Annotated in this window: 54 protein-coding genes and 2 pseudogenes; 30 read left to right on the top strand and 26 right to left on the bottom strand. The window is 60.0% G+C overall.

Annotated features, from left to right (window positions below; genetic code table 11):
- Positions 1–251: 251 nt before the first annotated feature.
- The 8 genes from ILT44_RS16165 to ILT44_RS16130 form a co-directional block, all read right to left on the bottom strand.
- Positions 252–2108 carry a potassium/proton antiporter gene (locus ILT44_RS16165; RefSeq protein WP_204240633.1) on the bottom strand — a complete coding sequence of 619 codons (1857 nt, stop codon included), beginning with the start codon at positions 2106–2108 and terminating at the stop codon, positions 252–254.
- Positions 2109–2181: 73 nt separating this feature from the next.
- The gene (locus tag ILT44_RS16160; protein WP_204240632.1) at positions 2182–2907 is read right to left on the bottom strand and encodes a uroporphyrinogen-III synthase; all 726 of its coding nucleotides are present in this window, start codon (positions 2905–2907) and stop codon (positions 2182–2184) included.
- On the bottom strand, positions 2907–3368 hold the full coding sequence (locus ILT44_RS16155; RefSeq protein WP_204240631.1) for a GreA/GreB family elongation factor: 462 nt from the start codon (positions 3366–3368) through the stop codon (positions 2907–2909). The genes ILT44_RS16160 and ILT44_RS16155 overlap by 1 nt, the downstream gene beginning before the upstream one ends.
- Positions 3361–3879, bottom strand: coding sequence for a RidA family protein (locus tag ILT44_RS16150; RefSeq protein ID WP_204240630.1), 519 nt, complete (start codon positions 3877–3879; stop codon positions 3361–3363). The genes ILT44_RS16155 and ILT44_RS16150 overlap by 8 nt, the downstream gene beginning before the upstream one ends.
- Before the next feature lie 106 nt (positions 3880–3985).
- A complete protein-coding gene (gene speE, locus ILT44_RS16145; protein WP_204240629.1) occupies positions 3986–4870 on the bottom strand; it encodes a polyamine aminopropyltransferase in 885 nt (294 codons plus the stop codon).
- Positions 4867–5385 (bottom strand): adenosylmethionine decarboxylase, encoded by a 519-nt coding sequence (gene speD, locus ILT44_RS16140; RefSeq protein ID WP_204240628.1) that lies wholly within the window; start codon positions 5383–5385, stop codon positions 4867–4869. The genes speE and speD overlap by 4 nt, the downstream gene beginning before the upstream one ends.
- Before the next feature lie 107 nt (positions 5386–5492).
- Positions 5493–5921 carry a nucleoside diphosphate kinase regulator gene (gene rnk / locus ILT44_RS16135; protein ID WP_204240627.1) on the bottom strand — a complete coding sequence of 143 codons (429 nt, stop codon included), beginning with the start codon at positions 5919–5921 and terminating at the stop codon, positions 5493–5495.
- A 561-nt stretch (positions 5922–6482) separates the two neighbouring features.
- Positions 6483–7034: a PTS sugar transporter subunit IIA gene (locus ILT44_RS16130; protein WP_204240626.1), complete on the bottom strand. Its 552-nt coding sequence runs from the start codon at positions 7032–7034 to the stop codon at positions 6483–6485.
- Positions 7035–7570: 536 nt separating this feature from the next.
- Between ILT44_RS16130 and rnk (ILT44_RS16125) the strand changes: the two genes are divergently transcribed.
- Complete coding sequence (rnk, locus tag ILT44_RS16125; RefSeq protein WP_204240625.1) at positions 7571–8002, top strand: nucleoside diphosphate kinase regulator; 432 nt, start codon at positions 7571–7573, stop codon at positions 8000–8002.
- Positions 8003–8094: 92 nt separating this feature from the next.
- Here rnk (ILT44_RS16125) and hpf read toward each other — a convergent pair whose 3' ends face one another.
- Both hpf and ILT44_RS16115 read right to left on the bottom strand, forming a co-directional pair.
- Entirely contained in the window at positions 8095–8439 is a 345-nt protein-coding gene (gene hpf / locus ILT44_RS16120) for a ribosome hibernation-promoting factor, HPF/YfiA family (RefSeq protein ID WP_204240624.1), read from the bottom strand.
- Positions 8440–8690: 251 nt separating this feature from the next.
- Positions 8691–8879 (bottom strand): hypothetical protein, encoded by a 189-nt coding sequence (locus ILT44_RS16115; protein WP_204240623.1) that lies wholly within the window; start codon positions 8877–8879, stop codon positions 8691–8693.
- Between the two features lie 580 nt (positions 8880–9459).
- On the opposite strand from ILT44_RS16115, the gene ILT44_RS16110 reads away from it, so the two are divergent.
- The 6 genes from ILT44_RS16110 to fdxA all read left to right on the top strand — a co-directional run bounded on the left by ILT44_RS16110 (position 9460) and on the right by fdxA (position 14732).
- Positions 9460–9675, top strand: a complete 216-nt coding sequence (locus ILT44_RS16110; RefSeq protein ID WP_204240622.1) for a hypothetical protein — start codon at positions 9460–9462, stop codon at positions 9673–9675.
- A 956-nt stretch (positions 9676–10631) separates the two neighbouring features.
- Positions 10632–11315, top strand: coding sequence for a CBS domain-containing protein (locus ILT44_RS16105; RefSeq protein ID WP_204240621.1), 684 nt, complete (start codon positions 10632–10634; stop codon positions 11313–11315).
- 17 nt (positions 11316–11332) lie between these two features.
- Complete coding sequence (locus ILT44_RS16100) at positions 11333–11533, top strand: hypothetical protein (RefSeq protein ID WP_204240620.1); 201 nt, start codon at positions 11333–11335, stop codon at positions 11531–11533.
- 469 nt (positions 11534–12002) lie between these two features.
- Positions 12003–13568: an FAD-dependent oxidoreductase gene (locus tag ILT44_RS16095; RefSeq protein WP_204240619.1), complete on the top strand. Its 1566-nt coding sequence runs from the start codon at positions 12003–12005 to the stop codon at positions 13566–13568.
- 57 nt (positions 13569–13625) lie between these two features.
- Complete coding sequence (locus ILT44_RS16090) at positions 13626–14018, top strand: nuclear transport factor 2 family protein (RefSeq protein WP_204240618.1); 393 nt, start codon at positions 13626–13628, stop codon at positions 14016–14018.
- 375 nt (positions 14019–14393) lie between these two features.
- Positions 14394–14732 carry a ferredoxin FdxA gene (gene fdxA / locus ILT44_RS16085; protein WP_204240617.1) on the top strand — a complete coding sequence of 113 codons (339 nt, stop codon included), beginning with the start codon at positions 14394–14396 and terminating at the stop codon, positions 14730–14732.
- Between the two features lie 396 nt (positions 14733–15128).
- Here the strand turns inward: fdxA and dgoD are convergent, their stop codons facing one another.
- Both dgoD and ILT44_RS16075 read right to left on the bottom strand, forming a co-directional pair.
- Positions 15129–16277, bottom strand: a complete 1149-nt coding sequence (gene dgoD / locus ILT44_RS16080; protein ID WP_204240616.1) for a galactonate dehydratase — start codon at positions 16275–16277, stop codon at positions 15129–15131.
- 478 nt (positions 16278–16755) lie between these two features.
- The gene (locus tag ILT44_RS16075; protein ID WP_204240615.1) at positions 16756–17589 is read right to left on the bottom strand and encodes a universal stress protein; all 834 of its coding nucleotides are present in this window, start codon (positions 17587–17589) and stop codon (positions 16756–16758) included.
- A 963-nt stretch (positions 17590–18552) separates the two neighbouring features.
- Here ILT44_RS16075 and ILT44_RS16070 point away from each other — a divergent pair.
- The 5 genes from ILT44_RS16070 to ILT44_RS16050 all read left to right on the top strand — a co-directional run bounded on the left by ILT44_RS16070 (position 18553) and on the right by ILT44_RS16050 (position 23824).
- On the top strand, positions 18553–19068 hold the full coding sequence (locus ILT44_RS16070; protein WP_204240614.1) for a universal stress protein: 516 nt from the start codon (positions 18553–18555) through the stop codon (positions 19066–19068).
- A gap of 84 nt (positions 19069–19152) precedes the next feature.
- Positions 19153–19443 carry a hypothetical protein gene (locus ILT44_RS16065; protein WP_204240613.1) on the top strand — a complete coding sequence of 97 codons (291 nt, stop codon included), beginning with the start codon at positions 19153–19155 and terminating at the stop codon, positions 19441–19443.
- Entirely contained in the window at positions 19433–19912 is a 480-nt protein-coding gene (locus tag ILT44_RS16060; RefSeq protein WP_204240612.1) for a hypothetical protein, read from the top strand. Before ILT44_RS16065 ends, ILT44_RS16060 begins: the two co-directional genes overlap by 11 nt.
- Positions 19896–22763 (top strand): PAS domain-containing protein, encoded by a 2868-nt coding sequence (locus tag ILT44_RS16055; protein ID WP_204240611.1) that lies wholly within the window; start codon positions 19896–19898, stop codon positions 22761–22763. Before ILT44_RS16060 ends, ILT44_RS16055 begins: the two co-directional genes overlap by 17 nt.
- A gap of 194 nt (positions 22764–22957) precedes the next feature.
- A complete protein-coding gene (locus ILT44_RS16050) occupies positions 22958–23824 on the top strand; it encodes a LysR family transcriptional regulator (RefSeq protein ID WP_204240610.1) in 867 nt (288 codons plus the stop codon).
- Between the two features lie 436 nt (positions 23825–24260).
- On the opposite strand, the gene ILT44_RS16045 is transcribed toward ILT44_RS16050, so the two are convergent.
- From ILT44_RS16045 to ILT44_RS16020, 6 genes are all read right to left on the bottom strand, one after another.
- Positions 24261–25102, bottom strand: a protein-coding gene (locus ILT44_RS16045) for an IS5 family transposase (protein ID WP_372441172.1) whose coding sequence is annotated in 2 segments (ribosomal slippage) — positions 24261–24733 and positions 24733–25102 — 843 coding nt in all. Because the reading frame shifts where the segments join, the coding sequence is not laid out codon by codon here.
- A 60-nt stretch (positions 25103–25162) separates the two neighbouring features.
- On the bottom strand, positions 25163–25693 hold the full coding sequence (locus ILT44_RS16040) for a hypothetical protein (RefSeq protein ID WP_204240608.1): 531 nt from the start codon (positions 25691–25693) through the stop codon (positions 25163–25165).
- Positions 25694–26788: 1095 nt separating this feature from the next.
- Complete coding sequence (locus ILT44_RS16035) at positions 26789–27229, bottom strand: CBS domain-containing protein (RefSeq protein WP_204240607.1); 441 nt, start codon at positions 27227–27229, stop codon at positions 26789–26791.
- A gap of 59 nt (positions 27230–27288) precedes the next feature.
- Positions 27289–27675, bottom strand: coding sequence for a succinate dehydrogenase, hydrophobic membrane anchor protein (sdhD, locus tag ILT44_RS16030; protein ID WP_204240606.1), 387 nt, complete (start codon positions 27673–27675; stop codon positions 27289–27291).
- 4 nt (positions 27676–27679) lie between these two features.
- Positions 27680–28084 carry a succinate dehydrogenase, cytochrome b556 subunit gene (gene sdhC / locus ILT44_RS16025; RefSeq protein ID WP_204240605.1) on the bottom strand — a complete coding sequence of 135 codons (405 nt, stop codon included), beginning with the start codon at positions 28082–28084 and terminating at the stop codon, positions 27680–27682.
- Positions 28085–28108: 24 nt separating this feature from the next.
- Complete coding sequence (locus ILT44_RS16020; protein ID WP_239468297.1) at positions 28109–28951, bottom strand: succinate dehydrogenase iron-sulfur subunit; 843 nt, start codon at positions 28949–28951, stop codon at positions 28109–28111.
- Positions 28952–29538: 587 nt separating this feature from the next.
- Between ILT44_RS16020 and ILT44_RS16015 the strand changes: the two genes are divergently transcribed.
- The 3 genes from ILT44_RS16015 to ILT44_RS16005 all read left to right on the top strand — a co-directional run bounded on the left by ILT44_RS16015 (position 29539) and on the right by ILT44_RS16005 (position 34149).
- Complete coding sequence (locus tag ILT44_RS16015; RefSeq protein WP_204240604.1) at positions 29539–29901, top strand: hypothetical protein; 363 nt, start codon at positions 29539–29541, stop codon at positions 29899–29901.
- A gap of 1533 nt (positions 29902–31434) precedes the next feature.
- Positions 31435–33363, top strand: coding sequence for an ATP-dependent zinc metalloprotease FtsH (gene ftsH, locus ILT44_RS16010; protein ID WP_204240603.1), 1929 nt, complete (start codon positions 31435–31437; stop codon positions 33361–33363).
- A gap of 309 nt (positions 33364–33672) precedes the next feature.
- A complete protein-coding gene (locus ILT44_RS16005) occupies positions 33673–34149 on the top strand; it encodes an MgtC/SapB family protein (RefSeq protein WP_204240602.1) in 477 nt (158 codons plus the stop codon).
- A gap of 920 nt (positions 34150–35069) precedes the next feature.
- On the opposite strand, the gene ILT44_RS16000 is transcribed toward ILT44_RS16005, so the two are convergent.
- Complete coding sequence (locus tag ILT44_RS16000) at positions 35070–36701, bottom strand: hypothetical protein (protein WP_204240601.1); 1632 nt, start codon at positions 36699–36701, stop codon at positions 35070–35072.
- Positions 36702–37074: 373 nt separating this feature from the next.
- On the opposite strand from ILT44_RS16000, the gene ILT44_RS15995 reads away from it, so the two are divergent.
- The 3 genes from ILT44_RS15995 to ILT44_RS15985 all read left to right on the top strand — a co-directional run bounded on the left by ILT44_RS15995 (position 37075) and on the right by ILT44_RS15985 (position 38852).
- Positions 37075–37521 (top strand): FAD-dependent oxidoreductase, encoded by a 447-nt coding sequence (locus ILT44_RS15995; RefSeq protein WP_204240600.1) that lies wholly within the window; start codon positions 37075–37077, stop codon positions 37519–37521.
- 442 nt (positions 37522–37963) lie between these two features.
- Positions 37964–38482 (top strand): universal stress protein, encoded by a 519-nt coding sequence (locus tag ILT44_RS15990; RefSeq protein WP_204240599.1) that lies wholly within the window; start codon positions 37964–37966, stop codon positions 38480–38482.
- Between the two features lie 151 nt (positions 38483–38633).
- Positions 38634–38852 (top strand): hypothetical protein, encoded by a 219-nt coding sequence (locus tag ILT44_RS15985; protein ID WP_204240598.1) that lies wholly within the window; start codon positions 38634–38636, stop codon positions 38850–38852.
- A gap of 1363 nt (positions 38853–40215) precedes the next feature.
- Here the strand turns inward: ILT44_RS15985 and ILT44_RS15980 are convergent.
- The 3 genes from ILT44_RS15980 to ILT44_RS31465 are packed head-to-tail and all read right to left on the bottom strand — an operon-like array spanning position 40216 to position 41146.
- Positions 40216–40554 (bottom strand): carboxymuconolactone decarboxylase family protein, encoded by a 339-nt coding sequence (locus tag ILT44_RS15980; protein WP_204240597.1) that lies wholly within the window; start codon positions 40552–40554, stop codon positions 40216–40218.
- A 2-nt stretch (positions 40555–40556) separates the two neighbouring features.
- Positions 40557–40994: a hypothetical protein gene (locus tag ILT44_RS15975; RefSeq protein ID WP_204240596.1), complete on the bottom strand. Its 438-nt coding sequence runs from the start codon at positions 40992–40994 to the stop codon at positions 40557–40559.
- A gap of 26 nt (positions 40995–41020) precedes the next feature.
- The gene (locus ILT44_RS31465; protein ID WP_255549736.1) at positions 41021–41146 is read right to left on the bottom strand and encodes a hypothetical protein; all 126 of its coding nucleotides are present in this window, start codon (positions 41144–41146) and stop codon (positions 41021–41023) included.
- 721 nt (positions 41147–41867) lie between these two features.
- Between ILT44_RS31465 and ILT44_RS15970 the strand changes: the two are divergent.
- The 3 genes and pseudogenes from ILT44_RS15970 to ILT44_RS15960 form a co-directional block, all read left to right on the top strand.
- A pseudogene (locus ILT44_RS15970) lies at positions 41868–42256 on the top strand (tautomerase family protein); the annotation flags it as partial.
- 12 nt (positions 42257–42268) lie between these two features.
- Entirely contained in the window at positions 42269–42679 is a 411-nt protein-coding gene (locus tag ILT44_RS15965; RefSeq protein ID WP_204240594.1) for a cupin domain-containing protein, read from the top strand.
- Positions 42676–43242: a DUF4865 family protein gene (locus tag ILT44_RS15960; protein ID WP_204240593.1), complete on the top strand. Its 567-nt coding sequence runs from the start codon at positions 42676–42678 to the stop codon at positions 43240–43242. The genes ILT44_RS15965 and ILT44_RS15960 overlap by 4 nt, the downstream gene beginning before the upstream one ends.
- A 79-nt stretch (positions 43243–43321) precedes the next feature.
- Here the strand turns inward: ILT44_RS15960 and ILT44_RS15955 are convergent, their stop codons facing one another.
- A complete protein-coding gene (locus tag ILT44_RS15955; RefSeq protein WP_204240592.1) occupies positions 43322–43564 on the bottom strand; it encodes a hypothetical protein in 243 nt (80 codons plus the stop codon).
- 161 nt (positions 43565–43725) lie between these two features.
- Between ILT44_RS15955 and ILT44_RS15950 the strand changes: the two genes are divergently transcribed.
- Positions 43726–44649: an amidoligase family protein gene (locus ILT44_RS15950; protein WP_204240591.1), complete on the top strand. Its 924-nt coding sequence runs from the start codon at positions 43726–43728 to the stop codon at positions 44647–44649.
- Positions 44650–45425: 776 nt separating this feature from the next.
- Positions 45426–46682: a 5-aminolevulinate synthase gene (gene hemA / locus ILT44_RS15945; protein WP_204240590.1), complete on the top strand. Its 1257-nt coding sequence runs from the start codon at positions 45426–45428 to the stop codon at positions 46680–46682.
- 133 nt (positions 46683–46815) lie between these two features.
- On the opposite strand, the gene ILT44_RS15940 is transcribed toward hemA, so the two are convergent.
- Entirely contained in the window at positions 46816–47103 is a 288-nt protein-coding gene (locus ILT44_RS15940) for a hypothetical protein (protein WP_201861287.1), read from the bottom strand.
- 1309 nt (positions 47104–48412) lie between these two features.
- Here ILT44_RS15940 and ILT44_RS15930 point away from each other — a divergent pair.
- The 3 genes from ILT44_RS15930 to ILT44_RS15920 all read left to right on the top strand — a co-directional run bounded on the left by ILT44_RS15930 (position 48413) and on the right by ILT44_RS15920 (position 51143).
- Positions 48413–48748, top strand: a complete 336-nt coding sequence (locus ILT44_RS15930; RefSeq protein WP_201861289.1) for a hypothetical protein — start codon at positions 48413–48415, stop codon at positions 48746–48748.
- Positions 48745–49704: a CAP domain-containing protein gene (locus ILT44_RS15925; RefSeq protein WP_201861290.1), complete on the top strand. Its 960-nt coding sequence runs from the start codon at positions 48745–48747 to the stop codon at positions 49702–49704. Before ILT44_RS15930 ends, ILT44_RS15925 begins: the two co-directional genes overlap by 4 nt.
- A gap of 656 nt (positions 49705–50360) precedes the next feature.
- Positions 50361–51143, top strand: coding sequence for a PRC-barrel domain-containing protein (locus ILT44_RS15920; protein WP_201861291.1), 783 nt, complete (start codon positions 50361–50363; stop codon positions 51141–51143).
- A 362-nt stretch (positions 51144–51505) separates the two neighbouring features.
- On the opposite strand, the gene ILT44_RS15915 is transcribed toward ILT44_RS15920, so the two are convergent.
- Entirely contained in the window at positions 51506–52105 is a 600-nt protein-coding gene (locus ILT44_RS15915; protein WP_201861292.1) for a PRC-barrel domain-containing protein, read from the bottom strand.
- A 415-nt stretch (positions 52106–52520) separates the two neighbouring features.
- Between ILT44_RS15915 and ILT44_RS15910 the strand changes: the two genes are divergently transcribed.
- Both ILT44_RS15910 and ILT44_RS15905 read left to right on the top strand, forming a co-directional pair.
- Positions 52521–52760 (top strand): hypothetical protein, encoded by a 240-nt coding sequence (locus tag ILT44_RS15910; RefSeq protein WP_201861293.1) that lies wholly within the window; start codon positions 52521–52523, stop codon positions 52758–52760.
- A 143-nt stretch (positions 52761–52903) separates the two neighbouring features.
- Positions 52904–53176, top strand: a complete 273-nt coding sequence (locus ILT44_RS15905; RefSeq protein WP_204240588.1) for a hypothetical protein — start codon at positions 52904–52906, stop codon at positions 53174–53176.
- A 19-nt stretch (positions 53177–53195) separates the two neighbouring features.
- Here the strand turns inward: ILT44_RS15905 and ILT44_RS15900 are convergent, their stop codons facing one another.
- The gene (locus ILT44_RS15900) at positions 53196–53996 is read right to left on the bottom strand and encodes a DUF421 domain-containing protein (protein ID WP_204240587.1); all 801 of its coding nucleotides are present in this window, start codon (positions 53994–53996) and stop codon (positions 53196–53198) included.
- A 942-nt stretch (positions 53997–54938) separates the two neighbouring features.
- Here ILT44_RS15900 and ILT44_RS15895 point away from each other — a divergent pair.
- Positions 54939–55484, top strand: coding sequence for a PRC-barrel domain-containing protein (locus tag ILT44_RS15895; protein WP_204240586.1), 546 nt, complete (start codon positions 54939–54941; stop codon positions 55482–55484).
- A gap of 998 nt (positions 55485–56482) precedes the next feature.
- Positions 56483–56623: pseudogene (locus ILT44_RS32140) on the top strand (IS630 family transposase); the annotation flags it as partial.
- Positions 56624–56768 lie beyond the last annotated feature (145 nt).

Raw genomic sequence — 56768 nt, 5'->3', positions numbered from 1 at the left:
GAGTGACCGCGGCTTGCACCATCGCACGCTGAGGCAGAAGGATGAGGTGAACAGAGCGTGTTCGGGCAGTCTGCCCAACAGGAGCATGATCAGAGCCCAGCGGGAGCCAGTGCCCCGCCGCCTTCGTGTCCCGGAGCTGGCGATGGAACGGCTGATGCGCTCGGTGGTCTGGGGCCCGTGCTGCTCGGAACAGCTGCGGGCCTTTGGGAACACTGGCCGCACTGAGCGGACGCAGAGCCTGATGCACGGAATCAAACGCTGCGGCTGTCTTCGGATGTCGGGGACGCGGGCTCCATAGGTTTTACGCGGGTACGCTGCGTTCGCCACCAGGCACGGGCGGCTGCCTTGAGATCATGCCAGTTGAGAAAGAGCGGCCAGTTCAGCCGGGGCTCGTTGTCGCTGCCGAGGTGCAGACCTACCACCCTCGGCAGTCCTGATCCGTCGATCTCACGCACGATCAGATCGATGCCGCCGAGGCCAACCCTGTCGCCGATCTCGACATGGCCGGCCAGTCTGCGCCGGATGAATTCGCCAACAGGCAAATCCGGGTCTCGCGGCGGCGGCATGTCGTAGCTCCGCGCGACAAGCCCGATGGGCTGCTGCAGATCGAGTGTGAACTGCCCGAAGAACAACGGGTCCTCGGCCGGGATGGGAGCCGGGCTCGCAAACAGCCGGTCGAGCAGCGGCATAAGGCGTGGGGCCGCGAAGATGCAAACGTAATCGCCGGACTGAATCCGCCCCGCCTCGTGAAGGCGCATGGAGTTCCCCTCCCTGATGATCAGGGAGGGGCGCGCCCACCGGGGTAAGCGCTGGCCCTGGGCGACCGGGCTGTCCGGAACAATGTGGTAGATCGCCAACTCGTGCCGCGCCGTGCCCGGCAGCTCCAACTGGATCTTCTCCAATGGCCCGAGGGCGGGCGGGACCACGACCCCAAGGCGCCGGGCAACCGGCCTGAGGGTCCACCCCTGTAGGGTCAGGGACGTCAGCACTACGAGAAACGTGACGTTGAAGAAGGTCTGCCCGTTCGGAAGCCCTCCGATGATCGGCAGAAGGGCCAGCAGGATCGACACCGCTCCGCGCAGGCCGACCCAGCCTATAAAGGCGATCTCCTGCTGGCGGAGGCGGAAGGGCAGAAGGCACAGCCACACCGCCACCGGACGGGCAAAGAACATCAGGACGACGGCAATGCCGATCCCCGGCACCACGGCTTGCGGGAACTGCGACGGGGTTGCAAACAGGCCGAGCAGCAGGAACATGACGATCTGGCAGAGCCAGGTGAGCCCGTCCATGAATCGCCGCAGCGAGGCCATGCCCCGTGCGGGCGCGTTGCCGGCGATCAGACCGGCGACGTAAACGGCGAGAAAGCCGCTGCCGCCAACCAGCCCGGTGGCAGCGAAAGTCAGAAGGGCAGCCCCAATGGTGACCACTGCATAGAGGCCCGCCTCCAGGTTGAGCCTATTGATCCCTGCAGCCATGAGGACGCCGCCTCCGGCGCCAAGTGTTAATCCAAGGCCCATCTGCTCGCCCACCTGCCAAGCAAAGCCCCATGACAGTCCCGCCGCGCCCTTGCTCGCCACCAGCAGGTCGACCAGGGCCGTCGTGAGCAGGATGGCGATAGGATCGTTCGAGCTCGATTCCACCTCAAGGATCGAGCGGACGCGGTCCCGGATGGTGACGCCGCCGACACGCAGAAGGAAGAACACCGCGGCAGCGTCGGTCGAGCCAATAATCGAGCCGAGCAGGAAACCCTCAAGGTATGAGAGACCAAACAGGAAGTGGGCGGCAATGCCAACCAGGGCGGCCGTGGCGACGACGCCGACCGTCGCAAGCAGGAGTGCGGGAGCCGCGGCGCTGCGCAGGGACTTGAGTCGTGTGTTGAAGCCGCTGTCGAACAGGATCACCGCAAGCGCCAAGCTCCCGATGAAGTATGCCGCAGAGGCGTCACTGAACTGGAGACCACCCGGGCCGTCCTCGCCGGCTAGGAGGCCGATGACAAGGAAGACGAGGAGCAAGGGCGCGCCAATCCGGAAGGCGACAAGACTGGTGATCGCCGAGATCACGATCAGCCCGGCCCCGACCAGGATCGCCAGAAACATCGCATCGAACATGGGGGCCGGACCTCTCGTTTCTATCGGGAGAACCCGACATCAGGCCGGGCAGTGACGACAAAACGATGGCGCGTCAGACGTCCTCCGTTGTTAAACGCAAAATGGCATCGAGGACGCCATCCAGGCTCGGGGACGCGGCCACCACCATGTGTCGAAAACCGGCTGGCTGGAGCGCCTCCGCCACCTTGCGGCTGATCGCGACGGCCGTCATGCGGGCGCAGGCATCCACGATGCCGGCTGCGATGACCAGGCTGCAGAACACCGCTGCCGTCCGGGCGGACAGAAACATGGCGGCATCGAACCCGTCCTGGGCGATCTTGCGCATGATCCCTGCGTTCAGGCGCTCCACTGGGACGGCGCGATAAACAACCACCCGGTCGACAGCGAATCCGGCAGGGGCAAGGCCGGCGGCAAGATCGCATGCGATGTCGCGACCGCTGACGTGGAGCAGCCGCCCCGCCTGCGGATTCGCGTGACGCCGGATGTGGGCGATGAGACTCACTGCGGTTCCGCCCGCGGCATCGACGTTCGAGAAGCCAGCAGCTTGGAGGGGCGCCGCCGTGGCTGACCCAACCGCAAAGACAGGATGGTCTCGACGAACACCGGGCATCCGGAGCAATTCCCGCGAGGCGTTGGCGGACGTAACCAGGAGCGCTGCCCTGCCCGCAAGAACACCGGGATCCCAAGGGACAGGGACGATCCTCAGCAGCGGTTCGCCAAGCCACTCGACGCCATGGGCCGTGAGAACAGCCCCAAGCTCCTCGGCTTGGCTCGCTGGGCGCGTGAGCAGAATCCGCATCAGGTCCACCTGGTGCCGGTGCCATCCGGCGGCGCGGTTCCGAAGGGCACGAAGGCTCCGAACACCCGCGGCCCGACGGCTACGACCTCGACACAGGCATCCGAGGCCTCGGCTGAACCGATCACAGGTGTCCGCTGGCCGGCACGCAGCCCAAGAAGGGACAACCCGACCGGGGTCAGGACCGACAGCTCGGCCGGCGGCCACATGCGATCGTCCGGGTGGATCAGCATGCGCTTGTCCGGCGTGTCCTCACCGCCCATCCGGTAGGTCACGAACGTATCCAGCGTCACGACGTTGTCCGGGAGCTCATCCGCAGTGCACACTTTCGCCCGGTGGAGTTCCTGCAGGAGCGGTGCAGCAAGCGGATGGCATTGCTCCGCCAGTTCCCGGGCCGTCTGCATCAGGCGGCTATGGTCATGGGTCGATACCATGACCAGGGGAAGACTCAGGACGTCACTCATTGTGGGCCTCCTTCGTCAGACAACTCGGAGTCTGGGTGTCGAGGTTCAGTTCACTCGCCGGGCCTCCGTCCACTAGAAGCGGGCGGCCTGGCGGAAGGATGGCTGTGGCCGCGATCTCGACGATGGCAGCCGGGTCGACCAGTCCCGTGACCTCCACCAGCACCATTGCCGGATAATGGCGGCCCATGATCTCGCGGTAGACCAGGCCGAGTTCCCGGAGCATGGCGCGGTAGTGATCGATGTCCAGCACGTACCAGGTCATCTGGGCGATGTGTTCAGGCGCCCCGCCCGCCTCGGCAAGGACTGTCCGGAGATTCCGCAAGGCCTGCCGGGCCTGAGGAACAAGCCCAACGGTTGTCACCCTTCCCGCATTGTCAGTGGCGATCTGCCCGCCGATGAACACGAAGGTACCCGTGCCGGCCATCGCATGCGAATAGCCCCGTGGACTCGGCCACTTGGTTGGATTGATCTCGCGCAGCGGGGTCGTCATAGGCGGTGGAACGATCGTCATGGTGTCCTCCTCTCGGGCTCCGCAGCGAGGGCGGAGCCATGATGATCCGAAATAAAGCCCAGTGATGTCCCCGGGGCGGCGCCAGATCGACAGCCGCCTGCGGGGCTCAAGTTCCTGTTTGCAGGAACTCCACCGGCATCGGATCATCGCTCCGGACGAACGGCTCGAACGAGGGAGCCAGGGTGAAAGCCGCCCGGTGCACCTCCGGTGTGTAGTAGCGCGTCTGGCCTTGCAGCGGGCCAAACCGCTCTCGCAGGACCTTGCAGGGTGGACGCAATGCATCGCGGGACCCACCGGCCGCGACGAGCGCCAGCATGCCGCCGGCATAGGTCGGGACAGGTGCCAGGTAGGGCCGTACTCCGGCAAAGGATCCAGCTAACCGTCCGCACACGTTCTCCAATTCCTCCGGCTGGAAGAACGGAGCACCACTCTGGACCGCAATCATCCCACCGGGACGAAGGCGGGTTCGGCAGGCCCTGTAGAAGGCTGCCGTAAACAACGCCTCCCCCGGTCCTATCGGATCTGTCGAGTCGATGATGATGACGTCGAACTTCTCCCGTGCTTCCTCGATGTAGCGTGTTCCGTCCATCACCAGCACGTTGGCTCGCGGGTCGGCAAAGGCCCCATTCGATACCTTGGGCAGGTATCGCCGTGACAGGTCGATCATCTCGCCGTCAAGTTCAACCAACGTGGCTCGCTCGACGGGATGCTTCAGCACCTCTTTCAGGGTGCCCCCGTCGCCACCGCCGATGATGAGCACGTTCCGCGCGGAACCATGTGCCAGCAGCGGAACGTGGGCGATCATCTCGTGGTAGATGTGGTTATCACGCTCCGTCAGCTGCACGACGCCGTCAAGCACCAGCACCTTGCCGAAGATCGCGTTCTCGAAGATCAGCACGTCCTGGAACTCGGTCCGCCAATGGTAAAGCACCTTCTCGATGGAGAGCGTCTGGGCATAGTGTTCATAAAGATTTTCCTGAAACCACGTCATAGGATCACTCCCCGCTTATGCTCGGCGAGCGTCACCATCCCAGGCAGGAAAACGCCCTTCAGAACCTCGATAGCCTTGTGAGGCTGCGCGTTCCCGCACATGAACACGTCGACGGCCGCGTACGAGATCTCGGGCCAGGTGTGGATCGAGATGTGGCTCTCCGCCAGAACCGCCACGCCGGAGATGCCGCCATTCGGCGAGAAGTGATGGAGGTCGACGTTCAACAACGTCGCGCCGGCTCGATCAGCGGCATCCCGCAACGCCTGCTCGACGACAGGCAGGTCATCCAGGTTTGAGGCGTGCCAAAGATCGACGATCAGGTGCGTTCCGGCGAAAAGAAGCCCATCACGCTGAACAAAATGGTCGAGGCGGCTGTCATCAGCTGCCTGGTGCGTTGAGGGCAGGATCGCGAGAGGTGTTATCCGCTCAGCATGACGCGAGCGGCCCTCAAAACCGTGCGCCGGCGGGCGCAGGTCAGGGGTGGCAATCACGCTGAGGCGGTTCGTGTTTTCCATTCAATTCTCCGCTGGCAGGAATTCTGCCGGTTAAAAGGCAACGGTGGACCACGCGGCCGGGGGCCGCATGGGGCATCATTCGTGTGTCGTGCACGGGGCATGTGCGTTTAAGCGGGCTGGAGCTCCGCAGCGGCTGGTTCGCGGACTTGCATCACTGTCAGACGTTTCGTGACCCCGGTGCGGGTGGTCCAATCGATCGACTTGCCGACAGGGAGCCCAATCAGGGCGGTCCCGATGGGTGTGAGCACCGAGATGCGCCCCTTCGAAATGTCGGCCTCGTTCGGGTAAACGAGTGTCACCGTCTGCACCCGCCCGGTCACGTCGTCGCGAAAATCCACCTCGCAGCCCATGCAAACGGTGTCGACGGGATGGCGGCCTGCGGCAAGGACATGTGCACGGTCGAGCTCATCCGCGAGTTCGGCTGCAACTTCGGGCATGGTGTGCGCGGCCGCGTTAGCGAGCACCGAGAGCTTCCCGTGGTCATGTGCGGTCAGGGTGATGCGGGGTTTGGCCCCACCGCTGGTTTTCTTCGTCATGTTCAGTCTCCTGTTCTGTTGTGGATGCCAGTGCAGGTTACGCTGCACTTGGTCCGTGATCGTCATCGTCGTCCGGCATTGGCGGCTCGGGGCTCCTCTCCGGCTCGCTGCGTCGCCGCGGAGTGAACCGGACAACCTTGCCATCCGGCTGATCCGTGTCGTGGCCTCCAGGATCGGATATTGGATCAGTTGGCGACTGCTGCATGGCACGGCCTCCTCTGCTTTCAGCGTGGTTCTGGGCAAGTGCTGACCTGAGCGTCCTCGCCAGAAATTCTGCCGAGGGACGCTCGGACTCGGGACGCGCTCCTTTCACCCGCAGGCTGCTTTGTCGGCGTGCTGGATGACTGGCGTTGTTCTCCGCCATGCGGAGAATGCGTTTGAAGATGAATAAAAGCATACCGCGGCACCGGGTGCGTCAGCAGCCGGCCTCACAAGATGTCTGGAGAATTAGATATCCTGGACCGCCCCGAGCTCGGGGCGCGCACGCGCGTTGAGCTCGGGGCTAATGGCCCGCGATAAGGTTGCCTGCCCGGTGCAGACCGCGATGATATTGTGCGATGCTCAACATAATACGTTAAAGGTGGTGCACATTGCCCCGTTTGTCAAATCGCCTGCAGGTGGTGTGGCGGAATGTCCGGTCCCGGGTTTGTCATCGGGCTCACGCCAGACGTCGCTTGTCAGCACCGCGTAAAGAGCCTCGGCGTCAGCGGCTGATCTGAGGCATTCAGCCACCAGCGGGTCCCGCAAGCGCCGCACCACGCAGGCCAGTGCCCGCAAATGCGTTGAGTCATCACCCTCAGGACTCAAGAGAAGGAATGCCAGATCCGACGGCATGCCATCCGGCGCGTCAAACTCCTGGGCTGGCCACAGCCGGGCAAAAACGCCCAGAGGCTGCTTGAGACCGGAGAGGAGGGCGTGCGGGATCGCGGTTCCCCGCCCGAACCCGAACGTTGAGTGCTCGCCACGAGCAGCAATCGCCTGCAGAACCGCGTAAGAATTGAGAGAAGCCTCCTCGGCCGCAACACGGCTCATCTGGGCGATCACGTGCTTTGCGCTGTGGGATCGTAGGCTTGGAATGATGCGTCCCGGCATGATCAGAGACGCCATCGTCATAGGTGCCATCGCCAATGCCGGCCTAAATCCTCAGGCCGCCTCATGCTTTCGGGAAAACAGGATTGAGATGCGATGACCCGGACGGCGCGTTGGTGCCGTCACGGGCTTACGTGCCCGTTTGAAGGAGGCCTGCTCGGTAGAGCAATCGCTGCAAGATCGTCTGTGCGGTCATGGCATGACACCAACGCGGACCTGAAAGGTAAGTTCAAGCTGGCGCCAATGGCTATCCTTAAGGGCTTCCTGAAGTGGCGGATCAAGGCTCGGAACAGGCTGCTTTCGTGAATTGCTGTCGTTCCAGCTTATGTTAAGGGTGCCATGTCGAGGCTCACGAGACCTTTCCATCCGACCGCTAGAACGGCCCACCTTCCCTCAGGCTCTTGAGCACGAGTGCAAGGCGCGCGTCCTGCGCCCGGGGTTCTCGTCCATCATCAACCCTAAGTCAGGCGTTAGACGCCGCGCTCAGATCCGTATGGCCACCAGTGTATATTCCGGGCGGAAGATCCGCTCGGCGCTGAAATGGATTTCAGGAGAAGAAAGTGTCTTTGTCAGACGTGTCCGTCATCATTTCCACGGCTGATCATGCCCGACTTCGAAGGATCGCCTCAGCTGGCATGCGGATACGACGAGTGCCGCCATCAGCGCAGTGGCTGGAGGCTGAGCTCGACCGGGCAAAGGTCGTCAGTCCCTCAAACCTGACGGAGAATGTCATCTCCATGCATTCGGTCTTTGATTTCCAGGACGGGATCACAGACCAGGTCCGACGGGCTACCCTCGTCTACCCCGGCGAAGAAGACCAGGGGATCGGCAGAATTTCCGTATTGTCGCCTCTCGGCTCCGCGTTGATCGGCCTGGCGGAAGGGCAGTCGATGCATTGGCGTGGGGCAACCGGCGAATGGTGGACGCTGCGGGTTATCCGGGTGATCGGTCACCCTGAAGCACGCCAGAAGGACGTCTCGGCCCAGCCCTGACCAAGTATTCACATCCATCTTAAATTGCTCGCCTGAACAGCAGGGCCGGAGTAAACTCCGGCCCTTCCTTGTGGTTACGCGATGGTTCTTGGTTACGCGGTGGCTCCTGCCCGGACTTCCTCGCGTACGGCACCGTCGAGACGACGCTTCCTTCTCCTAAGTTGCACCGCAACCTTTTCAAGCGCCAGGTCGAAAGCTCGATAGCAGTCGGGTGCTGACGCCTCACCGATCATGATCCGGAAGTTGCTGACCTGGATATTGATCGTACAACAATACGATTGACCCTCGCGACGGAATCCGACGCTTGCGTGCTTCAGCTCCTGGAAGTACGTCTCAGTCGTCGTTAGCAGCCTCTCTTGAACATGTTGAGGCAGCGCGTCTCCAAGATCGATCTGGAACCCGTTGATCCGGATTGGGGAGCTGAGATTGTTGCTCATCATTGGTATAGTCCTTTCGGTTGATTACGATTCGAGAATTCGGGTGACCGGCCGCTCACGGCTCTGGCCGTTGCCGGTCAATGGCATCCAGTTCTCTGTGGTGTGCTCACCGCGCCTGGGGTCGATCCCGTAGGCGCACCAGGGACATCGCACGGCAGCCCGCGGCAGATTGCGTTTGCAGGTTTTGCACACAGCTCGGCGATCATGACGATGCATGATAGATTTCCTCGATGTTGGGCTGCGACAAGGGATTACCGGTGTTGTTCCCGCCCAAATGCGTGTGTCGCGGCGACATAGGCCGCCAGGATCAGCGAAAGCGATGCGGAAAGCCCCAACACGCTCACCGATGCTGCGAAACCGAGCGTCCCGCCGAGTGTCTCCCAGAACACGAGTTGTACGATCGTCAGCGTGACGAACGTTGCGAAGATGGCAATTGACATGACTTCACCATTCAGCCGCTCCAACGAGCGTGCCGTTCCTGACGATTGGCTTGTGGCTGCGAGAGAATTCGTCCGCAGGCGGATCAATCCGCGCTGCAGCTGAAAGAGTTAATCGATGGACGAATTCTGATTTTGAGCACTCATCCCCGGACTCGACATGACGTCCGGGGCTCAGGCTCCCGTCTTCAGGCGGCCTGCACGCAAAGTAGAAATGGTGCGGAATGTGTTCATCGCACAACTAAGGTCGGCTGTAGGGTCGCCAATGTCAAGTTGAACGACTGCGTCGGAAAGCATCATTTGACAAAACAGCCGATCGGCCTAAGTTGATCCTATCATGATGTGGCTCTCAGCATATATCCGTGGCCTCTGCCACGCCGGAACTCTGATCGCAGGACACTAACCCCGTGTCCCGCCGTTTGGGCGCGTGGATCCGGGGCTCCTGAGGCTTTCCAAACAATCCGAGTGAAGAGATCCGACTGCTGATCGGCTCCGGCTTTGTCGGCCTGCCGCACCGCATTGGCGAGGGCGGGAAGCCAAATCCTTCTATGACCGTAACCTCACGATGGGTCAGCTGAGTGAGATGAGCAAAGAATCGAAAAAGAAATCGTTGAGCTATCGGGTCTCGACGCCCGAGGAGCGAGCCAGGCGTCAGGCTGAGGTCAACAAGCGCTGCGAGTATATCATGCAGCTGAAGGCACAAGGCCTTAACTACGCGACCATTGCTTGCCGGTTGGGCCTGAGCTCCAGCCAAGTCAGCAAGATCGCACGGGACTACGGCCAACGGATGCACACCTGAGGGATTGTCCTGCCCGGGAAAAGCCCTTCGGCAGCCGCCGACTGCGATATTGGAAAGGAGAGCACTGTGTCGGTTTTTTACTTCGTCCGTCGTTTGCACACAACTACCCGAGCATGCCGCCAGATGCCGAGGAATTGGCCCGGGTCCTATTCGAGCGTGCCCGTCCCGGCGATTCATTCGACGACCTCAAGCGACGAGCAGCGTTCAACCGGCAGGATGCAGGCCGGCTCAGGCATTGGATCAGCGTCGGCCAAGCGATCGCGGCGGAGGGCACCTGAGCCGACCCTAACAGCGCCCGGGCTGCCCTTCTCCGCGTGACAAACCCTGCCCGGCTTGGACTTGGGCGCTCCTCATTAGTGGAGAGTTCCTGAACAACTTATATCTAGCGGGGATAAAGATTTTTTACTTAGAATAACTTCATGCGAGCTTCGAAATAATCTCGATGCGGCCGTGGTTTCTTGAAAATTCCGAGTATCTACTTATATCTATGTCATGATGATTACACTGCGCCATTTTTCTCAATTTCGCACGGGGTGCCTCCAAGCAGGCCACTGAACCCCGAAGGCCGGCCTGCCCGCATCCGGAGGCCCGCCATTCGGGGAATGACGTTTCCTGAACAACCTCAAACACCCTGCACCCTTTCCCAAGGGTCATCGCGGCTTGCGCCCGGTCAGGTCTGTCCTGAACCCTGCATGCCGCGCCACGCGAAGGAAGAAGACATGGACGTAAACTCTCGTCGGACGCATGAGCCGCTATCCCCACATCTTCTGCTGCCTCTCGACAGCTCCCCTGCCCCGAATGGCACCAGCCGCATCACGCTCTGGCCATGGCGCTTGAGACGGGAAACTATCAGCAGCCGGCATCAGGGAGCCGATCCCAGCGGCAAGAAACACGCGGCTCAACATCCAGCCGCCGCACCCGACGCGTCACAAAGGAACGGCCGGTCGGCGCACCCCATGACCGTTGCCGATGTCATGACGCGTGACGTGATTTCCGTCTCCACAGCAACCCCGGTCAGCGAGATCGCCAGCATCCTAGCCGGCAAGAGGATCAGTTCGGTGCCGGTGGTTGGCATCGATGGGCGCCTTGTTGGCATCGTGAGCGAAACGGACCTGATTCGCCGAGCCGAGATCGGAACCGAGCGCCGTCGGTCCTGGTGGCACAAGGTATTTCCTGATGCGCAGGCGACTGCATCCGATTACGTCCGGACGCATGGCCGCAAGGCCCAGCACGTCCTGACATCGCGGATCGTCACCGCCGCCGAGCACATGACTCTCGCGGACGTCGCTGACATCATGGAGCGGCGGCGTCTCAAGCGGCTCCCCGTCGTTCGGGGGGACGTCCTCGTCGGCATCGTCAGCCGCAGTGATCTGATCAAGGCCCTGGCTCGCCACCGGCCCCGCCTGTTTGCGGAACCTCACACGGATGATGCCATCCTGCGGGACCTTATGGAGCGCGTGAAGGCGCTATCCCCCTCTCACCGGCTTATCAACATCTCGGTGCATCGAGGGAATGCGGACATTGCAGGGCTCGTGGAATCCGGGGCCGAGCGTGAGGCGATCCTCGTTGCGGCCGAGAACACGCCAGGAGTCCGCGCGATCCAGGACCGGCTGGTTCTGCGACCTCGCTCCGTTTCCTGAGTCGGGAGGGCAATCCGATGGCGCGCCTTCGCGCAATCACCATCGCAGCCATTCAGTTCGGTGGCGTGTGCATGATGCTCGGGAGTCTCGGGGCGATGACGATAGAGTCCGGGAGGGTCCTCACCGTCTACGGTGCAGCGGTTCTCGGCTTCGCTGCATGGGTTGCCAGGGAGACATATCGGGATTGCCAGGTTGAGCCCGGCAATCCCAAGCATTAAAGGACAATGCCGTGCGGCTCCTGGCCCTTCGCTTCGAGCAGCAGCCATCTCCACGGTATTCAAGTGGAGAGGATCAGTTGCCGAGCCTGTGAGACCTGACCCGGCGGGTGACATGGTCAAGGATAGCGTCGCTCTAACTGGCGATCTTGTGCCAAGGTCCGCTCAGGCCTCCTCCGCGATACCCACCAATAATGTTGCTTCAATGTGACAAGCAAATTCGTTTGTCACTCGAGGTAAGCAGGTCGATGATGATTATGGTGCGCAACGCGGGTGCTCTCCAAGGCCACATTGAATCGACCGGGACGAGCGCAGGTCATGGCCGAAGAGGCCTCACGCCGAGGGTAGGAAGAGCTTGCCTGACGAAGATTAAGTTAACGAGGGTGCTCATCTCCTTACAGGCGCCTGCATACTGATCGCCTAGTGCCTTCTCGCGCCTAAAGTGCACACCAGGGAGTTCGGGAGATCGATCATGGGAACATATAATCTGCTCGACCAGGTGAAAGCCAATCATGCAAGTTCCAGTGATCCAGATCTTGCCCAGGGTGTTGCATTCGATGATCTGGAAGACGGTGACATGCTCGCAGGTCATGTCGGGGGGGACGCTGTGGTGCTGGCGCGGCGTGGTGCTGAGGTATTCGCGATAGGCGCTGTCTGCACGCACTACGGAGCCCCTCTTACGGACGGCTTGCTCGTCGGCCATACGGTCCGCTGCCCGTGGCATCATGCTGCTTTCTGCCTGCGTACTGGCGCGGCTTTGCGCGCTCCCGCATTGAATCCTGTCTCCTGCTGGCGCGTCGAACGGCAACACAATGTCGTTTATGTTAAGGAAAAGCTCGAACGTACTGTCCGGGCGCCAGCCTTTGTTGCGCCTGGCATGCCGAAATCCGTCGTGATCGTGGGCGGCGGCGCCGCGGGCAACGCAGCCGCGGAAATGCTGCGGCGTGAGGGCTATTCTGGCCGCCTCACTATACTGAGTGCAGACAGTTCAGTTCCTTGCGACCGGCCCAATCTGTCAAAGGGCTTTCTCGCCGGCACCGCGTCGGATGCATCCAACCCCCTGCGGCCATTGAAGTTCTACGAGCGGAACGATATCGACCTGAAGTTGAATGCGCGCGTTGCCACAATTGATCCAGGCGCGAGCGCCGTGCATCTCGTGGACGGCAGCAGCCATCCATATGACGCGCTGCTCCTCGCCACCGGTGCCGAGCCGGTACGGCTTGATGTGCCGGGCGCCGACCTTTCCCACGTGCTTTATTTGCGCACATTGGCTGACAGCCGTGCCCTAGTCACCAAGACTCACAGCTCACGGCAGGCCGTGGTGATCGGCGCGAGCTTTATCGGGCTGGAGGTGGCAGCATCCCTCCGCGCGCGCGACGTTGAGGTACATGTGGTCGCGCCGGACAGGATCCCTATGGAACGTGTGCTCGGAGCCGAGGTCGGCACCTTTGTACGCAGGTTGCACGAAGACCACGGAGTGGTCTTCCACCTTGAGACGACGGTGAGGTCAATCGACGAGCAAGGCGTCACGTTGGCCAGCGGAGGAAGGCTCAATGCCGATCTCATAGTCGTAGGAATCGGTGTGAGACCGGCCCTTGCCCTAGCGGAGCAGGCAGGCCTTGCTATCGATCGAGGCGTCACGGTGGATGCGTACCTACAGACGAGCGCACCGGGCATTTTCGCGGCCGGCGATATCGCGCGCTGGCCGGATCGGCTCACGGGCGAGAACATCCGCGTCGAGCATTGGGTCGTGGCCGAGCGCCAAGGTCAGACTGCAGCGCGCAATATTCTCGGGCAGCGCGAACGCTTCGACTGCGTTCCGTTCTTCTGGACCGAACAGTATGACTTCAGTCTAGGCTATGTCGGCCATGCCAAGCGATGGGACACGGTAGACGTAGAAGGTCAGCTTGCCGCGAGGGATTGCACGATTACGTATCGGCGCAGCAACGAGAAATTGGCAGTGGCGGTCGTCCACAGGGACCTCGAAGGGGTACAGGCGGAAGTCGAGTTCGAGCAAGTGATGGCTAACCGAAGATAGCGGAAGTCCGATCTTGGGTTGGCCAGATTCGCGAAGTGACATTATTCAGGAGCCACAATGAGCAATCCGGATCAGACCGCTCTTGAGTCCGTAAGGCATCTGGAGCAAGTCCGCCTTCAAGCCATCCGCACCAATGACGCCGATGCCATGGCGCTCATACTGGATGACAAGTTCATCTATATCAGCAACAGGGGGAAAATCTTTGATAAGCAATCCTACATCACTGCTGTTCGCTCCCACGATCTTACCTACTCCATCGATCTTGACCTTACAGAAACGGATTACCGAGTTGACGGCGACTTAGTAATCCTCGTCGGGTTAATGCGTGGACACGCTCGCATCGGCTTGGAGCAGGACGTATTTCTTCACAGGAATATGCGAGTGTGGCGAGAGCGTGGCCAAATATGGAGGCTTCTAGCCTGGCAGTCGTCGGAGCTGATGCACGGGTAAATCGAATCATGAACCCGGGCCACAGACGCAGTCGGTATCGCGGTCTGACGTGCAAAGGGGTTGCAGGAAGCTGTCAAGACCTCCGCTCGCCGGTGCGATCTCTACGGGTGGAGGTTGAAAGAATGCCGCAGCAGGCCAACCCTGCTCCACTCAAGGTGCGCTGCGAAGCCCACTTCGTACCTTGAGAAGGTCTCTCAGCGCTCATGATCACAGATGGACATTGAATTCCAGTTTACGGGGCGGGCGAGGCCCTTCCGGGAACGATTAACCAAGCCGTGATCGGCACAGTTCCCGACCCTCTGGCCCACCCAGAGTTGGTTAAGAAAGCGCCCGCGGGTTGCTGTGCAGCCTGCTGAGTGTAGCTTGGAGCGCTCCATGACTTACGTCGTAACTGATACCTGCATTAGGTGTAAGTACTTGGATTGCGTGGATGTCTGCCCTGTAGACTGTTTCAATGAGGGCGAACATATGCTTGTCATTCACCCTGATGAGTGCATCGACTGCGGTGTGTGCGAGCCCGAATGCCCAGCTGAAGCTATTGTGGCTGACACGCAACCAGAACTTGAGAGCCGGCTTGAGCTAAACGCGAAGTATGCGTCCGCTTGGCCGAACATCACGATCAAGCGCGCACCTCCGAACGATGCCGAGGCGTTTGATGGCATGCCCAACAAGCTGGAGAAGTATTTCTCACCGGATCCTGGCCCGGGCGACTGACCGGTTCTCCAGGCGGCTCAAACGCCGCGATCTGGTTCTCGAACGAAAAATGCCAAGGCCTCGACGCGAAACGCGGTTGGGTAACCCGTGGTGGAGGCAATAAGGTCTAGGCTGGCCGCCCTGCAGTGACGGGGATGAGTACGAGGAAACCCGACGCTGCCCAATAGGTCTCGCAAAGCGCAAGCGCCGGCGCCCTGCCGCTGGGGACGGATCTGGCAGGTGATAACGGTGTCACTCAGCGAGCAGAGACAGCAACCATAGGCGCGAGCCAGGGGCGTTCTGCCGCCGCATGCGAGGGATTGGTGAGGTCACGAGGAGCTGAGGTCCCGGCTCGTGAATGAGCTGGCGGTCGGGGCGACCGGTGCCGATAATCGAACCCGTGCAGCTGTAGCAGCATTACCACTCGGCAAAACTTCCATCCGGATGGCGCCAGACAGGGTTACGCCAGCGGTGGCCCTGGCTGGCGCGCTCGCGGACGTAATCCTCGTTGACTTCAATTCCGAGGCCTGGGCCGTCAGGGATATTCACGTAACCGTCCTCGTAGCGGAAGACTTCAGGCTTGGCTAGATAGTCGAGCAAGTCGTTGCCATGGTTGTAGTGGATGCCGAGCGACTGCTCCTGGATCGCGGCGTTGTGGCATACGGCATCCAGCTGCAGATTGGCCGCGAGGGCAATCGGGCCCAGCGGACAGTGCAATGCCAGCGCCACGTCATGCGCCTCGGCCATCGCGGCGATCTTACGTGTTTCGGTAATCCCGCCTGCGTGGGACGGATCGGGCTGGATGATGTCCACATGACCGGCAGCCAGGATTGGCTTGAAGTCCCAGCGCGAATAGAGCCGCTCGCCCAGTGCAATCGGAATGGTGGTCGCAGCCGCAATCTCGGCAAGCGCCTCGGCATTCTCGCTCAGCACCGGCTCCTCAATAAACATGAGCTTGAGCGGCTCCAGCTCACGGATCAATGTCTTGGCCATAGAACGGTAGACGCGACCGTGGAAGTCCACCCCGATGCCCATATCAGGACCGACCGCATCGCGCACGGCGGCCACGTGGCCGACGGCGGCTGAGATCCGCGCATGGCTGTCGATCCAGCCGAGTTCGGCCGTGCCGTTCATCTTCACTGCGGTGAACCCCAGTGCAGCCCGCTCCTTGGCGGCCGCGGCGGTGTCAGCCGGCCGGTCGCCCCCGATCCAGGAGTAAACCCGCATCCGCTGGCGAACCGGACCGCCAAGAAGCTTGTGGATCGGCTGGCCCAAGGTCTTACCCTTGATGTCCCACAACGCCTGGTCAATGCCGGCGATGGCGCTCATATGCACGCCGCCGCCGCGGTAAAAACCGCCTCGATACAGCACGGTCCAGTGATCCTCGATGGGTGACGGGTCTTTGCCGACCAGGTAGTCAGCCAACTCCTCCACCATTGCCGCCACGGTGCGGGCCCGGCCTTCCAGAACCGGCTCTCCCCAGCCGCTGATCCCCGCATCCGTGTCGATCTTCAGGAACAACCACCGTGGTGGGACAAGGAAAGTGGTGAGGCCGGTGATCTTCATCGATTCACCTCGACGAGCCGTGTGACCTGTGAGAACGCACGATGCGGTAGCAACTCACCCTACGATAACTTCTTCCAAAGCATCTTCGCGTCTGTTCAGACTGCAGCACGTAGCGGAAAGTCATTCTTTGCCAAGTCAAAGTTTCCTGACCTCCCAATGGCAGTGAGGGCGAACCCTGTTGCTTCTCAACCCCGAGCAGACTGTGCTGTGCGCCCACATACGACTTACATGTCTCGCTGCGAGATAGCTCAACGCTTTCGCCGTTAGACGATATCGAACAACCTCGCGGTCGCTCTGCCCAACCACAGGGTATCCCTTTTGGAGAAGCTCTGTCTCCTCATTATGAGGATCACAGGTGCGGCCATGCTTGTCCATATATGGTCGGATATAAAGCATCCCTGCCCATCCAGCCATTGCCAGCAACTCCCCGGCCCCCACGCTCAGGTCATCACCGCTCATGTCAGAGTTCCTCGCTGTATCAGTGAGCCATCAGTATCGGGTACTCCGAGGTTGTCAGCATCTCCAAGGTGGCTCCTCCGAACACCCGCTCCCGCAGCCGGGCATGACCATAACCTCCCATGACGATCAGATCCGCGGAGACACGATGCGCCTGGTCCGCGATAACCTGGCTGATGCGCCGGTTCCGGCTCTCGGCACAAACGACCCCGACGTTGGTCCCATACCGAGCAAGATATCCCCTGACCAAGGATCCGGGATCGGAGTCGGGCTTGGGATCGACGACAAGAACAACCGTGCGAGTGGCCTTTTCGATGAAGCTCAGGCTTTCGCGCATGGCGCGTGCCGCCGCATGGCTGTCGTTCCAGGCGACGAGAACGGTTTGAGCCGCGCCCCGTGGGGGATACCCGGGCGGAAGCAGCAGAAGGGCACGTCCACTGCCGAAAAGCACGGCTTCGACGAGACGGCCCCAGGTCAATCCACCAGATTCCGGATAAGGACGCGTGGTGACGAAAAGATCGGTGCATCGCGCCTGCCTTTCGACGGCTGAGACCATGTTGTCGACGGTCTCGTCGATCCGACGTAGCTCACTTCTCTCAGCAATTCTGGCGAGTCGCTCGGCAAGGCGCCCGCAGATGGCGTCCCCCTCCTGCTGTGCCTGGCTTTGCCACTCCGAGAGCATCTGCATCATTGCAGCACCTCCATCCACCGGCGTCGCAACGGCAAGGTCAGGCAGACGGTTGGTGAAGATCGCGGTCAAGTGGACGCTCCATGTGGAGGCGATGATCTCTGCGTACGCCAGCCGGATCTCATCCTCTGCGCTCCCGTCGAGATGAACCATGATATCCTTGATCATCAGTCTCTACCTCACTGGATTAAACCTACGCACCTGACGAAGCCTGCGAGGCATCTGCGCTTGGGGCACGATCTCCTCAGGTTCAATCCGGTCGTGCCTACACACTGGCCTGTGTGGTTTTAGGCGCCTTTGCGGATATCGGGCAATCTCGGAACCTTGCTCCGCGAGAGCTGCCAGCATTGCCGCTGCAATGCTCTACTCTCTTCACGACCAAGCACTCCATTTCGCCAACGGCCTTGAGCTCACGTGACCTTTGTGCGGCAAACTGGGTCGCATTGTCATTCACGAAGAGCGTAACCTCCTGATCATTCTTCCCCGCCTTCCGGCTTATGCATGGGCCATCATCTGCTTCCCTAAACCGCCCCTGACAGAGACCGGTCAAGGCGTGAGAATGCCCTAGCCGGTCAGCATTAACCCGCCAACGACAAAGAAGAGATTGATCCAGGCCGATTTGAGGTGGCCGGCATCGAACCTTACCGTATGGGCTCTTCGGGGCGTCCGCATGCTACTTCTCCCTGAAGCCGATCCTGTTCGGAAGCACCATGTTTGGTTCGCTCCCGTCAAACCATAGAGCTGCTTGACCTGAGGTACTCTGCGCGCAACGCTTTCACCGGACAAATGAATTTGTTTGACTCTTGTGAGCAAGATCCTTGATCTGCAAGAGGTCGCGAGGCAACGAGGGATTTCGACTTGGCTCACACTTTTCTGACGATTGTGGACGAGGATAGTTTCGTGCGCGGCCGGTGGCTGGGAAGGTCGGAGCTGAGGCGAGGCCCATCGCCTGATCGAGGATGATGCAGCAAAAATTTTGATGTCATTGCTGAAACAAATTCGTTTGAGGTCATCTGTATTTGGGGTCACAGTGCAATAAGCCCACTTCAGTCTCCTTTGTCGGGGATTGCCGGGGAGGTCCCCAGATATCTTGACGACGTGGGGGAACGGCTCGTCTTGGAGGAGCCAGTTATGGATGCCGCCCTGATCGGAGTTGTCGCTGCGCATACAAGTTCTTCACGACGGGGGAGTGGTGCCGATCCGGAGCGTGCGCCAGCCTACGGGATCTTGTTCAAGACATTGCTTGTCCCAGTCGACCTTGATCACCCGGAGTTGGCGGAGCTCGCCATTGAGCTTGCCATTGCCTTAGCACACGCTTCGAACGGCACCGTGCGCCTGATCCATGTTCAATCGACACTGCCATTCTCCGCTATGGGACTCGCGCTCCCGCTTGCGAACGAAACGCAAGCAGAAGCTGAGCGGGGCCTTGAAGCGCTTGCCGCTGGCGTGTCGCTGCCCAATGGATCCATATCGAGCACGGTACGGATGGGCTCGGTTTGCAATGAGGTGCTGGACGAGGCAGAGAAGATTGGCGCCGATCTGATCATCGTCGGCTCGCATGCGCCAAACATGGCGACATATCTCTTGGGCTCCAACGCATCGACCATTGTCCGGCACTCCAAGTGCTCGGTTCTGGTGGTTCGATGATCGGACAGTTCAGGATTATTACAGCCGATTGGGCCAGACATGACTCCTACTCAAGGTGACGCGGTGCAGTCACCAACCTTCAGAATGATCCTATACCGTATTGCGCTCACGGCACTCGCGAAGGCTTCGCTTGTGCTGGTCGCCTGCATGGCGATAGGCAGCTTGAGTGGCCACGGTCTCGGACCCAGTCTGCGGGCTGCAATCCTTGCCTTCGGTCTCCTCGGGGGTGTCGCGCTAAGCCGCGGGCTCAAGGCGGAGCGGAACACGGAGCATGATCAAGCGGGCGGCCTCTATGCCTTGGCCCTTGTGAACTACTTCATCTGCTATGTCGCGCTTCTGGTTGATAGCCTCTTGGAGACGTCGGATGGCCCTTGATTGGGCAGGAGATTACATGATCCGTCGGGTGGCGCTCGCGGTTGAAGTCCGGTCGTTGTGCGGCCGTCTCATGTTTGCCGCCTCCTTTTCAGTGGAGGACTGGAAAATCTCGCTTATGCGTTCTCGCACGCGAGGACGTGACCAAGAGCAAGATTTGGCCGAAGTTGCTTGCGGTCGCCCGCGCCCGTATCAATCGCTGTTCTCAGTTGGAGGAGACGCGCGACGCGCATTCTTTGGCGGTATTTATAGTTTATGTAACGCTTCGGCCCTGCCGGTCGACCGCAGCCGCAACATCCCTTTAGCGCCCGCGCCGAAGGCGTTCATTCACGGCCGAGAGATCTTTAACCGCAGGCCGGCCGCTCGAGAAACCGCCTGGGCCGACTTCCGCCTGCCGAAGGCCCAGAAGTTAGGAAGCGACTGCAGGTACGCACCGCCAAGTGGGAGTCAGGTCGATGCATGGCAGCCGTAGCCCCGCCACAAGCCCCGAAATCGTCGACGGCGGCGAAATGGGCACTCTCATGCGCGCCTTCGACTGGGCGGCGACGCCGCTCGGACCGATCGAGAGGTGGCCGCATTCGCTTAAAACTCTTGCCGCTGCGGCCCTGGAGAGCAGGGTGCCGACCATCCTGGCGTGGGGGCCGGATCTGACGTGCATCTACAACGATGCCTACTGTTTCTTGCTCGCGTCGAAGGCAGACACATTCGGCCGCCCGCTCCGAGAGGCCTGGGCGGCTGCGATCAACATCCTTAATCCCGCCATTGACCGCGTTCTTGCTGGCGAAGCGACCTCTCTTGAGATCGCGCCATTCACATTGCTTGGTGACGTCCACTCGGAGCGGCGGTTCTTCAAGTGTCATCTCAGTCCGGTGCGCGACGACCACGGGAGGATCGCTGGACTGCTCAGTCAGGGAATTGAGGCCAGCCAGGGCTTGGCGATCCAACCGGCGCTTTGTCACGGCGATATACCCTGGCGCAGCCTCTTCGAACGCCTGCACGAGGGTGCGCTTATTGGCGAGGTGGTCCGTGATCCGGATGGCAGGATCACGGATTGGCGCTACCTTGAGGTGAACCCGGCTTGGGAGGAGTTGGTCGGCATCTCCCGTGAGGCCGCAGTCGGCCATACCCTTAGGGAGACCATTCCAGGTATAGAGGGCGAGTGGGTGGACGAGTTCGCCCACGTCGTCGAGACGGGTCAGCCGGTGACTTTTACGCGCCAAGTGGGCGTCCTGAATCGCTGGTATGAGGGGCACGCTTTCCACATCGGCGCGGAGCGGTTCGCGGTGCTCTTCCTCGAAATTACGGAGCGCCAGCAGGCTAAGACTTTGATAAGCGAGACCGAGGCTCGGCTCGCTATGGAGCGCGAGCGATTTACAGCTCTCATCAACAACCTACCGGTCGGCGTCTGCTTCATCGACCAGGACAGCAAGGCCCTTCTATCCAACCCAGCGTTCCGGCGCTTCCTTCCGGACGATCCGCTGCCGTCCCGTACACCTGACGGCGAGGAGCGCTGGGTTGCTTTGGACAACGATGGCAAGCGGCTCACGCGTGATCGATACCCGGGCATACGCGCTCTTCGTGGCGAGGAATCCGCCGGGACCGAGTTCCGCTTTCGCCCGAGCGACGGCCAGGAGATCTGGACACGTGTAAGCGGTGTCCCGGTGTGGAACTCTGAGGGGCAAGTTGGTGCGGCCCTTGTCGTCATTGTAGACATCAACGAGCAGAAGCGGGCGCAGGAGGCGCTTGAGCGCCTTAACGAGAGGCTTGAGGCCGAGGTTGCCCAGCGCACGGCAGAGCTACGGTCCAGCGAAGCCCGGCTGCGCACGATCTTCGAGACGAGCTACCAATATCAATGGTTGATGGCGCCCGACGGCACGCTTCTGGACGCCAACACCAGCTCACTTGAAGGCATCCAGTCAGCGCGCGAAGGTGTGGTCGGCAAGCCGTTCAGGGACACGCCGTGGTTCACAGCCACACCCGGAATGCCGGAAACTGTCCGCGTGGCGGTCGCAAGGGTGGCAGGTGGGGAGACGATGCGTCAGGAGATCTTCCTCAACCTGCCGAGTGGCCAACGGGCTTTCGACCTCTCCATGCGGCCTGTCCAGAATGCGGGCGGCGAAGTTGTCGCCATTGTGCCCGAAGCGGTCGATATCACAGAGCGCCGGCATGCCGAGGAGGCGTTGCGCCAATCGCAGAAGATGGAGGCTGTAGGACAGCTTACGGGTGGTGTAGCGCACGACTTCAACAACCTGCTGACGATCATCCGCTCCGCAACCGATCTCTTGCGCCGCTCGGATCTGCCGGAGGATCGGCGCCAGCGCTACATCGAAGCCATCGCTGATACGGTCGAGCGCGCCTCCAAGCTTACAGGTCAGCTCCTAGCCTTTGCCCGCCGGCAGGCGCTTAAGCCTGAGGTGTTCGATGTCGTCGAGCGCATTCGAGCAATCATCGACATGCTGCGCACCGTCTTAGGCTCGCGCATCCAGATCGTGACCGACATCGGCTACGAACGCTGCCTCGTTGAGGCCGATGCCAGCCAGTTCGAGACGGCACTGGTGAATATGGCGGTGAACGCCCGTGATGCTATGGATGGTGAGGGTATTCTTACAATCAGGGTCCAGGGCGTCATGCAGATGCCCCCGATCCGGGGGCACGGCGGCGGGGCAGGCTCCTTCATAGCAGTGTCACTGGCCGATACAGGATCAGGTATTCCGGCCGATAAGCTCGCCCGGATCTTCGAGCCGTTCTACACCACAAAGGAGGTCGGCAGGGGCACAGGGCTAGGACTCTCCCAGGTCTACGGCTTCGCCAAACAGTCGGGCGGCGACGTCGATGTTGAGACCGAACTCAGGCGTGGTACCACCTTCACCCTCTACCTGCCACAGGTCACGCACACGGCGGCAGAGGCCGCCCCCCACGTGAGAGGCGCCGTGCAGGGTGACACTGGCGGCGGGCGGAGTGTGCTCGTTGTTGAGGACAACGTCGAGGTTGGCACATTTTCGACGCAGCTCCTGCGAGATATCGGCTACGAGACAACCTGGGCCGCGAATGCTGACGAGGCGCTGAAGCTCCTGCACGAGAGAATGAACGGATTTGACGTGGTGTTCTCGGACGTGGTCATGCCGGGCATGAGCGGGGTTGAACTTGGGCAGGAGATCCGCCGCCGATTCCCATGCCTGCCGGTTGTGCTGACGAGCGGCTACAGCCACGTGCTGGCGGAAGAAGGACGGTACGGCTTCGAATTGCTGAAGAAGCCGTATGCGGTTGAGGAATTGTCACGCGTGCTCCAGAGCGTGATACAAGTGAGAAAGGGTGGAGCATAGGCCATCAGCCGTCCAGAGCGGGATGCTGCAAGTGTGCACCGGGTGGAGGGGGTGGTGATCGTTCTGCCTTCAGCGGCTCCCACAAGCCTGTCAGTTGCTGACTTGGCGATATTTTCCCAATCTACTGGGCAGCTTATCCACCTGCTTGTTCAATCTCATTGACATTTTAGTACAGTTTTTGTGCTATATGACTTATGGACATTGAACTTGCTCGGACGTTTCTTGAGATCGTTTCAACTGGGAGCTTCATACGAGCTTCGGAGCGATTGAATGTCGGTCAGACGACAGTGAGCGCGCGGATCCGCATCTTGGAACAGCAGCTCGGGCGGCAGCTTTTTGTCCGTCATAAAGGCGGAGCTTCGCTAACGCCCGCTGGCGAGCAGTTCCTGCGCCATGCCCCGATGTTCGTCCAGTTGTGGCAGCGTACGCTCCAGCAGGTCGCAGTGCCGCCCGGCCGCCGTGCGGTGCTGACCGCCGGTAGTGAGGTGAGCCTGTGGCAGCCGCTTCTGCTCAATTGGGTTCAATGGATACGCCGTTCACTACCTGATATAAGCCTCCACGTTCACGTTGATGTGCCGCAGGATCTGATCAAGCAAGTGGCATCTGGGTTAGTCGATGTCGCGATCATGTATGCGCCTCAACATCTACCAGGCCTAACAATCGATCTGCTAACCGAAGAGAAACTCGTGCTCGTAACGTCCGATCCTGATGGACGCCTTATGGACGGATTGGACTACGTGCATATGGATTGGGGGCCTGATTTTGCTCTTCATCATGGCATGAGCTTTCCCGATATTAAACCCGATCTCTTTATGGATTTTGGCCCGCTCGCGCTTAGCTATGTTCTATCCTTTGGTGGGGCCGGCTATTTCAGGATGAGCGCGGCCCAACCCTACATAGAGTCCGGACAACTCCATCTAGTCCCCGAAATGCCTCAATTCTCCTACCCAGTCTATGCGGTGCACTCTGTCAATGCGGATATGGCGATCATTGGCCCCGTCCTGGCCGGACTGCACTCCGTTACAAGGGTGAAAGCCGAACCATTCGCATCGTCCGGGTGACCAGGTAAGGGTTGAGGACATTGTTAGACCCACGACAATGTCTTAGGATTGGCGTTGTAGTATTAGCTACACAAAGCCTGGATCGGGTGACTACAGGCGTTGATCACCCTGTACCGAAATGCGACCGCGGTCACTAGCGGCCGGTTGCCCTAGATGTTTAGATTCAGCCTAAAAGGTCAGGATTCCTGTCGGAGTGAGCTCCAGTCCCTCGTGATGCTTCACGTTTTGCACCCTTGTCCGGATCCAAGTCGCGGGTTGAACAAACCACACGCTATCATTAGGTCGAGGCGCAGATCCTCCTGGCATTTTCGTCGAGAATGGGGCTCACGCCGAATACCTCGTCTAAGCCTTGTAGGACATAGTATTACGCCGCTGCTGGCAGAACGTGGGCGTGAACGTCGCCTCCTGAATGTTTCTTAGAGTCGGTCCGAGCGATTCATGAGCTTTGACAAAGCCTTGCGATCCTGCGGGTCATGAGCCGGATCATGGCGAGTTGCACGAACGCCAGCTGCGTGCGCGTGAGATTCTCAAAATCCTTGACCAGCCGGCGGCAGCGGCCGAGCCACCCGAAGGTTCTCTCGACAATCCACCGCTTCGCAACCACCACGAAGCCTTTGGCTGCATCCGAACGTTTGACAATCTCCAGAACCACCTTGCCGGTCCGTTTCGCGGCCGCGGCTGTTGCTGCGCCGCTGTAGGCGCCATCGGCAAACAGGCGCTCCAGGAACACGAACACGCGCCGCACACTCTTCAGAAGCGGCAGAAAGCCGTCCCGGTCCTGCACGTCGGCCGGTGTCACATTCAGCCCAAGCACCAGGCCCAGTGTGTCGACGATGAGGTGACGCTTCTTGCCTTTGACTTTCTTGGCCGCGTCATAGCCGATCGGATCGATATGCCTCCCCCTTTTTCCGCGCTCTTGACGCTCTGGCTGTCGACGATCGCGGCGGTGGGACTGGCCTGGCGTCCCTCAAGTTGGCGGACCTGCTGGTAGAGCGCGAAGTGCAGGCGGTCGAGCACGCCATCGCAATGCCAGCGCACGAACCAGCCGTGCACGGTGCTGCGCGGCGGCAGGTCTCTGGGCAAAGCCCGCCATTGGCAGCCTGTGCTCAAGACGTACAGAACGGCATTGAGGATCTCGCGCAAGCGCTCCGGGGCTGGACCGGACTTCGTGCGACGGCGCAGAAACGGTCGCACCAGATCCCATTCGGCATCCGTCAGGTCGCTCGGGTAGCGCAAACCTGGGCGAGCGTAGAGACCGCGGTTCTCTGGGGTCCACATGGGCGCCTCCGCAAATCGGCGCCAACCAGTGAATCACAACCCATTGCTCGGATTCAACTTTCACTCGGACAGGCTCTTAAGAATTCTAAGGGCACGCATCTCGTCCTCAGCATCCCATATTCGCACCCACAACAACAAGCCACCATGGTCGATCTGCTCTTGCAGATAATGTGCATGGTGATCACCTACCCATTTGGCCAGAACCGAGCCGATGAGACCGCCAACGCCGCCTGTCAAAGCCACCGAGGCGATTGCTGCCGCAAGAGTGCCGCCAGAAGCTACGATAGCTCCAGCTCCCACTCCCGCTCCAACATACATGAGCCCGCCAATCAACGCACCCTCAGCGCCTCCAATTGCCTCGGTCGATATGTACGCCGCTCGCGGGACTGTAGGATGATCCGCCAATGAGCTGACTTTCTCATAGTGATGTCCGAGCTTTTCCTCCACGGCGTGCTCACTGGCGAGCAGACTGAGATCCGCACGGTCAAAGCCAGAACTTAGCAATTCATCGATTGCACTTTGGAGGTCCTCGGGGCGGCGGAATATTCCAACTGCTTCGGAGACTGTACGGACGTCTTGTTGCACCGGCATTGCGATCTTCTCCCAGGATCAGCCAATCTGATCTTGATCACCAAGGCTTCATGGTTGAGGCAAGGCTGCTCCACGTTTGGCTTGAAAGCATACGATTAACTGTACTTAATACTTGACGTTGTTGCAGCGGACATTCCGATATGTCGACCCTTTCAGAATTGCCGTTGCAATGCAGATACGTTTTTGCCGACCAAGAACATGGTCAGGCTCAATCCTCGACGCACGTGACCTATGAGTAGCAAACTGGACAGCGTCAGCAATTTCGGAGAGCGCACCTCTCGACCATTAATCACCACCTCGGTGTTCATTCTTGCAGCAGCATCGGCCCTAACATGGCCCGAGCAACTCCACTGCATGGTCGGGCCAATTGGAAGCTCAAGCAGCAATAAAGTCCCGAGCCGCCAATATCAACTTACCAGCACTGAAACCGGGTGACCCCGTCTTCCGTGCAATTGTCGGCATCGAGCCTTGTTGCTCGCTCTCTCCGTGCCGTTGACATGCTGCTGCTCATTCAGCTTGACTTCCGGTCTGGTAGCTAAGCCCTTAGTGTGCTGGGTCGAACATTGCACCATTGAATGCGGAGCATTGTGCGCCCACCCTAATCACGCAGCAAATGAATTTCTTTGACTGTCGATGGCAAGATCTTTGATCTGAAAGATACCAACAGTCCTTTGGATGCAGACCTAGGTCGCAACTTCTGGGTGTCGTAGCGCGAGGCCGGGGGTGGACCGCATCCTAGAGACAGTCTCGATCACATGACGATGACCGAGGCGTCATGTGATCGACAACCCCCGTGTTTGCGCCCATCCGAATAGCGTAAGCACAAGAACGGGGATCATGGCAGGGGGTCGGACCTTCCTGCGGCGGCTTGAGGGCCAAGATACATGCTTTTGCCGGTGCCGAAGGGCGACCGGTCCGCACTGCTCTCATTACAGGTCCGGCACATGACGGTACCGCCGCGGGCGCTTCTAGCCAGCCTGAGGTCAGGCGGAGCCCAAATGTTCGACCGGTGGTCCATGGAGCGCAACTCGGCAGCGACTTCAACTCTTAGGCTCCGGCGGATTTATAGCGTTTTTGCCTGAGTGCCTCGAACGGTCAGCGGTATCCGATTCCCATCAGATAGTCCCGCATGATCGCTTCCTCACTTTCCGACTCTCTCAGGAGAACCTGGAGCATGTCCCGTGCATTAAGCACCCCCTGAGGCGGCAGATCCCGGTCCACGACTGGAATATTCTTCAAGCCTCGCTCCTTCATTCGTGCCCAGACGTCTTGAAGCTTGTCACTCGTTTGGCAACACACGACGTCTCGTGTCATCACCAATGAAGCTGCCGTTGTGCAGCCCGCTCCCTGACATCGGCTGATCTGGCTCACAACGTCCGTCTTGGTGATGACACCAGCCAGAATGCCTGTTGAACCGTGCACGACCACGAGGTCGGTCCCCGGTCGCAGAAGGCTTGCCGCCTGGATCAGCGGGGCATCATCCGCGATGGTGACGAGCCGTTTACGCGCCTCAGGCAACAATCTCTCGACGAACATGGGCCTAGTCTCCTGACTTCTGTGGGATCCGACGGGACCGATGACGCAGCCGTTCCCTCTCAGCCGCCGAAGGCGATGTGCAGCACGGCGATGATCCCGGCGGTCGCCAGCCCAAAACAGGTCAGCCGCATGATGACCAGCGCCGCGAACTTGGACCCCGCGTGCCTGTAGTCCTCAATCACGACCTGGAGGCCAAGCGCGGTGTGATGGAACAAGGCCACCAGCAGCAATACCATCATGATGGTGGTAACCGGCATTCTCAGCCAGGTGATGAAGGTGGCATGGTCGCTGCCTGTCTGCGCGATGATCGATGCCACGAACCACAGGGTCAGCGGAATCAGGGCGACGGCCAACACGCGCTCCGCCCACCAGTGCTCAACCCCCTTTTTCGCGGAGCCAAGTCCCATCGCGCGGGCCAGGGGAGAGCGCATGTGCTGCCGGTCCATGGCCCTAATCTCCTAGAAGCAGGCTGGCGATCCAGGCCAGCACGGTGAGCGCCACGCTCCCTGCCACGACCGCCCATCCCGACGCGTAGATCAACGAAAGCTCGTATCCGTATCCCATATCCCAGACCAGATGCCGGATGCCGCCGCACAGATGCAGAAAGAAGGCGAAGGTGCATCCGAACAGAACAACCTGACCGAGCCAGGAGGCAAGGGCACCCTGCACGACCGCGTAAGCCTCCGGTCCGGCTGCCGCAGCAAGCAGCCAGATCACCAGCACAACGGCACCAAGGCTCAGGACCACGCCGCTGATCCGGTTGGCAATCGACAGGACCGACGTGAGCTGCGGCCGGTAGATCTGAATGTTGGGCGAAAGCGGCCTTGGGCGCTTTGCCGGGGAAGTGGGCATCATGGCGGTCCAGCCTTCTCGCGGTGGTCAGGTTCGGCGCTCGAGCACCATCTTCTTGATCTCGGCGATGGCTTTCCCCGGGTTCAGACCCTTCGGGCAGGTCCGGGTACAGTTGAGGATGGTGTGGCACCGGTAGAGCCGAAACGGGTCCTCCAGAATGTCGAGCCGTTCGCCGGTCGCTTCGTCGCGACTGTCGGCCAGCCAGCGATAGGCCTGGAGAAGCGCGGCTGGCCCCAGAAAGCGGTCGCCATTCCACCAATGGCTCGGGCAGCCTGACGTGCAGCAGAAGCAGAGGATGCATTCGTAATAGCCATCGAGCCGGCTACGCTCTTCCGGGGATTGGGGCCGTTCTCTCTCGGGCTCCGGCGTCCTGGTCTGGAGCCAGGGCTCGATCATCGCGTACTGCGCAAAGACATGCGTCAGGTCGGGGACCAGATCCTTGATGATCCTCATGTTCGCCAAAGGATAGACGGTGGCCGGAGCGGCCATGTCGGAGATGAACCTCGTGCAGGCCAGCCAGTTCGTGCCGTCCATGGTCATGGCGCAGGACCCGCAGATGCCCTCGCGGCACGAGCGGCGAAAGGTCAGGGCCGGGTCGACCTTGTTCTTGATCCAGATGAGCGCGTCCAGAACCATCGGGCCGCAATCGTCGAGATCCACCTCGAAGGTATCGAGGCGCGGGTTACCGTCGGAGTCGGGGTCGTAGCGATAGATTTCGAATGCCTTGACGCGCACGGCCCCGGCCGGCGCTGACCACGTCTTCCCGCGCCCGATACGGGATTCCGGGCCGACGCCGAGGTTTCGCGGGACGGGAAACCGCTTGAGCAGGGTCGTGCGAGGCACCTGATCGGAGGATCCGATGATCATCATTCACCCTTTCGCCACCTCTTTGATTATGGGCTGATCATCCCAGAGTTGAAGCCCTTGAGGCTAAATGTAGCTTGGCCTGGCGCATCGCCGGTTGGAGTTAGGTGCAGAGCGACCTCGCTCGCGAGATGGTGACGCATCACTTCAAGGACAGCCTATTCCCGCGCCACACTCTAGCACCGAACATTCAGTCCTCGTTGAACCGGGAACAGTTTCTGCCCGCGACCAGTACCTGCACATCGCCTAGCTGCTGCTTGCACCTGAACCACTGCAATGACAGCTTGAATGGGAATAGTCCTCCTTGGCTGCGTCATTGTTCGTGGAACGACTGTGCCGAAACTGACAAACAGAAATCTCGCAGGGATTTCGCAAAATTATTCATTTTCCTGGTTCGGGTTGACGACTTACCCTACATTGATGAGCGCCTGCGGCACCTGACGCCGTGACTTGCAGAGTTGCCACCGTTGCTGCAGGGCAGCTTGGAGGCTATCATGAAACACCAATCAGTTAGTTGGTTGCAGAGCGCATCCGAGCTAAGGTCAACCGTGCCGCAGCCAATGACGCGTGCTGAACGGATCGAACGCTGAACCATGCTGCTGGAGGCAAATCCCGACCGGAAGATCCACACCTTATCGGAGATTGAAACGAAGAACGGGCGCCAGCGCAATGTCCTGCGTGCGGACAACTCGGCGCTGACCGTCGCGTTCGAAGATCCCGTCCTGCAGTCTGAAGGCCTCAAAAGCGACACCCTCGCCGACGCGATCACCTTCTTCGGCCTCTCGGAGTGCGACACCCATTACGTGCTGTGTTCATGCCTCAATGGACAGACGATGACAGCAGGCGCCGCGGCGTCGAAAGTGCGTGGGTTGGCCAGCGAGGGGTTCCCGCTCATCGCCACCTGCGTGATTGTTGGTGCACTTATGGCATTCCCCGTCATGGTCGCTTTGCGTTAAGGCTGGTTCCGTATCGCGCAGAGCAACAATCCGAGAGGCCCCAGGACCATCCCGCTCGAACTGTGCGGACACTCAGGGCATTGACTACTCCGTCAGCTTCGGAAGGTTTTGTGGTTCAATCCAGTTTCAAGGCTCTCACCTTCGACTGCTGAAGGAGACCCACGGGTGCGCCCTCAATGCCTAGTCCGGGTCGTGGCCATCGTCATAGGGCTTCCGGCGGATATCAAGCACCCACGCTTTGCACCTAGACATCCTTGAAGGTATCGCCGCCACCGCACCGAGCGCCGCTGGCGCTCCGTCGCCTGCCAAGGTGTGGATTCCAGCGAGCGAGTGCGGCGGCTTCGATGCGTGGTGGAGTGGACACTGGCCTAGCTCGACCGCTTTCGTCGTCTTACCATTCGCTATGAACGGCGTGAGGCCGTCCATCTTGCTTTCAACAGGCTCGGACGCGCACACATCTGCTTCAACAAATGCAACCGGTCTTATTTGGTGCTGTTAGTCGAAATAGTCATATTATCGTGATACAGATAGGTCCCAGTCTCAGAGTCGCTCACATGCTGTCCGGCAGCCTAACATCAATGTCGCCTGTCATCATGATCGGTCTTGCGCGATGATGAAGGACTTGGCGGGCAATGCGGCAAGCAGAACCCCAACCAACATTTGATCGCACTGATTATTGATCCAGGACGGACACAAACCTTCGGATGTCATGCTCCCCATCATGTCGCCGCGCCACTGCGTCCTGCTGCTTTTCCATAGGTGCCCACCTTGAATACAAGATAGCATCCGGCGATCATCAAGATCGAGAATATAGCTTGGTTAAACATTTAAGAAACTCCTTGTTTGATTGAGATTGCCGGCATTCAGATTTGTTTTGGCTCCTCTTCCATATATCATTTTGCATGGCAATATTTAAGATGCGTGAACCACCGCGTATTTACTATCTTAGTAATCTAATAATTTCCTGACTCTCTATATTGAGAGTAACCTTCTATTTTGTTTTCATGCTACTCTCCAACCAAGGTTGGATGGTGGCTTGATGCTGACATTTTACCAAGGATCAGGGCTGAGTCAGCGCCCGGTCTTACGCTGCACTCCTTAAAAATCGCTACGGCCTGCCACAGGCAAGTGACCTGGAGAACTCGCAATGCTGACATATTGCGTTGAGCGTCACTGCTTACGACGAAGGTGCTCGGCATGATGCAACCCATCAAATGGTGAGAGCCACTGTGCTTGGGATCGAATCTTGAAACTCGCCTGATGCAACCCCATATCGTAATTGCAGGGCTCCGCTGGCATTGTTCCTAGACTGCGATGCCAGACTCTCTTACCTGAGCAACACCTCGAAGCGCGTTACTCAGGTAAGAGATGACTATGACATCCTACTTACAGGCATCTTCAATCGTTGTGAGCTTCGCGGGCCGACGAGACCGTACCGGATCGGGTTGCCGCCGCTCCGTGCTGATCTCAAAGCGGCTCTCCTGGTTGATCTAAACCTGTTTTGGTAATTCTCGGCATCTCAGAAAGCGTGCAATGGATAACCCAAACACCGCACCTAACTTTCGCAATTTCGCGATAGCCGCTGCGGTCGTGTCCCTGCTGTCGATGTTCTACTTCCAAAACACGGTGAGACCGCAACCCGATCCGCTCCCCTACTCGGCGTTCATCGCGGCAGTCGACCAGGGCGAGATCCGCTCCGCCACCATCCAGGGGCAGGAGGTCATCGCCGAGCGCTCCGCTGGCGGCACCGTCACGACCTATGTTCCGCAAGGTGCTGGCCTCATCGCCCAGCTGCAGCAGAAGGGTGTCGTCATCAAGGCTGAGCCGCCGCCGCAGCCGAGCCTTCTCGTCAGCCTGTTGCTGTCGCTGCTGCCTTTCGCCCTGATGATCGGCATCGTCGTCTGGCTCTCCCGCAGGGCCATGGGCCAGCAGGGTGGCGGAGGCGGGCTCATGTCGATCGGCAAGTCCAAAGCCAAGCTGCTGCAGCCCGGAACTCCGGTCACCTTTGATGAGGTGGCGGGCATCGACGAAGCCAAGGAGGACCTGCAGGAGGTGGTGGAGTTCCTGCGCGATCCGCAGAAGTTCCAGCGTCTCGGCGGCCGCATTCCCCGCGGCGTGCTGCTCGTCGGCCCGCCCGGCACCGGCAAGACCCTCACGGCCCGCGCCGTGGCCGGCGAGGCCAACGTGCCGTTCTTCACCATCTCGGGCTCCGACTTCGTCGAGATGTTCGTCGGCGTGGGCGCCTCCCGCGTCCGCGACATGTTCGAGCAGGCCAAGAAGAACGCGCCCTGCATCATCTTCATCGACGAGATCGACGCGGTCGGCCGCCATCGCGGCGCCGGCTTAGGGGGCGGCAACGACGAGCGCGAGCAGACCCTCAACCAGCTCCTGGTCGAGATGGACGGCTTCGAGGCCAACGAGGGCGTGATCATCATCGCCGCCACCAACCGTCCCGACGTGCTCGACCCGGCGCTCCTGCGCCCGGGCCGCTTCGACCGCCAGATCGTGGTGCCCAATCCCGACGTGGTCGGCCGCGAGAAGATCCTGCGCGTCCATGTGCGCAAGGTTCCGCTGGCTCCCGACGTGGACCTGAAGATCATCGCCCGCGGCACTCCCGGCTTCTCGGGCGCGGACTTGATGAACCTCGTCAACGAGGCGGCGCTGCTCGCCGCCCGCCGCGGCAAGCGCATCGTCACGATGAAGGAGTTCGAGGATGCCAAGGACAAGGTGATGATGGGCGCCGAGCGCCGCACCCTCGTCATGACCGACGACGAGAAGCGCCTGACCGCCTATCACGAGGCCGGCCATGCCGTGGTCGCCCTCAACGTCCCGGCCACCGATCCGGTGCACAAGGCCACGATCATCCCGCGCGGCCGTGCGCTCGGCATGGTTATGCAGCTGCCGGAGCGGGACAAGCTGTCCATGAGCTACGAGCAGATGACCTCGCGTCTGGCCATCATGATGGGCGGCCGCATCGCCGAGGAGATGATCTTCGGCAAGGAGAAGGTCACGTCCGGTGCCCAGTCTGACATCGAGCAGGCTACGCGTCTGGCCCGTATGATGGTGACCAAGTGGGGCTTCTCGCCCGAACTTGGCACCGTGGCCTATGGCGAGAACCAGGACGAGGTGTTCCTCGGCATGTCCATGGGACGCACGCAGAACATCTCCGAGGCGACCTCCCAGAAGATCGACTCGGAGGTTCGCCGCCTTGTGGAGGACGGGCTCAACGATGCCCGCCGCATTCTCACCGAGAAGCAGCACGAACTCGAGGGACTGGCTCGCGGCCTTCTGGAATACGAGACTCTGTCGGGCGAGGAGATCCGTAACCTCCTCGACGGTCAGCCTCCGGTGCGGGACACCGGCGATGCGGTCACCCCGACCCGCGGTTCAGCCGTGCCCACCGCCGGCCGAGGCCGGCCCCAAGCCGTGAACGGTCGCTTGAGGCCACAGCCAGAGCACTAAGGGTTTGTATGGAGGCGTTCATAATCGCGAGCCGTTTTGGGTGCGGCATCACCGACTTCGCCTCAATCCGGCAGGCACTGACAAATGCTTAGTAGGTGAAGTGAACGCCCTGGTAGGGCTGGGCGCAGCGGCCGATCCGTTCCAACACATCAGCAAGGCCTGCATCAGCTTCCATGACATCCAAGATGACAACTGCGTCGATCTAGCATCTCAGATGTAAGGGCCCTAGATTTCGAGATGCGCCCTAATGGAACCAAGGCTTAGGCCCTTGGTCTTCCACTGTATTGGGTTCAATACAGTGGAAAGTCAATGGATCAGATTGAGCACCTACTAGATGCGTTCCGGGTCATCCCTCATGTCGTGGCCTTGGCCTTTGCCTATGTGCTCGCTTTGCCGATTGGGTGGGATCGTGAGCGGAATGAACGCAGCGCAGGCTTGCGGACCTTCCCGCTTGTGGCTGTCGCAAGCTGCGGGTTCGTTCAAGCAACGGAGGGCACCGTTGCAAGCTCGCCGGAGGCGCAGGCGCGGATCATCGAAGGCCTGATTACGGGCATTGGCTTTATTGGTGGCGGGGCCATCATCAAACAGGCCGGTGCCGTGCAGGGGACTGCAACAGCCGCAGCCTTGTGGGCGACTGGCGCAATTGGAGCTGCGGTGGGCCTGGGCAGCTATGATGTCGCCATCGTGATCACCCTGTTCACGATCTTCACATTCCGAGGCCTGTCTCCAATCAAACAGCAAAATGTGCCCGGTGACGACATTGACCCGCCATCAAACCCTAAATGAGATGATGTGGACGACGCACTCGGCTGACCCAACGGTGCATCCCACCAAGCGGAATGGCTCCGCCCACGTCCCGGCAGGGACGCCGCAGCTCGCTCAGCGACTGAACGCGATCCTCAATCGATCAAGCCGATGCTCCGGTCGAAGAAGGTGCCGGTCTTGAGCATCGCATGCACGATGACCGCCAGCTTGCGGGCAACGGCAATAGCCGCGCGCTAGAAGCCGAACCGGACGAGCTCCTTGTTCACTCATCAGGCTCAGACCTTGAATCCGCAATGCCTCGGAGACCGGCTTCGTGTGGGTCGGTCGCAAGCGCCTTGATCCTACCATTCCTGTGTAGGCTATTGTTCCGATCCCAGCAGCCGATCTTCGCCGTAATCGAACGTATGGCCTCATACTGTGAGGCGTACTCGTCCCGGTGATCGAAAACCATCCGGATTGCCCGCTTTCGGACTTCCGGTGAACAAAGGGGGTGTTCTCTTCGTCATGGCTCTGTTCTGTCAAGAGTTGGCGCCTCTGGACCTCCAAGCGGTTCACGTTGCGGGATTTGAGGGTGGCAGGATAAAAGCTTGGCACCGTATGCTTTTCGTCATGGATGGCGGCTTAGCGCTCGGCCGCGTGGCGCTAGTAGTGTTGCAGGCAGTGCGCGGTTAATACCAATCGGCGCTGATGCTCATGCATTGGCCCAGTCGTGCAGGCCGATGGACATGACATGCGCGCGGCTGAAAACCCTGAATGAGTCAGCCTTTACGCTGCTTGGTATAATTCCGCCGCGATGCGCTGGTCACCACGACGATAGGGCATCTGGATGAGATGGCTTGTGCATGATCTCCAACCTGCGTCCGACCCGCGACCGGGAGGAGCGCCATCCGAGTGCGCTGGCTGTCGTTGCAGGAGCGCTTGCGTGCGCCTTCCTGGATCGCTCAGGCGACGAGATTTTGGCGCCCTTGGCGTCGCACGGCAGCAACGGCGAAGCCAAGCAGGACAACGAGCACGCCGCCGCCCCAGGCATACCGTGCGTAGCTCAGCATCGCGGAATGGCCGCCCTCGTAGCCCGGCCAAACGACCCACAGACGCCCATCAGGGATTCCGGGCAGCGGGAAATTCGGATCTCCCGCGTGCAGCTCAAGGCGGGCCCCATCCCGAGCCGTTGTCATCACATGAATCGGAATGCCCGCAGCGACTACCTGACCGTTGGCGCTGATGTTGCCGAGGGCGAACACAGCCACATTCGACTGGACGGGCGGCAGTTCGGTCGAGCCAATGCCGCTGCGGCCATGATGCCAGACGCTGAAGCCAACACCGGACCATGTCGTGAACCGCCCTTGCGGATCAGCGACCATCGGTTCGGTCGCCCGGATGTTATAGACCGTCCCATCCGGCCCGGGAACGCTCGCTTCAATATCCACTTGGTCGTGCGGAGGCAGCGGCGTCCGATGGGTGTTCCGGTCCTCGACAGTTGCGCGAAGGGTTGCGGCGGTCGGGGGCAGATCACCCTCGTAGGGCGTGCCGGTTTCCAGGCTGCCGCGCCCGCTCGACGTAACAATTGCCCTGTGGTCATCCGGGCCCGTGTAGATGGCTGCCACGGCGCCAAGTGGGACCAAGATCGCTGCAGCGACGAGCACAGGCACCCAACCGAACCCGTCGTCATGGTGGCTTGCACCGACGCCCTGGCGCTTCCGCCACCGAAAGGCCAGCAGATAGGCCGCGACGGCAACCGCCAGAGTCAGCGGCAAAAGGACGAGGAACTCCTGCCGGTAGGAAAGCCAGTGAACGGCCGCCGGCGGAGGATTTTCCGCGAGGAGCCGAAGCGACGGGTTGGGCAGACCGATCGGCCCGAGGAAGTGGCTGTAGGTGGTGAGCACGAAGCCCAACATGATGCCGCCGCCAATCGCCGCGGCACGATCCGTACCGGCTAGCGTCCACCAGGCCAATGTGAGCGGGAAAGCGACCGCGATCCGCATCACGAACCATGTGACGCCCGGGAATTCCCCCATGGCCAGGGTTTGCGCGAGCCCGACGACAATCACCACCGCAACCGCCGTCGCGAGCGCCAGCAGTGCTTCCCGCGTCAATGAAGGACGCGACTGGCCTGCTCGATGATCCATCGCTGCGAGCCGGCGGCGCCATAGCCACAACGCAATGACATAGCCGAGGTAGTAGACCGCGAAATGAACAGGCAGCCCGGTCACCCAGGTATGCTCGAGATCGAGCCATTCTGGCTGCGAAGGCAGCCCTATGGGGGACAACGACCAGTAGTAGACGGTGAGGGCCAGGATATGGGCTGCAGTAATCAGGGCCCCTTTGACCAGCCCCATTCCGAACCAGGCGGTGCCGAGGCTGAACACGGTCGCCATGAGGAGCGTATCGGTGACCCAGTAAGTCCAGTAGGGGTCATTACCCCAAACCATCGCATGCCCGATCGCCGCATCGGCAAAGATTGCGAGCGATGCTGCCATAGCGGTGAACTTGATGACGTCGCGCACCGATTGAGGATGGGAGTTCGCGGGATTTGCTTTGGCCGGTTGCCCGTCCATCCCTTGCTTCATCAACATCGCGACGCTCCTGCTGCGTTCCGCTGGAATGCCGCCCCTGCTTCAGGCGCTGGAGACGGCGAGCCGCTGAGTCCATGCTCAGATCACAATACGCTATTATCTCATCCTAGCTGCAGGTGTCGGACGGGCAAATGAAAACAATTGCTTGAAAGCATGAGGAAACTTGCTTGGAGAGAGCAGAGCGGCACCATGATGTCTCGACGGTAACCGTTTGACAACCTGATTGTTGATGATGCTTGAGGGCTTAGCATAGGCTGCCCCGAAGCCCAGGCTCCACTCGCAAATGTTTTCATAGCTGGCCACGATCCCTCGCGCGGCCAGGATCAGTTTGACTTCGCATCGGGGTTCATGTCGTCGCCCCGACGCTCGGCCCATGGAGAAGATCCTCGGGTCCGAACTCGGCGACTTCATCCGAAAGCTCCACGAGCAGCACGGCGTACTATTTCACCTGCGGGACAGAGCGGCGCTCACCAAGGGGACGCAGGTCACGCTCGAGTGTAGCACAAAGCTCCGCGCCGCTTTCGTTGTAGCCGGAGCCGGCGTGCGGCCGCGCACGAGATTGGCTCAGATGGCGGGCATCCGGGCCGACTGCGGGATTCTGGTCAGCGAGTGCCTCGAGATAAGCGTGCCGGGCATCTTCACCACAGGTGAGATTGAACGGTGGCCGGACGCGCATACTGGTGCAGGCCTTCGGATCGAGCACTGGGTGGTTGATTATGGCCAGTGTCAGGCCGCGGCCCGCAGTATGTCTGGCTTCGACGTGCGGTTCTCGGCACCGCCCTTCTTCTGGAGCCGCCACTACGTTGCTTCAATTCAGTAAGTTGGTTATGCCGGAGCTTGGGACGCAATCCAAGTGGACGGCGGCGTCGAGGGCCGGGATTGTCTCAACCGCGACCTCCGTAGCGGCGAAGTGTCCGCGGTTGCTTCGATTGAGCGGGATGCTGAGACACTTCGGTATGAAGCTGTCATGAAAACGAGTGCGATCTCAGACATTTTAGCGCACGCGACATCTGAGCGCCTACGTCACCTGTGGGGCGGTGATAAAGGATTGAAGCTGACCAGGAGGCACCGATGGATATTGGCTCAATGGTGATTGACGCTGCAATGATCTTGCTAGCAGCGCTGAAATAAATTCGTTTGAGATCACCCATAGCGAGGTCCACACTGTAGCCACCCCTATTGACCTCCCTTGCTCGACCAGAAGGGGCAACGGAAAGACTTGTCGACGCCATAGCAGAGTGGCTTTTCAGGAGGAGCCGAGCATGGGTCTAAATCAAAGTGAAAATCTCTCCGGACATAGTGCTGCTTCGAGCGCGACCAGCGCCAATCCGGAGTTCTCCCTTGCCTACGGGCTCCCGTTTAGAACAGTGCTTGTTCCAGTCGATCTGACCCACCCGGAAACGGCAGAGTTGACAATCGAGCTTGCCACTGCCGTGGCACATGCAGCAGGAGGTACCGTCCATCTGATCTACGTTCTCCCGGCCCTGCCACTCTCCGCTATGGGGTCTGATCTTCCACTTGCACTGGCAGATGAGGTCCAGAGAGAGGCAGAGCAAGAACTTGCGATACTCGCCGCCACCACTCATTTGCCCGATGAAGCACTTTCGATCTCGGTCCATGCTGGATCTGTGTGTGACGAGGTTTTGAGGGAGGCTGAGAAGATCGGAGCCGATTTGATCATTGTTGGCTCACACAGGCCGAGCATGGCGTCCTATCTACTAGGCTCGAATGCAGGGCCAATCGTCCGCCACTCCAAATGTTCGGTTCTTGTGATGCGCTGACCGCAAGTTGTCGGCACGGCTGCGCGATGGGACAAGCATGACACCCACTCACGATCAGGCAAAAGCTACACCCACGTTCCGGGAAATCTTATGCAGGGTTACTCTCGAAGGATTGGCGCGATTTGTACTCGTGCTACTCGCATGCATGATCATGAGTGCGGCAACTGGCCAGGACCTCAGGCTCAGTTTTCAAGCAGCGGTCCTGGCCTTTAGTCTCCTTGGTGCGATAGCCTTGGAGCGTGGGCGCAGGGCTGAGCGGACCAGGATGTATGGACAGGCCGTCAACCTCTATGCCGCCGCTCTCTTGAACTACTTCATCTGCTATGCGTCGATCCTGGCTGAAAATCTGGCGAGCTTGAGCGGCCATTGACTGCCCCATGCGTGAGCTGCCCGGCAGATTACGATGTATCCCTGAGCGTGCGGGCGTCGTAGGTATCGCCCTAGCCGGTCATCAAACGGCCCCAGTCCTGTGCTCTCCCCGAACCTGACGGGATAGCCGGCGACCTCAAAGCCTCCTCGGCCGTCCCACACGCGTGAGCGGAGGGCATTTTTCATCGAGCTTAGCGCGCTGCTGTTCCCAGATTACTGCAGAATGTCGGCCATCGATTGATAGAGAACCTGTAGAAGATACCTTACCACACACAGGCGCAGAAAACTCACGAAACAGGCTTGTAGCACCCGAGGACACCGGATTTCTGGAGGTGCCCGCCGGGCTTGAACGGGGAACCCGCTCTAAAATCCGCCAGTGGCAGGACCCGACGTTCCCTCTCGCCCATATGCTCCCGGTGACGGTGTCGAAACCGTTAATTCACCAGCGGGATCACGTTGTACCGGCTCCTCGGGCAGGACTCGATCGCGTCGGAAATTTTTGCTCAATGGCTTGCCTGTTCTCGGGCGGTTCGTCAGAACATAGACGTGAACCAGCAGCTTGCTCCGTTGACGTTCAGTGTCGGATTGAGCCGAACCAATTGCATCCTGAAGGAGGTCTCGTGCTCCCGCGCGCCGCGCGCACGCGACGCATCGGAATGCGGCTGCCGAGCTTGGCCGCCCATCGTGCCCAAGCAGACCGCGTCCATACCGGAATGGCCGGTTCCGAACTTGTCGCTGCGGCGTAGAACGGGACCTGGTTCAATACTGTACGACAGGTCTATCCCGCCTTATACAAGGGCTCGAGGACAAGGCATGAAGTGGAGCAATCTTACCTGTTCATCGCCACAGCTGTACAAGCACAAGAGCCCACAACGCCATGATGGCCAGAGACGATAAAGTCAGGACAATGGTCAAGGCACTTGGAAGATTCATTTGGGGTGTTCCACATGATCAGCCCACCTTCACCAAATTAAGAGGGGCTATTTTAAGTACAATTTGTCCTAGTGTACGGTTTCGGCAGCTCAAGCAGCATCCAGGCAGGCAGAACGATTGTAAAATGGGTGGTTACAGAGAATTGTAGTCTTTGGTGCGATTGCACAAGTGATAACATTGATGAATGGATTGCTCATGTCGGGAACGTCGCAGCCTGACAGCCCCTCTCCGCAGCAGCCTGATATTCCCGCCCCACTGCCCGAACTCCCATCTCTTCAACCTCCCGGGCTTCCTGAGAACGAAGAATCCACTGAAGAGGCTCCAAGACCTCAGGATGTGCCATTCGTCCCACCGCTGGGCGCCCGATAGTTGACCTGGGTTGAACCCGACCCGCTTGCCTCAGTGAGCGCTGGGCATGTGTCCTGCTGGATCTAACGGAGTGGCTCTTCGGACAACGACGCGATCATAATTGCGGCATGCGCGTAGGCTCCTCCGGCCCGCATCTCGGCTGCGACCCAGACCGCCTCCATGAGTTCCTGCGCGGTCGCACCCGCGCGCTGAGCGGCCTTGGTGTGTCCCTCGATGCAGTAAGGACACTGGGTGACGTGCGCGATGGCAACGGCGATCAACTGCTTGGTCTTGGTATCCAGAGCACCATCGGCGAATACCTGGCGTCCGAAGGCCTCGAACGCGGCTTGGACATCGGGGGCGAGATCCCGACGTTTGTGGGCCACCTCAGGGGAGGTCGGCGGGTATATCGTAGCGGCCATGGTCATTTCCTCACGAGACGGAGGTCAGCGTTGTCGAGTTGGCCGTGAAGGAAAGACGCCCGTTTATCAGGGAACGTCCCAACCTCCAATGTCACATCGACGGATGTAAGGCGGATCTCGGACGGGCGCCCAGGCGCCTTTTGGCGGGGATCTATGCCCATGGCCGACGCGTCACCGATGATCTCTGCCACGCTGCCTTGGCAGGCCTTCCGATGGAGGTCTGAAGCGTTGATCAGCTGGAAGAGGTAGAAGCCGTTCCATCGAACGCTTGCTTCAGCAGCTTCGTGGTTGAAGCTCAGTGACCCAATGACATTCTCTTTGACCTGTCCGACGAAATCCGACGTCGGGCCAGTGATAAAGGATGGCACCGCTCGATCTTCGGGAACGGCGCAGACGAGTTCATCCCGATCTGCGCGGCAGAACAAGTTGTAGTTTCGCATAGCCGTTCTCCCATGGCCTGACGTCGCTAAAGCGTGGTGATGAACCAGCCGATCAGCGCAGCAGCCCCAGCAAAGACGGTGATAACCTGCCACTGTACCTTCATGTCACCGGTTCTAATCGCGGCGGAGCGCGCTACACTGACCTTTCGCATGATGGTCTCCTTCCGGTTCGCGCCGGAACCCTGGGAGGGCTACCGCTCGCACCAGCCGCCACATGGCTCCTTCGACGTTGATAGAGTTCTGCGCAGCGGGCCTGTGTGACAAGCGAATTCTTTTGCGTTTTCCGTGCGGGATTTCTGCATCATCACGGAGCTGGTCATGCGTTCGACACCGACCCCGCGATAACTCAGGGGCGCAATCTCCCGATCGGCAATCCGGTCGCAGCACCACCGATCTTAGAATCGCAGGCGCCTGACGGGCGGGGTTACGGCGATCCTGAAGGATGCTATGGGATGCGAATTCATCGGCTCCCGTGCCTTTTCGAGTGAGATGAATTGCACGGTCGCCGACATTGAGGCCGAGCTTCTCGGCGCAGCCGTGCCGCACGCGGTGGCTGAGCATAGGCCCCAGGATAAGGCGGAGCTGTGCTATCAGCTCCGGGGCGCTATCCGGGACGGGATGCCACCAACCCTGGACAGACTTCTCGTTCAGCTCCGCGGATGTATCCACCGGATCTTGATGCCCTGCTGCAAAGGTTGCTGTCCACCCTCGCCGGCATGAAATTGCGCATGAAAGGGAGGACGCAATGTTCAGAAGCGGCACTGCGGAGGAGTGGCTCAAGCAGACCGGAACCGCAGGCTTGGGGGGAGCACCACCGGGGCAGCGTGTGCCTTTCGTCAGGCAGCTGAGCGGCTGAGCACGAGGATGAACCCGATGCCTTTCGTTCGTATGTCTCTCCTCAAGCGCAAGAGTCCAGACTACCTGCGCGAACTGTCCGACAACGTGCACCACGCCCTCGTCGAATCCTTCGACGTCCCAGCCGATGATCGCTTTCAGGTCATCCATCAGCACGAACCCGGTGAACGGATCTTCGACCCGATCTATCTCGGCGGCCCCCGGTCGGACGATTTCGTGCTGATCGCCATCACGGCTCGAAAACTGCGGGCCGCCGAGGTCAAGAAAGCCTTCTATAAGCGCGTAGTTGAACGGCTCGGGCAGTCGCCGGGATCCGTCCAGGAGACGTGATGATCGTCATCAACACAACCTCCGCGGAAGACTGGTCCTTCAGCAGGGGCAAGATAGCGTCAGCGGGCACCGCATGGGCTCGGCCTGCGATGAACAACGCATCCAATCCCGGACAGATGACGATCCGCCGTTCCGGAGAGAAGCTGACCCGTTCGCCTGCCGGTGTGTCCACAGCCCCGATGCAGATCGAGTCATTGCTGGATGGCAGCCACGATGGCGAGAACACGGCGATGTGCGCGATGCTCGATCCCGGCACCATCACCAAGTGGCATGCGCATCCACACGGCCAACTCCTGTATGTCCTGTCCGGAACCGGCCGCGCCCAGTCGGATGGCGGTCCGATCATCACCCTCCATCCGGGCGTCTCCGTCTGGTTCGCCTCGGGCGAGCGCCATTGGCACGGGGCGGCTCTTGACGACTCCTTCAGCTACATCAGCTTTCAGGCCGTGCAGGACAGCCGGGCCGTCGATTGGTTCGAGCCCGTGGAGATGCGGCCATGATCGCGATGCAGTACAGCCTCTCCCTTCCCGCCGACTACGACATGGGGATCATTGATCGTCGTATCCGGGACAAGGGGTCCCTGCTCGGCGAGTTTCCGAACCTGAAGTTCAAGGCGTACCTCAGGGCCGCCAAGGGCGATCTGGGGAGCCACGAGAACCTCTACGCTCCGTTCTATGTCTGGGACAAGGCCGATGGTGCCAGTGACTTCCTATGCGGCCCCGGCTTCCAGACCCTTGCCAATGACTTTGGTTGGCCGAGTGTCAGGACCTGGATCGTGTGGCAGGCGTGCGTCGATCCGGCTTTTAGGCAGGCGAAGTTCGCCACGCGCGACATCTTTCCGATCGAACCACATGCGCGGCTCGACCAGGTCCAAAGGCGCGAGGTCGACGAGGCGATGAATGCAGTCAGTAGCCGCAACGCCTTTGCCTCGGTCGCAGGTTTTGAGCCCACGACCTGGACGCGGATCCGGTTCAGGCTTTGGACCACATTGCCAGAATCGCTGCCGGCCTCCGGCGTTCAGGCCTGCCGAGTGGGACACGTTTCGGCCGGTGAGAACAATTGAGGCGAGCAGTGGAAGGTAGATCTGAACTCTTGCAGGTGCCGGTCCCAGGCCCGCAGGCTTATCGCCGCTCCACAACGACTTACTCACCCTCGATGACAAGACCACGGCGTGGGCGCCGCCCCGCCTGACGCAGCCCGCGCCTGACGTACAGATGGAGGGCGAGGCCCACAACCAGAGCCAAGGGCAACAACAAGATCATCGCCGACACCGCAACGAAGAGGACAACCACCCCAACCGAGACCAAGATGGTCAGCCGGGCAACAGCACTCCAGAAGCGATGTGCCCCCCGGGCATCCCTGAGATCCCTGAACGAAGCCCACATTGTAGCTTTCCTCCTCCTGCGAGATGCATGCCTTAAGGCAGGGTGGAGCGAGACACTATCATCCACGCCATGAGGCAGGGATGATCGGCGTATTACGATTCCGTCATGTCGCCTGGTTGTCCATTGTCATTGGCCTTGGCTGTGACCATGTCCCGCAAGTCATGAATGATCTTGCAATCGCCACCGAGACATCGAGCGCTCCCATCCGAACGGCCCCGGGCGGCGCCATACGTCGCGTGGGGGTCGAAATCGAGTTCATGGGGCCGAGCGCGCGCGTCGCTGCCGGCGTCATTGCCGGCGCTCTTGGTGGCTCCATCGATGCGGAAGACGCTCACGCCTTCAGGATCAGCGGCACCCGTCTCGGTGACATGAGGATCGAGACGGACCTCCGTTACGTGCATCCCCAACGACATCCAAACCTCGGGCTGAGGCTGGGCCACCGGGCGGCCGCATGGCTTGGCGCGGTGGTGTCCCCGTTCGTGCCCCGGGAACTCGTCACAGCACCGTTGCCCATTGATCGGCTGCCGGAGCTGGATGGGCTCGTTGACATCCTGCGGGACGCTGGAGCGCACGGAAGAGGAGCGGTGCTCCTGGACTCGCTCGGCCTCCATTTTAACATCGATCCACCGCGTCTCGATGCGGCAACGATTGCTGCTTTCCTGAAAGCCTTCCTCATCGTGAGCGAACGCCTCCGGCGGGACATCGCACAGGGACGCAGGCGGCTCGCGCATGCTCTCCCGCCCGATTACCCGCAGGACTACGTCAGACAGGTGCTTGCTCCTGACTACTGGCCCGACCTGCCCGATCTGACCATGGATTACCTGGCCGCAAACCCGACCCGGGACCGGGCTCTCGATCTTCTGCCGCTCCTTGCCTACCTGGATGATGAACGAATCCGCTCCGTGCTGCCGCACGAGAAGATCGGTGCCCGTCCGGCCTTCCACTATCGCCTCCCGCAAGTGCACCTGAGTGATCCTGACTGGAGCATCATGCCGGACTGGCATCGCTGGCTTGTCGTGGAGGGGCTCGCGTCCGACTTGGAGAAACTGTGCGCGATAGGAAGAGCCATGTCGGCGTGCCACTAGATTTGTTGATTCCATCGCAGCAACATTATCACGCAACCCTGAAAGACCGCTGGCCGTTCCGGTATCTCTAGCAGGTGGAGATTCGGGTGCAACGGGCGGAGCTGGGGTTAGGATCCAGGCAGACGAAAATTCCCTAGGTGTAGCGGAAACGCCGCTTGTGTGGTGGCCTGCCAACAAATGGATTGATGAAGGATGCGACATGGCAGGAACGTCAAGACCAGTGAGGAGCTCGACATTCCTGGTCCTTTGCCCGAGCTTCCGGAACTTGATCCCGTCCCATAGGATGGGAGCCCTGCAGACCACAAGGGTCCGTCACCGGACGATGTACCTTTCGTGCCACCGCCGGGCACCCAGTAAGAGCAACAGCATCCGGATCGTTGAGGAACTCATTCCCCTATGGAGGTCCTCCGACCCGATCTACGACCGGCGTCGGACAAGAATGCCTCATTGTCGACCGCGTGGACACCCGGGCAAGGTGTAGACAAGTGCAGAGCTCCGGCACTGGCTCATTCTGTGGCTCCAAGACCATTGGCTTGGTACGAGAGCGTACCTTAGATCACGCTTCCTCGAACCCTGTGCTATGTTCGTTGTTCCTCCAGTGTACTGACGCAGGTGAACACTCAAAGGTCGACACGTCCAGTTAGCTCCAGCAGGCCGAGCTCTCTCGAGCACAAGCTCACAAGCGAGGCACGATGCCTTTACAAACATTCGCTTGATACTCAGGATCGAGCGGGAGCGGCAAACGCTCATTATTTCTCGATTGTGCCGAGGTCGACATGTCAGCGCGCCTCCCTGATGCTAGCAAGCACATCTATCACACATGTTTTCAAGAAGCCCTCGACCGCCTCCAGGCGGAGCGCCGCTATCGCGTCTTCGCCGATATCGAGCGCCTGGCCGGGCGTTATCCCCAGGCGCTCTGGCACTCCCCGGAGGGCCCGCGCCCCATCACGGTCTGGTGCTCCAACGACTATCTCGGCATGGGCCAGAACCGGGACGTGACCCGCGCCATGGTCGAGACGGCCTGGCGCCTCGGCACCGGGGCCGGCGGCACCCGCAACATCTCGGGCAACAGCCACACCATCGTCGAGCTGGAGGCGGAGCTGGCCGACCTGCACGGCAAGGAAGCCGCCCTGGTCTTCACCTCGGGCTATGTGTCGAACCAGACCGGCATCTCCACGCTCGCCCGGCTGATCCCGAACTGCCTGATCCTGTCGGATGCGCTCAACCACAACTCCATGATCGAGGGCGTGCGCCAGTCCGGCTGCGACAAGGCGGTCTTCCGGCACAACGACCTTGCGCACCTGGAGGAGTTGCTTCAGGCGGCTGGTGACCGGCCCAAGCTGATCGTGTTCGAGAGCGTCTACTCCATGGACGGCGACGTGGCGCCCATCCGCCAGATCTGTGATCTGGCCGAGCGCTACGGCGCCATGACCTATATCGATGAGGTTCATGCGGTGGGCATGTATGGCCCCCGCGGCGGCGGCATCGCCGAGCGCGACGGTGCCATGCACCGGATCGACGTGATCGAGGGCACCATGGCCAAGGCCTTCGGGGTGATGGGCGGGTATCTCACTGGCACCAAGGCGGTGATGGACGCCATTCGCAGCTTTGCTCCGGGCTTCATCTTCAGCACGGCCCTGCCCCCGGCGGTGGCCGCCGCCGCCATGGCGTCGATCCGGCACCTCAAGGCGTCCTCCGCCGAGCGCCAGCAACAGCAGCGCCAGGCCGCCCGTACCAAGGCGGTGCTCAGCAGCGCAGGCCTGCCGGTCTTGGACACGCCGACGCATATCATACCGGTGATGGTAGGCGATGCGGAAGCCTGCAAGGCAGCCTCAGACCGGCTGCTGGAAAAGCACGGCATCTATATCCAGCCGATCAACTACCCCACCGTGCCCAGCGGCACTGAGCGCCTGCGCATCACTCCTGGCCCATTCCACTCCAACGCCCATATCGACGCCCTGGCTGCCGCCTTGGTCGAGGTCTGGAGGACGCTCAAACTCTCTCCTCCACTACCATCTCGCCGATCGGCTTAAGTTGGAACAACGCACTGTATAGGGCAGCAATGGCGTTCCACGTGCGCTATGCCTAGCCTTCCCGCAATCTTGCTGACTCGAACGCCCCGCACAAAGAAGCGACGAGAGTGCAGAACTCCCCGAGAAATCTGGTTCAGGGACGAAGCTCCGAAAAGTCTCGTATGTCTCTAGTCCTTCCTGGTTTCCCAGAGCTGAGAACCTCGGCATTCCCAAGCCACTTGCGGGCCGCTTCGAGTGTGCCGAAGGTATGTTCCAGCTTTGTAAAAGGATGGGGCCTCTCTCCAGACGGCAGGTCAGCCAACAACTCTACTCTCCATTCTGCCTCCCTGCTGTCGTCATCGCGGACGACGCCAGCCACGACGACACCGTTCAGGAGCACATCGTAGCTTCCGGGCGCCAATCGAGAAAGTGTGTACACCATTTCTTGCATCTCCTCTTCGCCTTCGGATCTGCATTGCGCCGCTAGATGACCTCTGTGGCTTGAAGCTAAACGACTGCGAAAGCCGTTCAGACATGCCATGCGATGGAGTAAGGATGCGGGGTCCGGTCCTGGTACAGAAGCGCATGTCGTTAAGAACGCCGTCGTGCCCGCTCCCTGCCGGGTATGATGTCTCTTCACCCCTGCTGCAATTTTCGGTGAATTATCATGGGTGACGCTGGTCTGTCCGGGCCCCGGCAATATCGTCCTTCTCCCTATCGTCTATCTGGTGCACCTATGCTCAAAGCGTCGAACAGGATACCGATGCCAGTCGTTCCCAGGTAAAGCAAACGATCTGCTCTTTGCCTGTACGGCGCTGGACCATTTAGCTCCAAAGGGAAGGCATCATAGTAGGCCAGGAGCCATTCCTACCTACGTTCAAGTGATGCCTGCTAGGCCTGAGATTTATGTTTGTACAGGCAAGTTGGTTCCCCGCTCTGCATCGGTGAAGCATATGCTGCACCTAGACGTATGGGTCTGGGAACGAACTGTCAGGCAGTGTCCCAGCCCTCTGATCCTTCGAGCCCCAATCCTCCTTGGAGTCTCCCTTCTTGGGCGCGACACTGTTTCGGCGAGTTCAGCCGTCCTGGCGAGCACGCCCGGGAGGTGCAGTTTCCCGACCACGATCTCGCCCGGCAATAACCTATCGTCCATAGCGCGGCGCTGGCGCACGACCTTCTCAGCTTTCGTGGACGCCAACCCGCACCCTCACGCCCCCAACTTCCTGGCGATCGGGGCTGCGCTGGCCCTTCCACAGAACTCTCCTGAGAACGTGGTCTCCCGCACCAGATTTGTGGCAGAAACTCATGTCATCATAGTCAAGCTGTCAATTCTGGATCTGGAACGGCGTGTCACTATCACGGAGCCGAATCTGGCGCCGGGGCGCCTGTCTGGATTGAGGGCGGCACCAGCCGCTCACCGAAGTACCAGGTGCGCTTCCGGCGAATGCACGCTACGCGGCAGGATAACTCCGCTGGCGCTGTTTCACCGGCCGGCAGTCCAAGATGAACTATGTTCCCGAGCGTACCCTTCTTAGGGTACGGCCGAGGCTTAGAGGAACACTCCCGCAGCCCTCATGTTTGCCATGAGAGTAACTTCTCCAGCCCAAGATTTGGAAACCAAGATCAATACTGCCCCGGACCGAGGATGGCGAACGATCTTGCGAGTTTACTGGTTCAGATACGATCAGCGGCACGGGATGGCGCTTCGGGGTCGAGATGATGTCAAGGCCGGTTGAATTCAGGAGACGAAGATGCCAGTGCTGTCAGATCCATTCTGCCGCCAGCCTCTCAGGCTGCTCCTTCTCGCCGCGTCGCTCGCCGGCCTCCTACTGGTATCTGGCGCTGTGAGAGCGGAGATTTTCGAGGGCGACGAAGCATATGAGTCCTCGGACGAGGAGATGGAGGGTGAAGAGGGGTCATTCGGCTTTCAAGGGGATGACCCTCCGTCCATTCAACGCGGTATTGACGCCGATGACCACCTTGCGAGGAAACTGAGGATGAGATCCCCAGCGAGCTGGGCGGCGAAGGTGAGGACGACTAATGTTGCTGGGTTCGACACTAACACCACGAGTGGACTGCAAGGATGAGACGCCTTAGTTGTCTCGCCTCGGCCCTCACTATTGTTGCGAGCCTCGTCGGCTGGTCCGTTCCAATGACTGCGGCTGAGACGGGCAACTTGGATCAGCTTCGGCAGAAAGCTCTCGAACTCGTCAACGAGGAGCGGCAGGAGCTCGGATTGGAGCCCCTCTCGCTCGGGCCGGCTCTGAACGAGGCGGCTCAGAGCCACGCACAGGACATGCTGCAGCGAAACTACTACGCCCACACATCCCCGCAGGGCAATACGGTCGCCGACCGCTACTCCAAGGCCGGTGGCAGCCGTTGGCACATGACGGCAGAGAATATCGCACGTTGCCAGGGGTGCCCCTCCCCACTGACGGAGGAAAGCGTCGCGAATCTGCACAGGGGTTGGATGAACAGCCCACCACATCGCGAGAACATCCTGAGGAGAGGTCTAGATCGGTTCGGGTTCGGCATCATAGCCGCCCCCAATCAAGCTCTCTATGCCGTTCAGACCTTCGCGGGGGCCGGCACACCGAGAGAAATGCAGCCAGGTGGAGCGTCCATAGTGACAGGGGCCGATGATCAGACCGCTCTGGCACTCCAACAGATCAACAGAGAGCGTCATGACAATGGCCGCGGGCCCCTGGAGGCCGATCCGACCTTGGCCCGCGCCGCTTCGAGACTGGCCCCACAAACCGACCAGGATATGTCGAATTTTGATCTCCAGGGTCGTCTCTCAGCTGTCCTGCCCGCAGATGCACCCCGCAACTGGCAATCCTTGGCCGCAGTCCTGGGGCGCTGTGGGGGATGCGGCATGGAGCCAACCGAGGGTGACATTCGGCATTTCGTCGGACAATGGCTTGAAGACCCGGGCTATAGAAGCCGCCTCCTGAGTCGCGATTTCACTCACTTCGGGCTTGCGCTTGAGACGAACGGAGACGGGCTCAAGACGGCGTCCGCTGTCCTCGGACAGCGGCGGTGAGGTCCAGCGTCCCTGCTTCCAGACACCAATTGAGAGCGTGTGCACGGCATACTCTCCACCTCCTCTTCAATATGGATCCGAACTGCACCAACGGGCAAAATCCACGTTCAGGGCAAGGAGATTGCCGCCTCAGAAGGTGAAGAACCCGCCTGCCCGGCAGCCTCTTAGGGCCCGGCTCAGGTTGGCAACCGTGCTGATCCACCATCTCACCATCGGATGCTACGGTGATAAACATGCACGTTGCACCCTTCACCTAAGGCACTCTGTACGTATGAATGATGCCCTCTGGGTGGCACGTAGTCTGCACGATGCTGCTGCATGTGGCTACCCGTGGTGCTGCAAGGTGGGTTTAAGTGGCAAGTGTTGGACAAATGCGCATAAGGTATAGCATAGAAGCCTTCCTTGCCGCTTATTCCTTGCTGATGCGGCCAAAATCTTTCCTTGCATGAAGGCTGCCGAAACGTTTGGCTCTGAACGCAGTACAGGTGTGTACCGGGAAGCGACATCTCCCCTCGGCGCAGACGGAGCATCTGCGGCATTCACACGTTTCATCAGCAGTGGCCGTGTGCGTTTCTTCAGTCGGAAGCAGCCCGTTGTCATGAAACACGAAGATCCTCGCACTCGATGCGACGTTCTCAATTCAATGGAGTTAAAGCATGCGCGAACTCTCGCTCAAATTATCAGCGGCTTTGGTCCTCCTGGCATTGCCTGTTGCCGCCCACGCACAGCAAGGTCAAGGCGCAACGAAGTCAACGCCCGCACCAAAACCCGCCGCCGAAGCTACGAAGCCTGCGTCTCAGCAGGGCCTCTCCCTCATCTCAAAGGATGCCGCAGATAAGGTTAACCTGATCGGTCCTGATGTGCTGTATAAGGGCTGGCGCGCTGCGGCGTTGCTCGATGAGGATGTTTATGGTCCCAAGGGTGAACAACTTGGTGAGGTCGAGAACATCCTGGTCGGCCCCGATGGAAAGATCACTGCCCTTGTTGTAGTCGGTGGTGGATTCCTTGGCATCGGTGATGCGGCATTCCGCGTAGCGTGGAACAAAGTTGACCTAACGGCCGCACAGGACGGGATCAAGGTTTCACTGACCGAAGAACGTGCAGAGGATCTCGGTCTCTTCGACGGGCCAAACTGGGTCGCTACTGGCCCACGGGAGTGGCGCGTGTCCGAGCTGATCGGGGACTACGCCCGGCTGCGGAATGGTCTCGGCTTCGGCTACGTCACTGACATTGTGTTCAGCCGCGACGGACAACTCATGGCGACCTTGGTTAACCGGGATGTCGCTTACGGCGCGGGCCTATATGGCTATCCGTACTATGGCTGGGGATATGGTTGGTACCCGACGCTCGACTATTACGCCTTGCCCTACGACAGCCCGGAACTTGCAGCGGCGGCCCCGACTGTGGCCTACGACAAGTTCAACGACGACGTCCTCTGACCAAGGGGCATCCGGGGATTGGTGGCAATCCCAATCCCCGGTCAATGCATCTTTCTGGTCATTGAGACCCTGAGCGCCACTGTGGCTAGCGTATTCCATTTATGGGCGAGCACGCACGGGATGGTCGCTGGCTCTTGAGGCATGCTCTATGGAGTGCGACAGTTGGAGTGACGGGAGGTAGCAGTTCACTACTCACCACTTGCTCCAAAAACCCTCAACATGCTATTGGCGCCGTCCCCCTCGGAATCCGCCACACGGACCACCCGCCTGTATAGTTGCCGCAAGTTCTATGAAGTGCTCTCGACGTTGCGGCTGTATGGACGCTTGGCACCGCGAGACCTTGGCGACTGGCCCTCTTGCTGTCAGGGCCGGCGCCGGATATCCCCAGCATCAGTCGCAGATGCGACGTAGCGCAGAACAGCAACGAGTTCAGTGCTCCGAAGCGACCGGTACACTCCGCCGTTAGCAGGGACTGCAGGCATCGCAAGAAGATCCTGCTCTCCAATTCCGGGTAGCAGCAGCCGTCCGCCGTCCAGCGTTATGCGCTCTAGAGGTATAGCCACCTGCTTGTTCCCCGGCCAACGAGGGCCACGGTATGTCATGAGCACATAGATACGCTGGTCCCCTCCCAGCGCCAAGCGGTTGACGTTGCCCACCTGCTCACTCTTTTCGTTGAACACATCCATTCCTACGAATTGTTCGGCCCGAAGACTTGCATGCCTTGGGGAGCGGGTCTGCAATGTCACCCCGGTGTCGACGCATGCCTTGTAGCGGCTACCCTGCCGATATACGCGCATTTTCTGGAGCGCTTCATAGGCCTCGGCAGGTGCCATGCCTTCGAGTGCGCTGATGAGCCGATCACACTCTCTGCGCCCCTGATCACCCTGCGCATGGCCAAGGCTCATAAATGATCCTGCGAGCGCGGTGATCGCCAGCGACCCAACCAAGATGCGCTTTCCCATCGAAATCCCTCCTCCGAAGGTCCCCATGGCCTAGGCCACAGGACGACTGTTCCAAGCACCTGATCCCTCGCTCGCTCATGAGGATGGTGGTGCTCTTTTGTGAAGAGCAAGACGACTGATGGATCGTTCCCGTTGCGCCTCAACACTAGGTACGCTCGCGGACGATCTTCCACTCAGAGGAAGGAGCGAGATGTTATTCGGCGAGAAGGCAGCACCCAACCCCTGTATAAATGGCGGCCAAGCATGAGGATACCTGTACGTTCTTGCTCTGAGATTAACCGACCATCGGCGTCTTCTAGCATTTCACGCCGGTGTGGAACGGCTTCACATGCGGATCAATTGCCTACTAGGGACCGCTGCCATACTGGACATTGCCCGGCAACCCCGACAGCCAATTTGAATCGAGGAGGACAGGATGCGTCTTCCCGCGTGCGCTACCACGCTTGCGCTTATGGCCGGACCATCCATGGCTCAGACCTCGAACCTTTATCGTTACTACAACAATCCTATCGACGCGACGGAAGAGCCGGCTGCCTGCTTCCGGAATGCCGACGTCGTGGCACTTGAGGACGTGGAAGTGATGATCCTTGAAGGCGAGGAGCTCGGCAAAAGCAAGAATGTAGTTGGGGCCCGTCCGGGAGCTTGTTTGCTGTAATGGAAATCGGGGCCTCGACGTGGCGAGGGAAAGGCGCCGCATTGATCTCAGCCGCATGTACTGGCACGGCAACAACTTAATGCTGCACACCACAACCAAGGCGGAAATCGACGACCTGCCGAAACGGCAGGGAGATCGGGTATGTGGAGCTCGTCGATGAGGATGAAGACCGAAGCGACATTGAAGTATTGAGACTTGGCATGACTGCCATAGGGCTACGTTACAACCTGATCGAGACGGCCGCCGACCGTGCGGTAGCAGGCGTGGTGGGGACGACCCAAGTCGAGCTTGGCGTCGATCTGGCTGGCACACGCTTGGTACGAGCTTGGGCAGGGCATAAGTGTCAGATGCTGCTTTTGAAGCCGGAAGGTGCTCACACGACGGCTGCTCTTTTACTGCCTCCTGCCCTTTGGTGATCAATCCAATGAGGGATCGTCACTCGGACGATGCAACGTTCGTGAGCGCCTCATGAGCGCTGGTCACGGCCCGGACCCACTTCCCGCATTGGCAGACTCGACAACCTGGGAACGTTCCGCCTGAGGCGAAGGACGCTGCATAGCCGCATTCCCAGCAGGTGTAACAGCCCCCGATCAAGACAGTCTCCCTCTCCTTGTAAGTTCGCAGCGGTCCTTCCACGCCCTCAGGCAGCAGGGGCAATCCGGCTCGTGCGTGGGTGGGTGGTTGCCGGAAGACACTGATCTTGCCGCTCGGCTCCAGGTAGGCCCGTTCAACATCTCCCAGTTGTTGGACTCCAGCACTTCTCAGCGTCTCGAACAACTCCTGCCGGGCGATACCCTCCCGTCCCATCGCCCTGAGGTCCATGATGCCATCTCGCACGAGGCGGACCGCATCTGTTGAGAGCAATTCCTCCGCATACTTTGACCGCTGCGTCAGGTGCGCCACACCCCGCGTCAGAATCACGATACCAGTGACCGCTACCAGAGCGTGTAGCAGCGGGACGTTTGGATAGAACATCGGGTCGCCGACAGCAGAGCCCAGGGCGATGATGATGACGAAGTCGAAGGGAGCGAGTTGTCCCATCCCCCGCTTTCCAATCGCACGGACAACGAACAAGGCGCAGGAGTAGACAATCGCTGTCCTCAGAACGATCTCCGCCAGGAAGATCCAAGACATCTCGCCGAGGAGGATACGATGCAGATCGAAAACATATTCTCCCTTCATGATGCTTCCTCCAGCCTTTGCCGATTCGGGCCTAAGCACTTCCGAATACTTCAAGTAGCTCTTTCGCAGAGCCTCGGTGGACGTCTGGCTTTTTTGGCATCGTACGGATCGCACTTTACTGACTGGCGTGATGCAGGAAGTGCCAAGCCCGGCCACAGATCTCAAATTACCTCAGGTACCAGACCAGGGAGATGGTAACGAACAGTTCAATGTCATCCGTGCGCGTCGAACGTCTCCGTTCAGGTCTTTCGCATAGTCTCGGGCGCAATGCAGGCGAGATTATTCGTTGAGCCTGCCCCGGGATCTCGCCGCGCTGACGAATTGAAAGAACTCGGTACGATCAATGACCGTGCGCTGAGTTGCCCGCGGCCAGCCTGATTGACGTATCCGGCAGGTGGAAGCAGTGTTGGGCTGCTATCACGGAGGCAACAATGCCTAGTCATTCGGAAGTAACGGGTGAGGCGCCGCGCCAACGCGCAGTCCATCAGCAGAATAATCAAATGACGGGATTGGAGGATATGATCGACCGTCTGAAGATCCTTAACCGATGCTCAGACGATCTTGTGCATGCCATCCGTCACATGATGGACTAGCTCTGACAAGGGGGCCTAGCGGCCCCGGACTGATCGAGCGGAATGCGTCCTCACCCGAACGGCTCCCCACCTGGCGGAGTGCTGTCTAGTGTGGAATGCCAAGGTTACAGCCGCAGCAACCGGCAACACCAGTTCCAGCCAATGCTGTATCACGAACTCTGACATCTTGCGCTCCGTAGGTTGTGCACGCGGCGAGAAGTGTTCGAACACGGTTCGTATGGATATAAAGATCCAACGGACCATGCCGGGGTGAGTTCGCAGGGCTGAGCTGAAGCCCCTATAGATCATGTACGGCAGCGGACGGAGTTCGGCGACCACGCACAGCCTGACCGACGCGATCCTAGAACCCTGATATCTCACAGTCGTTAGCTTTAGGAAGCCACTCGGATCCAAGGAGTTTGTCATGAGACATAATCTGGTTCCAATCATAATTCTTTCAACGCTCCTGATCTCCGATGCTACTGCGCAACAGACATCAACAGTTGCTCCAACCCTTCCGGCAGCCAGCGAGCAGAGTGCCGGGTTCGCCGGACCATTAGATGCACCTGGACCAATTCACTTCCTGCCCCGACGCGATCCTTGGGTCGTGCGGGCCTCGGATCTCCTCAACGAAAGGATCTACAATCCAAAGGGCGAGGATGTTGGCGAAGTTGAGGACGTTCTCATCAACAGGAATGGCCGGATTGAGGCTCTTGTGATTGAGGTGGGCGGCTTCCTCGGCATCGGTGAGCGCCGGATCGCTGTTTCTCCGCAGGCCATTCGACTTGATCCACATGAGATGACTGCAACCACTGGTACTGTTCCGAGCGTTGGGCTATCTCCAGAGACACAAGGTGCGGTAAAAGCAAGAGACGACCACAGGATCAGCAAGGCGATCGTACCGGAAAGGATGGTATTGACGCTATCGGTCGACCAACTTCGAAGCGCACCAGCGTATGTCGACGAATAGAAGGCAAGTCGTCTGACCTGATACGTCAGTGGTGAGCGATGGTCAGCTTATGCAGATTGAGCAGGTTATTGATGCAGTTATGTTGAAGTAGCCGCTCGTCTCCTGACCGCAGGCTTCCTGTTGGTAGAAGCGCACTACGAAGACGATGAGCCCTGTTGGATCGCGCCCGACTGACATATGCTGTTCGAAGGTTGGGCAGGGTATGGGCGTTCTTCCGTGCAACTGCGCGCGACCAAATCATAGATTATGGTTGGCAATGGAACGCAAGTCGACGGGCGTCGCACATCGCAAGGAGATGACATAATCGTAATCTGCCGGACAAGTCGCCGTAAGCAATTGGTTGCTATTCAGTGCAATGGACTTGTCATCTTACCCATTGATATCTGCATCGGGCATGTGCATTCCAGCATCGGAGCCGGAAGTTCAATCGGCGTGGATCCGGTAACGCTCCGGAATCAGCCGTCCACCTATGCTTGAGCTGTGAATGCACTGGAAAGGCCTATGGGCTTTGGATCGTACTTCCTCAGGAGGAGGAGGTCATTAATGTCGTACAAACAAGACGAACTGTTGCCACGCACGGATGCATTCACTCCCTGTCCCCACCGGATTGAGTGTGAGTTGATTGGCGCCTACGTTCGACTCGGGGTTACGCCACCCTGCCCCGATGGGTCGCGAACAGTGGCGCTGATCGGTGTGAGGCCGCTCAGGGTGCGTCTGACCGAGTTGCCAAGGGGATGTATTCCCTCGACGATGCCACCGTTGTGGCTCGAGATTTTCTCGCCGGAGGGAGAGACCATAGACGGTTGCGGGTGCTTCGACCTTGGGGAAGCTGAGCTGACGGACGCAACTCAGGTCATCATGGATGCCATTAAGGAAACAGCAGTGGCGTAACCGTGCAAAGGGCCGCGATTGATGTGAGCGTGTAAACCGCCTTATTAATGATCTTCACGAAAGCGGTGTAATATAGGGCGGTGTCGATCCTCGTGAGGAGGTGCACGATGGGTGACAACGTTTGGCGCCCGGCGCATCTGACGCAGGGACAAATGGAGGAGCGTCGTCTGGCGGCAGCGACGCTGCTGCGGCAGGGGCGGCTCTCCCAGGCGGAGATCGCCCGACACCTTGGCGTGAGCCCGGCCAGCGTCTCGCGCTGGGCTGGTAGGCTGGCGCAGCAGGGCCGGCGCGGCCTGGAAGCCCAACCCATCCTAGTTGTCTGGATGCGAGACCTCCTTGGCGTGAGCGACGACCTGGAGGGCTTGAGGCAAAGCGTGTGGATCGGGTGGCTTG

This window comes from Microvirga arvi (genome assembly GCF_016892765.1).
In the GTDB taxonomy this organism is placed as follows: Bacteria; Pseudomonadota; Alphaproteobacteria; order Rhizobiales; family Beijerinckiaceae; genus Microvirga; species Microvirga arvi.
This window is presented reverse-complemented; position numbering and strand designations above follow the sequence as displayed.

Coding starts and splice junctions, on each gene's coding strand:
- hemA (WP_204240590.1), top strand. CDS start 45,426: ATGTCAGCGCGCCTCCCTGATGCTAGCAAGCACATCTATCACACATGT.
- ILT44_RS16130 (WP_204240626.1), bottom strand. CDS start 7,034: ATGACGATGGCGTCTCTGATCATGCCGGGACGCATCATTCCAAGCCTA.
- rnk (WP_204240627.1), bottom strand. CDS start 5,921: ATGACGAAGAAAACCAGCGGTGGGGCCAAACCCCGCATCACCCTGACC.
- ILT44_RS16065 (WP_204240613.1), top strand. CDS start 19,153: ATGATCCTATACCGTATTGCGCTCACGGCACTCGCGAAGGCTTCGCTT.
- sdhC (WP_204240605.1), bottom strand. CDS start 28,084: ATGATGCCCACTTCCCCGGCAAAGCGCCCAAGGCCGCTTTCGCCCAAC.
- ILT44_RS15985 (WP_204240598.1), top strand. CDS start 38,634: ATGAGTGCGGCAACTGGCCAGGACCTCAGGCTCAGTTTTCAAGCAGCG.
- ILT44_RS15990 (WP_204240599.1), top strand. CDS start 37,964: ATGGGTCTAAATCAAAGTGAAAATCTCTCCGGACATAGTGCTGCTTCG.
- ILT44_RS15895 (WP_204240586.1), top strand. CDS start 54,939: ATGAGACATAATCTGGTTCCAATCATAATTCTTTCAACGCTCCTGATC.
- dgoD (WP_204240616.1), bottom strand. CDS start 16,277: ATGAAGATCACCGGCCTCACCACTTTCCTTGTCCCACCACGGTGGTTG.
- ILT44_RS15920 (WP_201861291.1), top strand. CDS start 50,361: ATGCGCGAACTCTCGCTCAAATTATCAGCGGCTTTGGTCCTCCTGGCA.
- ILT44_RS16095 (WP_204240619.1), top strand. CDS start 12,003: ATGGGAACATATAATCTGCTCGACCAGGTGAAAGCCAATCATGCAAGT.
- ILT44_RS16040 (WP_204240608.1), bottom strand. CDS start 25,693: ATGCCGGTGCAACAAGACGTCCGTACAGTCTCCGAAGCAGTTGGAATA.
- ILT44_RS15915 (WP_201861292.1), bottom strand. CDS start 52,105: ATGGGAAAGCGCATCTTGGTTGGGTCGCTGGCGATCACCGCGCTCGCA.
- ILT44_RS15925 (WP_201861290.1), top strand. CDS start 48,745: ATGAGACGCCTTAGTTGTCTCGCCTCGGCCCTCACTATTGTTGCGAGC.
- ILT44_RS15930 (WP_201861289.1), top strand. CDS start 48,413: ATGCCAGTGCTGTCAGATCCATTCTGCCGCCAGCCTCTCAGGCTGCTC.
- ftsH (WP_204240603.1), top strand. CDS start 31,435: ATGGATAACCCAAACACCGCACCTAACTTTCGCAATTTCGCGATAGCC.
- ILT44_RS15960 (WP_204240593.1), top strand. CDS start 42,676: ATGATCGCGATGCAGTACAGCCTCTCCCTTCCCGCCGACTACGACATG.
- ILT44_RS15975 (WP_204240596.1), bottom strand. CDS start 40,994: ATGCGAAACTACAACTTGTTCTGCCGCGCAGATCGGGATGAACTCGTC.
- ILT44_RS16000 (WP_204240601.1), bottom strand. CDS start 36,701: ATGTTGATGAAGCAAGGGATGGACGGGCAACCGGCCAAAGCAAATCCC.
- ILT44_RS15910 (WP_201861293.1), top strand. CDS start 52,521: ATGCGTCTTCCCGCGTGCGCTACCACGCTTGCGCTTATGGCCGGACCA.
- speD (WP_204240628.1), bottom strand. CDS start 5,385: ATGGAAAACACGAACCGCCTCAGCGTGATTGCCACCCCTGACCTGCGC.
- ILT44_RS16115 (WP_204240623.1), bottom strand. CDS start 8,879: ATGTCAATTGCCATCTTCGCAACGTTCGTCACGCTGACGATCGTACAA.
- ILT44_RS16060 (WP_204240612.1), top strand. CDS start 19,433: ATGGCCCTTGATTGGGCAGGAGATTACATGATCCGTCGGGTGGCGCTC.
- ILT44_RS16155 (WP_204240631.1), bottom strand. CDS start 3,368: ATGAGTGACGTCCTGAGTCTTCCCCTGGTCATGGTATCGACCCATGAC.
- ILT44_RS16090 (WP_204240618.1), top strand. CDS start 13,626: ATGAGCAATCCGGATCAGACCGCTCTTGAGTCCGTAAGGCATCTGGAG.
- ILT44_RS16020 (WP_239468297.1), bottom strand. CDS start 28,951: ATGATGATCATCGGATCCTCCGATCAGGTGCCTCGCACGACCCTGCTC.
- ILT44_RS15955 (WP_204240592.1), bottom strand. CDS start 43,564: ATGTGGGCTTCGTTCAGGGATCTCAGGGATGCCCGGGGGGCACATCGC.
- ILT44_RS16070 (WP_204240614.1), top strand. CDS start 18,553: ATGGATGCCGCCCTGATCGGAGTTGTCGCTGCGCATACAAGTTCTTCA.
- fdxA (WP_204240617.1), top strand. CDS start 14,394: ATGACTTACGTCGTAACTGATACCTGCATTAGGTGTAAGTACTTGGAT.
- ILT44_RS16150 (WP_204240630.1), bottom strand. CDS start 3,879: ATGACGATCGTTCCACCGCCTATGACGACCCCGCTGCGCGAGATCAAT.
- ILT44_RS16105 (WP_204240621.1), top strand. CDS start 10,632: ATGACCGTTGCCGATGTCATGACGCGTGACGTGATTTCCGTCTCCACA.
- ILT44_RS16055 (WP_204240611.1), top strand. CDS start 19,896: ATGCATGGCAGCCGTAGCCCCGCCACAAGCCCCGAAATCGTCGACGGC.
- hpf (WP_204240624.1), bottom strand. CDS start 8,439: ATGAGCAACAATCTCAGCTCCCCAATCCGGATCAACGGGTTCCAGATC.
- ILT44_RS16005 (WP_204240602.1), top strand. CDS start 33,673: ATGGATCAGATTGAGCACCTACTAGATGCGTTCCGGGTCATCCCTCAT.
- ILT44_RS16160 (WP_204240632.1), bottom strand. CDS start 2,907: ATGCGGATTCTGCTCACGCGCCCAGCGAGCCAAGCCGAGGAGCTTGGG.
- ILT44_RS15980 (WP_204240597.1), bottom strand. CDS start 40,554: ATGGCCGCTACGATATACCCGCCGACCTCCCCTGAGGTGGCCCACAAA.
- ILT44_RS31465 (WP_255549736.1), bottom strand. CDS start 41,146: ATGCGAAAGGTCAGTGTAGCGCGCTCCGCCGCGATTAGAACCGGTGAC.
- ILT44_RS16110 (WP_204240622.1), top strand. CDS start 9,460: ATGAGCAAAGAATCGAAAAAGAAATCGTTGAGCTATCGGGTCTCGACG.
- ILT44_RS15940 (WP_201861287.1), bottom strand. CDS start 47,103: ATGGTGTACACACTTTCTCGATTGGCGCCCGGAAGCTACGATGTGCTC.
- ILT44_RS16035 (WP_204240607.1), bottom strand. CDS start 27,229: ATGTTCGTCGAGAGATTGTTGCCTGAGGCGCGTAAACGGCTCGTCACC.
- ILT44_RS16015 (WP_204240604.1), top strand. CDS start 29,539: ATGCTGCTGGAGGCAAATCCCGACCGGAAGATCCACACCTTATCGGAG.
- ILT44_RS15965 (WP_204240594.1), top strand. CDS start 42,269: ATGAACAACGCATCCAATCCCGGACAGATGACGATCCGCCGTTCCGGA.
- ILT44_RS16165 (WP_204240633.1), bottom strand. CDS start 2,108: ATGTTCGATGCGATGTTTCTGGCGATCCTGGTCGGGGCCGGGCTGATC.
- ILT44_RS16075 (WP_204240615.1), bottom strand. CDS start 17,589: ATGATCAAGGATATCATGGTTCATCTCGACGGGAGCGCAGAGGATGAG.
- ILT44_RS16050 (WP_204240610.1), top strand. CDS start 22,958: ATGGACATTGAACTTGCTCGGACGTTTCTTGAGATCGTTTCAACTGGG.
- ILT44_RS16100 (WP_204240620.1), top strand. CDS start 11,333: ATGGCGCGCCTTCGCGCAATCACCATCGCAGCCATTCAGTTCGGTGGC.
- ILT44_RS15995 (WP_204240600.1), top strand. CDS start 37,075: ATGGAGAAGATCCTCGGGTCCGAACTCGGCGACTTCATCCGAAAGCTC.
- ILT44_RS15950 (WP_204240591.1), top strand. CDS start 43,726: ATGAATGATCTTGCAATCGCCACCGAGACATCGAGCGCTCCCATCCGA.
- speE (WP_204240629.1), bottom strand. CDS start 4,870: ATGACGTGGTTTCAGGAAAATCTTTATGAACACTATGCCCAGACGCTC.
- sdhD (WP_204240606.1), bottom strand. CDS start 27,675: ATGGACCGGCAGCACATGCGCTCTCCCCTGGCCCGCGCGATGGGACTT.